We start from the raw sequence: 57,671 nt of genomic DNA on the forward strand, positions 1-57,671 counted from the left end.
CAGTCGGCGAAAGGCATTCTTTCGCGCAGTGGGGTTGGCAGGCGCTAGAGATGAAAACCATAGCGCGACCAGCCTGAGAACGCCACGAGAGCCGACCATGACTGAAGATCGAAAGATGAGGCTTGGCGCCTTTGTCCGAGGGCCTGGCCATCATGTCGCCGCTTGGCGCCATCCCGATGTGCCGGCCAATCCTGGCCTGAGCTTCCAGCACTATGCAGACGCCGCGCGCTCCGCCGAGCGCGGCCTGTTCGACATGGTGTTTCTTGCCGACAGCCTCAGCGCGCGCAATGGCGAGCAGCCGATCGAGACTTTCGAACGCACCGGCCATGTCGTGCATTTCGAGCCGCTGACGCTGTTGTCGGCGCTCTCGACCATCACGCGGAGGATTGGGCTGGTGGCAACCGCCTCGACCACCTATTGGGAGCCGTTCCACCTGGCGCGGCTGTTTGCCTCGATCGACCATCTGAGCGGCGGCAGGACAGGCTGGAACGTCGTCACCTCGGCCGACGCTCCGGCGGCGGCGAATTTCAGCCGCGACCAGCATCCCGTTCATGCCGACCGCTACGACCGCGCCGAGGAGTTCGTCGCCGTGGCGCAGAAGCTGTGGGACAGCTGGGACGACGATGCCTTCGTCGCCGACAAGGTTTCGGGGATCGCCATCGACCGGCATGGCATCCATGCGCCTGACCATGTCGGCCGGCATTTCCGCGTCAAAGGCCCGCTCAACGTCGCCCGCCCGCCGCAGGGCCACCCCGTCATCGTCCAGGCCGGTTCGTCCGATGCTGGCCAGCATTTTGCGGCGCGCACGGCGGAGGTGGTCTTCACCGCTCATCCGACCATCGACTCGGCGCGGGGTTTCTACAGCGAGCTGAAGGGCCGGCTGGGGTCGTTCGGCCGCTCCGCCGACAGCTTGAAGATCATGCCCGGCGTCTTCCCGGTCGTTGCGCCGACGCGCGCGGAAGCCGAAGACAAGTTCGACGCCATCCAACGGCTGGTCGATCCGGTGGTCGGCGTGGCGCTGGTTTCCGGACTGCTCGGTGGCGTCGATCTTTCCGGCCATCCGCTCGACGGGCCGTTGCCGGAACTCGGCAGTTCCGATGCGGTGAAGAGCCGCCTGAAAGTCGTTTCCGAATTGGCCGCGAGCCGGAACCTGACGATCCGGCAATTATATCTCGCCGTTGCCGGCGCGCGCGGCCATTTCCAGATCGTCGGCACGCCAAAAGATGTCGCCGACATGATGGAAGAGTGGTTCACCGGCGGTGCGGCGGACGGCTTCAACGTCATGCCGCCGATCCTGCCAACGGGCCTCACCGATTTCGTCGATCTCGTCATCCCGGAGCTGCAGCGGCGCGGCCTGTTCCGCACCGCTTACGAAGGCAGCACGCTGCGCGAGAATCTCGGCCTTGCGCGTCCGGTCCGTGGCGTTGCCGAACATCAGCAGAGGAAGGCCTCATGAGCGCGAGCACGATCGATTGGAAAATTTTTCGCCAATGGCTGGCCGATGGCGAGGAACTGGCGGTGCTGGATATCCGGGACAGAGCGGCAGTCGGATACGCGTCGCCGCTGTTTGCCACCAATCTGCCGGCGGATCACGTCGAAGCGGAGATCGACCGCTTCATCCCGCGCAAATCGGTGCGCACCGTGCTGGCCGATGACGGCAGCTGCGTTGCCGAGCAACTTGTCGAACGGTTGTCCGGGCATGGTCGCAGCCAGCTTTTCGCACTGGCCGGTGGAATTCCTGAATGGACGAAAGGCGGCGTGGACGGCTTGCCGACCTTCGACACGCCGGGCGTCGATTTTTCGCTGGCGATCCGCGACGAGAAGGGAACGCCGGTCATCACCGTAGACGAACTTGAAGCGCTCAAAGGCCAGGGCGCCGACGTGGTGATCCTCGACAGTCGAACGGTGGCGGAGTTCGACAAGGACCATGTGCCGGGCGCCATCAGCGTGCCGGGCGCCGAACTGGTGCTGCGCTTCGCCGACCTGGTGCCGTCGCCGGAGACGCAGGTGGTCGTCTCCTGCGCCGGCCTGCCGCGCGCCATCATCGGCGCGCAGACGCTGATCGACGCCGGCGTGCCCAACAAGGTCGCCTATCTGCACGACGGCACCAAGGCGTGGCGCGAGGCCGGCCTCGAGCTGGAAACCGGCAGGACCGCTGCCTATGGTCCGGCCAGCGAGGACGCCAAGCGTTTCGCCGGGGAGCACATCGCAAAGCTTGCCGAGGGTGACGGTTTTCCGCGCATCGATGCGGCGACGGCCGCAGCCTGGGCGAGGGACGACAAGCGGACAACCTACCTGCTTGACGTGCGTACGCCGGAAGAGTTCGCCGAAGCGCATATTCCGGGGTCGATCACGTCGGAGGGTGGGCAGTTGCTCGGGGTCGCCTATCGCACCATCGCCGTGCGCGGCGCCCGCATCGTGCTGATCGACGATCTGCTTGGCGTCCGCGCGGCGACGACGGCGCACTGGCTGCAGCGGCGCGGCTTCGAGATCGCCATCCTCTTGCACGACTTCCAGTCGGCGAGCCTGGTGGAAGCGGCGTAAGGTAGGAGCACTGTCAGGCGATTTTTCGGGCTGCTATTCGGCGGCTTCCTGTTGACGGCGGCGGCCTGAGAGCACGTTCTTCTGCATCGCCGTCAGCGAAGAACGCACGGCTTTGGCGCCGTGCTCCAGCAATCTGGCCTCGTAGTGCGACAGTGCCTGGAGAAGCGGCTTGTCGCCGCGTTTGGCGGCCACGAGTTCGGGCACCAGCAAGCCGGCGTCGTAGATCGCGGTGTTGCCGCCGAGCGCGCGGAAATAGGTCATGGCGTGGATGGCGTCGCCAAGCAGCGTGACCCGTTTCGTCGGCCATGGATCGACAGGCTCGGAGCTGTGGACATGCAGCAGCGCCACTGTCGACGGATCGGTGTGGCGGATGAGGTTGAGGATCTCCGGATGCCAGTGGCCGATCTTCGAAACCAGCAGGTCGAGCAGGTCGGCACCGGAGAGCTTTGCCAGCATTTCATCCGTGGCCAGCTCGCCCTTTTCGTATGCGGTGTTCCACCAGACATAGCTGGTGGTGTTGTTGAAATGGAAACCGGCAATGTCCTTGTGGGTGTCGTCGTCCAGCCCGATCAGCCCATATCTACGATAGGCCTCGACATTGACGCGATGGCTGGTGACCATCAGCCCGTGACCTTCCGACGGCCGGATGCCGGCATTGTAGTCGAGCAGCAGCGGCGAGATCTGGTGAAGGGCTGCGGCATGCAGCGTCATCTTGCCGGCCAAGCGCCTGACGCCGGTGTCGAAGCTTCGCGCATGCGGCACCAACTGCTGGCGCACGCGCGAGCGGGCGCCGTCGGCGCCGACCAGCACATCGGCATGGATTGTCGAGCCGTCCTCGAAATGCGCTGTTACCGAACCGTCCGGCTGCTCCTCGTAGCGTGAAAAGACCTTGCCATGGCGCACGACACCGTCGAGGCCGGACAGCAGCACCTGGCGCAGCGTGATGCGGCTCACCGACTTTTCGATATGCGTGTCGTCAACCTCGCCCTGCGCATTGCCGCCACCCCAGGCATCCTCGCCCAAGGTTTCGAAATTCTCGTCGAGCAGGATGTTGCGGTCCGGCGCCTGGCCGAGCGTGGCGACAAAGGCTTCGTAGAGTTCCGGCGGCAGATTGGCGATCAGCGAATCGATGCCGCGCTGGCGGATGCGCAGGCGGAAACCCTGGACATAGTCGGTGCGGGCGCGATCCTTCTCGAAGACGGCGACGCCGATGCCGTTCTTCTTCAGGCCCTGCGCCAGTGTCAGGCCGCCAGGGCCTCCACCGACGATGGCGACTTCGACATGTTCGGATGCCATGACGCCGCTCACCCGACCGCCTTGAGCCTGGGTTTGACAGCAACAGCCGGCGGCTCGGCTACCTGAGGGGCAGCGTGGCGGCTGAGCGCCGCTTTGGCGGCGATCGTGCGGATCATGTGGTTCTGTGGTGCATGCGAGCGCGCGGTCAGCGTATCGCGATGGTGGCGCTCGAGCTGGAAGTCTCTGTTGAGGCCGGGATTGCCGGCAAGCTCCAGCGCCAGCGAGGTGACGGCAACGGCATTGTCGATGACGACATGCCTGACCGTCATGCCGTCGGTGCCGACCGGTCGGCCGGCATCGACATCTTCGGCGAGCGAACGCAGCAGCCGCGTGCTGGGCGCAAGCCGAACCTCGATGTCGCCCAGCCCCGCCTGGATGTGCGGCACCGTCGATAGCGGCGCGCCGAGGCTCGCCGGCGCGTGCGTGGTGACGAAGGAGGCCAGCCGGTCACGGGCCGCGCGGGCCGCACCATGGTAGACAGCGCCGATCAGCGAAAAGAAGAACGCTGTCGGCCCTTCTTCACGCCTCAGCGGTTCAGACGCTGGCTGTGCCTCGGTAATGTCTTCGGCAGGCACCACGACATTGTCGAGGATGACATCGTCGCTGGCGGTGGCCCGCATGCCGGCGGCATTCCATGTCTTTTCGACGCGCAATCCCGGCGCATTGGTCGGCACCAGGAACGAGGCGAGGCGCGGTTGCGGCTCGTCGGTCAGCGCCAGCAAGTTCACCCATTTCAGAATGGGAATGCCGGTGACGTAATTCTTGTGGCCGGATATCCGCCAGACATTGCCGTCGCGCCGGGCAATGGTTTCGGGCGGCTTGCCATGAGCGGGCGAGCCGATCCCCGGCTCGGCCTGCGCGGCGTTGATCAAAGCAGGGCCGAGGCGGCCGGCCTCGACAATCCGCTGCACCAGATGGCGCGGCCATTTGCCGGATTTCCGCAGCGCGTACTGGCTGTTGTAATGCATGGCCAGCACCAGCGCCGTCGACGGCTCGCCACGGCCGATCTCGGCGATCACTGCCTGGGCTTCCACCAGCCCGCCACCGAGGCCCCCATGCTCGCGCGCCGTCACCAGGCCAAGCAGCCCGGCCTGGTGAAGCCGGTCGAAATTGGCGAACGGAAAATCCCCGGTCGCGTCGTGATGCGCGGCGGTCATCGCGAAGTCGTTGGCAAGGCCGGCTGCCGTGTCGAGGAGTTGTGGAAACTCGGGAATGGTCGAGGTCATGAAGCTGGCTTCCTCTCAGGCGGCGGCGCGAATGGTCACCAGATCGAGCGGCCGGCGATCGACCCATTTCTCGACGTCGAAATCGCTGGCGAGAAAACCCCAGTCGCACAGGAAATCCTTGTAGTGGGAAACCGCCGCGATGAGCTCGGGCTGCAGCCCGAGGCCGAGATGTTTGTGGACATCCGGACCGTTGGCCGCCAGCACCTGCTCTTCGGTGGCGCCGGATTCGCGGGCAACGAAGCGCCGCGTCTCGTCGGGATGCGCCTCGGCCCAGGCGCTGGCGCGCAGGATCGTCTCGATCAGCCGAGCGATCAGTTCGGGGCGTTCTTTTGCCAGCAAATCGTCGACGGTCAGCACGCGCGGCGAACCGGAATTGATGCGGATATTGGGCTCCGGGTGGAAGCCGAATTCGGCGACCTGGATGGCGCCGATCAGATTGGCGACATTGATGCCGGCCGTGCCCTTGACATAGATGGCGTCGACGTCGCCACGGATCAGGGCTGCTGCCTCCTCGCCATAGGCCTGCTTGCGCTTGAGGCCGAACAACGATGGCCCTTCCTGGCTGTCGAGCACACTGTCGGTCAGCGCGATGTCGACGATCTCGACGTCGGCATGGCTGAGGCCCTCGAGCGACAGCGCCGATACCAGGCCCTTCAGCGCCGTCGCCCGCATGAAGTCGACGATGCCTTCGGGACGCCGGGCGATGCCGAAGCGGCGGCCTTTTAGGTCTCTGGTCGTTTTGATGCCGGAGCCGGGCAAGGCGATGATGGCCTGGAACTCGTCGGTCCAGGTGATGCCGACGAGACGCGTCTTGCGCCCTTCGGAACGGGCACGGATCGGCGGCACGTTGCCGCCGTGGCGGAATGACCAGTCGAGCGTGTGGTTGAAATGGCTTTGGCGGATATCGCGGTTGGGCGAGTCGATGATCGACTTCAATTCGATCCCTTCCTTGCGGAAGGTTTCGTCGAGAAGCCCGAGTTGTGCCGCAAGTCCGACAGGCGTCGGCACCGGGCAGCGTGTGTACCAGATTTCGGAGATCGCAGTCGTGGTCATGATTGCTCCTCAGACGTTGCGCAGGCCGGCCTGCTTCATCAGCGGCAGGATGTTCTCGCCGAAGAATTCGAGATCCGGCTTGAAGTCGAAGAAGGACAGTTGCAGTCCGTCGATGCCGGCGTCCTTGAGCTTGACGAACTGGTCGACGATCTGCTCGGGCGTGCCGATGAGATAGATGTTGCCGCCGACCTTGGCGTAGGGATCGTCACGGCCTTCTCGACCTTTCCAGGCCTGGGCGTCGCTGTTGAAGGTCTGGAAGCCTTTCGGCGTGCGGCTGTCGGCATGGGCGACGATCTGGTCGGCGACCGCCCAGGCTTCCTTCTCGGTCGGACGGCTGATGACCAGCGGGTTGAGCAGCGTGCGCACGGTGCGGCCGACACCGAGGGCCGCGTCCTTTACCTTCTTGGTATGCGCCGGCAGCGCCTCCAGCGCGCTGGCTATGTCTGAGCCGGCCGGGCTGGTGACGAAGACGATGTCGGAGTAACGGCCGGCAAAGGAAATGCCGGCGTCGGAGCCGGTGGCGTTGACCAGGATCGGCCGGCCGTAATTCGGCTTCGGCGTGACAAAGCCGCCGTTGAGCTTCCAGCTCGATTCTCCGGAGAAGGAGAAATTCTCGTCGTCCTGCCACAGCCGCTGCAGCACTTCGACAAACTCGGCGGCGAGTTCGTAGCGGCGGTCATGCTCGATGCGGTTCCAGCCGAACATCTCGTGTTCGACGGCGCGATGGCCGGTGACCACATTGATGCCCCAGCGGCCGCCGGAGATGTGGTCGAGAGTAGCGCCGAATTTCGCCAGATGCAGCGGATGCCACGGGCCGTAGAGAACATGCATGGTCGAGATCAGCATGATCCTCTTGGTGATCGCGGCCATGGCTGCGATGGACACGAAACTGTCAAGCGCCTGGCCGTTGAAGACACCGCCATAACCACCCTTGGGCAGCCATTGGCTGAGGGCAAAGACAAGGTCGAAGCCAAGCTCTTCCGCCCTGAGCGTCAGGTCGCGATTGTAGTCGAAGCGCCAGTCGGTCGAACGCTCCAGGGTCGAGTTGGTCCAACCACCGGCCTGGATCGGCAGGAACAGCCCGAGCAGCACCGGCTGCTGAAGCGCTTTCGACAGCGGGCTGTCGGGATAATCGGTGGGCGCCCTGAAGAAGGGCGTGCCGACGATGGAACCAGGCTTATGGGCGAGCGTCATGGCGAACTTTCTCGGATGGAGGCAGGGAACCCGTGCGTGAAGACCGCGCACGGGTTTGGCGGATCAGGCGACGATGTGGGCTGTTGCGAGGGAGCCGGCATTGCCCTCGGCGCCTACCGTGTGGTCGGCGATGCGCTTGTTGTAGAGGGTGATTTCCGGCTGGCTGACGATGCCGATGTCGGGCAGGTCCTCGACCAGGATCTGCTGGATCGCGGCCCATTGCTCGAAGCGCTTTTCGTGGTCGACCTCGACAGCGGCCGCTTCAAGAAGTTCATCGACCTTGGGGTTGCTGTATTTCGAGCCATTCGAGAACGGCACGCCCGGCTTGAAATTCTTCGACCAGTAGAGGCGCTGCACGCCGACCGTCGGGTCGAACAGATTGCTCATGCCGTTAAAGGTGAAGTCGAAATCACGGTCGGTGTAGATGCGCTTGGTGTAGGTGGCGAAATCCTGGCTGCGCACGGTGACCGCGATCCCGACCGCGGACAGCGCCTGCTTGATGTATTCAGCGCCACGCTTGTAGGTCTCACCGCTCGGAACATAATCGTGGACAAGCTTGAGCCGGACGCCGTCGGCGTCGCGCGGCAAGCCTGCCTGGTCGAGCAGTTTCTCAGCGGCAGCAATGTCGACCGGATAGGTCTTCAGGTCGGCGACGAACCACTTCTTCAGATTGGGATTGATCGGGCCCGGAATGGTCGCGCCATAGCCGTAGTTGATGGTGTCGCGGATGATGTCGCGGTCGATGACATGGGCGAAGGCGCGGCGGACGCGAACATCCTGGAAATAGGGTTTCTCCAGGTTGAACTCGACCCGGCTGATGCCGTTGGAATACTGGTAACCCTGCTTCTCGAAGCCGATATGCGGCAGCGTTTCGAAGCGCTGCAAATCGCTGTACGGGATCGGCGTTGCCGGCGCCAGGTCGATCTCGCCGGTCTCGAGCGCCAGTGCGCGTCCCGAGGCGTCCGGAATGAAACGCACGATCAGCCGGTCGAGATAGGGGCGCGGTGCATCCCAATAGCCGGGGTTGCGTTCGTAGACGATGTGGCTGCCGCGGACCCATTCCTTGAAGACGAATGGGCCGGTGCCGATCGGAGCCGTGTTGACCGGATTCTCGGCGGCCTTGCTGCCGTCATAAAGATGCTTCGGCACGATCGGCGTTTCGGCCGCGGCCAGCGCCGTGATCAGGTAAGGTGCCGGCTTCGACAGAACCAGCGTCACGGTCAGCGGATCCGGCGTCTGGATATCGACAAGGTTGAGGAAGGTGTTGCGGCCGCGCGGATGAACCTCCTTAATCGTGGCGATCGAATAGGCGACGTCGGCAGCGGTGAATGGCTGGCCGTCATGCCACTTCACGCCTTCCCGCAGCTTGAATGTGTATTGCAGGCCATCGTCGCTGACCGACCACTGCCTGGCCAGCGATGGCCGCGGCGTGAGATCGAAATCATAGGTCAGCAGGCCCTCGGTGGTCTTTGCCGAGACGTAGACCGAATTGAATGCGGTGTGGGCGATCGTCGTCAGCACCGGCGGCTCGGCCGAGAGCAGCAGCGTCGCCGTCCCACCCTGTTTCGGCTCGGCTGCGTAGGCACTGCGCGATGCGGGCAACAGGGTGGCTCCGAGCACTGTCGCCGAAAGGCCGAGGAACCTGCGGCGGTTCGGAGTGAGGAAATGAGACATGGTGCCCTGGTCCTTTTTTGCTGCCGGCATCAATCGGCCGGTCGTCGGCAGCCGGGTGAAAAATCCATCGTTCCAAGAGCCGGCCCGTTTGTGAAAAGATTTGGCCGCCGCGCTCCCGCACTTAAGATTTCATACTTCAAATGGCTTTCTTTGTAGCATGAAATAAAATTCTATTCTGCAGTTTCCCCATTTGCAGAACAAAATTTCTTAGATCAGGTTTGACAATGTCTATAAATCTTGTCAACTAAAAAGCTCGGAACTTCCGGGAAACAGTAAACCCGCATCGTCAGCCACAGCCGGGATAGCGAAAACGATGTCGACCCTGACGCGCATTGGCAGAACGTTTCGACGCACCGCGATCCAGGCGGTGCCGACCGTTCTGGGCATTGTGATCCTGAACTTCTTTCTGCTGCAGCTTGCGCCCGGCGACGCCGCCGACGTCATGGCCGGCGAGGCCGGCTCGGCCACGGTGGAGACCATGGCCGCTCTGCGCCAGCGCTTCGGGCTCGACAATCCGCTGCTCGTCCAGCTGTTCAATTATCTCTACAACCTGGCGCATTTCAGCCTCGGCTTTTCACCGCGCTACGGCATGCCGGTCGCCGACCTGATCGGCCAACGACTGCCGGGAACGCTGTTGCTGATGGCGGTGGCGCTGACCATCGCCATCGCACTTGGTCTCGTCCTCGGATCGTTGATGGCGGTGTTTTCGGGACACCTGCCGGATCGTCTGCTTTCGGTCGTTTCGCTGCTGTTCTATTCGATCCCGGGCTTCTGGATCGGGTTGATGCTGATCGTGCTGTTCTCGGTCAAGCTCGGCTGGCTGCCGAGCGGCGGTTCGGGAACCATAGGCAGCAACCTGACCGGCCTTGCCGGCGTGTGGGACAAGGTGCGCTACATGATCTTGCCGGCGCTGTCGCTGGCGCTGTTCTACGTGGCGATCTATGCGCGGCTGACGCGGGCGGCGATGTTGGAAGTCCAGTCGCAGGACTACGTGCGAACCGCCGCCGCCAAGGGCCTGTCGCCGACCATCATCACCATCCGCCATGTCCTGCGCAACGCGCTGATCCCCATCACCACCATGGCCGGCATGCATGTCGGCGGCATGCTTGGCGGCGCCGTGGTTGTCGAGACCGTCTATTCCTGGCCCGGCCTCGGGCGCCTCGCCTTCGAGGCGGTCATGGGCCGCGATTTCACGGTGCTGCTCGGCATCCTGCTGCTGTCGTCGCTGCTGGTCATCGTCGCCAATGCGACGGTCGATCTGCTGCACGCCTGGCTCGATCCCCGCATCGGAGTGCGCTGAATGGCTTCCACCGATTTCGTCACGGGCGACGCCCGCTCCCGCCGCGCCTATGCCGAGGCTCGCGAGCCTGCGGCACCGGCTGAACCCGAGGCGAAGAGCTGGAGCAATCTTCACGCGCCCGACGCGCGCTCCGCCTCTGCGGCGTCGGTACCGATTGCAGCCGGCGGCCGGGCGCTGAGGATTTTCCTGCGCAATCCCAACGCCATGTTCGGCGTGGTGTTCCTGTCGCTGGTCGTGCTCGCAGCATTGCTGGCGCCCGTCGTTTATCCGGCCGATCCGCTGTCGATGGTGGCGCGGCCCTTCCTTTGGCCGGGGCAGAATCCTGGCTTTCCGCTGGGCACCGATTCCATGGGCCGCGACGTGCTTTCCGGCATTCTGCACGGTGCGCGGATTTCACTGTTCGTCGGCCTGGTGGCGACAGCACTTGGCCTGAGCTTCGGCATCCTTGTCGGCGCCACCGCCGGCTATTTCGGCGGCTGGATCGATGACGTGCTGGTGCGCCTGATCGAGATCTTTCAGACCATACCGAGCTTCGTGCTTCTGGTCGTCATGGTGGCGATCGCGCAACCGACGGCGCTTGTCGTGACGGTGGCGATCGCCGTCATCACCTGGCCGACGGTGGCGCGGCTGACCCGCGCCGAATTCCGCGCCATTCGCGAAAAGGATTTCGTCATGGCCGCGCGCAGCCTCGGCTATGGCCATGCCCGCATCATCTTTCGGGAGATATTGCCAAACGCGCTGCCGCCTTTGATCGTGACCTCGTCGGTGATGGTGGCAACCGCAATCCTGATGGAATCGGCGCTGTCCTTCATGGGCCTCGGCGATCCCAATGTCGTCAGTTGGGGTTCGATGATAGGAGCGGGCAGGGAGTTGATCCGCACCGCCTGGTATCTGACAGCACTGCCGGGGCTTGCGATCGTCTTCACCGTGCTGGCGCTGAACTTGATCGGCGACGGCCTCAACGACGCGCTCAACCCGCGCTTCTCGCAGGAGCGCTAGAGATGGCCGCTGCTTTGCTCAAGGTCGACAATCTGACGGTTCGCTTCCCGAGCACCGAGCCGGTCAGCCGGCTGAGTTTCGAGGTCGGCGAAGGCGAGACGCTGGCGATCGTCGGCGAATCGGGCTCCGGCAAATCGCTGACAGCACTTGCCCTGATGCAGCTTCTGCCGCGCTCGGCGAAGATCCCCAATGGAAGGATCGAGTTCGCCGGCAGGGATCTGCTCGGTCTCGACCAGAAGGCGATGCGGAACCTGCGCGGGCGCGAGATCGCCATGATCTTCCAGGAGCCGATGACGTCGCTCAACCCGGTGCTGACCATCGGCCGGCAGATCACCGAGGTACTGACGCTGCACGAAGGCATACGCGGCAAGGCAGCGCGGAACCGTGCCATCGAGCTTCTCAATCTGGTGCGTATTCCCGATCCGCAGCGGCGCATCGACGACTATCCCCACCAGCTTTCCGGTGGCATGCGCCAGCGAGTCATGATTGCCATTGCCGTTGCCTGCCGTCCGCGCCTGCTGATTGCCGACGAACCTACGACGGCGCTGGATGTGACCATCCAGGCGCAGGTGCTCGACCTGCTCGATACGCTGCGCCGCGAACTGTCGATGGCTGTCGTGCTCATCACCCACGATCTTGGCGTCGTCGCGCAGTGGGCCGACAAGGTCGTCGTCATGTATGCAGGACGCAAGGTTGAACAGGCGCTGCCCGGCGCGCTGTTCAGAACTCCGCTCCATCCCTATACGCGCGGCCTGCTGGCCGCTTCGCCAAGGCTGAAGACCAATCTGCACTACCGCGACGCCAGGCTGACGGAGATACCCGGCAGCATCGTCTCGGCCGCTGGCGAGAAAGGCTGCCCGTTCCGGCCGCGCTGCGCGGTGGCGCGCGATAGCTGCGCCCATTTCGTGCCCGACCTCGTCGAGGTGAGCGAGGATCGCCTCGTCGCCTGCCCCTACAGCTTCATTCCGGAGGTTGCGCATGGCGCTGCTCTCGGTCTTTGACCTCTCCACGCATTTCCATGCTCAGGGTGGTGCGTTGCGCGCCGTCGACGGCGTCTCGCTCGAGGTCGGACCCGGCGAAACGGTTGGCCTCGTCGGCGAAAGCGGCTGCGGAAAATCGACCCTCGGCAAGACGATCATGCGGCTGGTCGATCCGACCAGCGGCAAGATCGAGTTCAACGGCACCGACATCACCGTTCTCGACGCCCGCCGGCTGAAGGCGGCGCGCCGCAACATCCAGATGATTTTCCAGGATCCGTTCGCGTCGCTCAACCCGCGCCACACGATTGGCGACATCCTGACCGCGCCGCTGAAAGTCCATAGCGTCGGCAACAAGGCCGAGCGGCGCAAGATTGTAGAGGATATCATCGAGCGCGTCGGTCTGCCCAAGGATTCGCTTGGCCGCTACCCGCATGAATTTTCCGGTGGTCAGCGCCAGCGCATCGGCATCGCCCGGGCACTGATCCTCAATCCGGAACTGGTCGTCTGCGACGAGCCGGTGTCGGCACTCGACCTTTCGATCCAGGCCCAGATCCTCAACCTGCTGGTCGACATGAAACGGCAGCTCGGCCTGTCCTACCTGTTCATCTCGCATGATCTGTCGGTGGTCCGCTATTTCGCCGACCGGGTGCTGGTCATGTATCTCGGACGCATCGTCGAAAGCGCCGACAATGCGACGCTGTGGACCTCGCCAAAACATCCCTACACGCGCGCCCTGATGGACGCCGTGCCGGACCCGGCGCGCCGGCGCCAGGCAGCGCCGATCCATGGCGATCTGCCGAGCCCGCAGAACATCCCCAGCGGTTGCCGTTTCCACACGCGCTGCCCGCTGGCGACGGATCTCTGCCGTTCGCAAGAGCCTGCATTCCGGGCGATCGCGGCGGGGCATCACGTCGCTTGCCACTACGCCGAACCAACCCTCAACTGAAAGTTCAACGGAGCAAAACAATGTCCGATTACCGCTATCTCGGCCGCAGCGCCCTGAAGGTTTCCCCGCTCAGCCTTGGCACCATGATGTTCGGCGGGCCGACCGAGGAGACGGTCGCGCACCGCATCATCGACAAGGCGCGCGAGCAAGGCGTCAATTTCATTGACACCGCCGACGTCTACCACAATGGCAAGTCCGAGGAAGTTGTTGGCCGCGGCATCAAGGCGACGCGCGATCATTGGGTGGTGGCGACCAAATTCGTCAACTCGCATGACAAGGGTCCCAATCTCGGCGGCCATTCACGCAAATGGGTGATCCAGACCGTCGAGAACAGTCTGCGGCGCCTGGGAACAGACTACATCGACCTGTTCTATTTCCACCGCGCCGTCTTCGATGCGCCGCTGGAGGAGCCGGTGCGGGCCATCGCCGACCTGATCCGCCAGGGCAAGCTGCGCTATTTCGGCGTGTCGAACTTCCGTGGCTGGCGCATCGCCGAAGTCGCGCATCTCGCCGATGAACTCGGCATAGACCGGCCGGTGGCCAGCCAGCCGCTCTACAATATCGTCAATCGCACCGCCGAGGCCGAGCAACTGCCGGCGGCAGCCTATTTTGGTCTTGGTGTCGTCTCCTACAGCCCGCTGGCGCGCGGCGTGCTGACCGGCAAATACGAGCCCAACCAGGCGCCAGCCGCCGACACTAGGGCCGGGCGTGGCGACAAGCGTATCGCCGAGACCGAGTGGCGCCCGGAATCGATCGAGATCGCCAGGCAGATCGCGGCGCACGCAAAGTCGCGCGGTGTCTCGGCCGCCGATTTCGCGCTGGCCTGGGTGCTCAACAACCGGCTGATCACGGCGGCGATCGCCGGTCCGCGCACTGAGGAACAGTGGGACAGCTACGCCAAGGCGCTGGACTTCAGGCTGACCGCCGAGGACGAGGCCTTTGTCGACCGCCTCGTCACCGCCGGCCATGCCTCGACGCATGGGTTCAACGATCCGAGCCATCCGGTCGAAGGCCGTGTGCCGCGTTCCGAGCCGGCCGCACCGATCCCGCTGACGCGGCCTCTGCGCGCCGCCTGACGGTCAGCTGTGGACTGGCGGGGCCGGCGGCCCCGTCAGAGTCTCCAATCATTTCGCACAGATGAGAGAGACCACGAATTTCCATGTCGAACGGCTGCGCCAGAACATCGTCGTGTTGTCAGGCAACACCCATAGGCCGTCGAAATCACGGAGGCTGGCGCATCACCTGGGTGAGGCACTGCGCGAAAAACTGTCGGTCACAGTGAATTTCCTCGATCTCGTCGATGCCGGCCGCGGTCTGGGTGCTGCGTTCACGCGAAAGGAATTGACGCCGGAGGCGCTGGATGTGGTGGCCGCGGTCGAACAAGCCGACGCGCTGATCGTGACGACGCCGGTCTATAATGGTTCCTATGCTGGCCTGTTCGACCTCATCGATCCGCTGGCACTCGTCAATCGCCCAGTCCTGATCGGCGCGACGGGAGGCGGCCAGCGCCACGCGCTGGTGGTCGAACACCAGCTTCGCCCGCCGTTCGGCTTCTATTCGGCGCTGAGGGTGCCGAGCGTCGTCTATGGCAGCGACAGCGATTTTGCCGACGGCAAGCTTTTGGATCCAACGGTCCTGGGCTGGCCGCACAGGCCGTGGACCAGTTCGCGACGTTGCATGAGCGGAACCTAATTTGCAGCCGCAAATTAATGTCCAATGAATGAACTCCCAAACCGGAAAAAACTCGTGCCTGACCCTCAACCTCGGCGGGGCTCCAACAAAGGTGTGTTGCTAGCGGCTGCAGCGCTGCTGTTTGCCTTTCTCGCTCTTATTCTGTTTGGGTTTTTTCAGTAAGTGCGCGCGGCGCCGGCGTCCCAGAGAGGGCAGAGCACCTGCCGACGTGATCTTCGATCCGCTCGCGTCCCAGCGGCGGGCCGATCATACAAGCCGGCTCGGTTCGTCGCTCCTGACGGGTTGATCGGTCCCACAGAGCAGGTTGATCATCGGCAATTTCTTGGCAGCGCCGGTATTCAACTCACGCCCAACGCGATTGAAAACTGAAGCTGGCCGTCCATCGTGACTGACGCAGCACGAGCCGAACAGGCGAGGCAAGCGCAAGCCTTGATGCCCAACCTCGGACAGACGAATCACGCTCGTGCAGTCTGGAGACAGCGCAACGAGTTATTCATTCGGGCGCCTTCGCATCACCAGCGGAACGAAAGAGTTAATTGACGATTTACTAGGGAAGGATTGCAGGACGGAAAACATTGAGGATTGCTGCTATGACAATGTTGTTCGAACCACTCGACTCTGAAGGTTACAAGCGCAGTATGGTCTACCATGCCGCACGCTTGTCCATGCTCCACAACCGAATGCTGAAGCGTTTCGACAAGGTCGATAAAGCGGCTGAAAAGGTTGAAGCCGAGGTGGAGCTGTTTGATGAAGCTGTTCGCACTCTCTACGAATGAGCGGCATGTTGACCGCCGACGTTCCTCCTAGCGCGTATACGGGCGCGGGTTTCACCGTTGCCCACCAGGCGATGTCGCGCCGCGGATTTGGGCTTGATAAGCACGATCTAATGTATACGATTCACCCAGCCGGCCTGGCTCCCCCGCCATCGGGCCGGTCAGGCCCGACGGTTCAACGCACCACCCCAAACGACTGTCGGGCCGCCAGGACGCTCACTGCGCAGCCGGGTTCATGCTTTGCCTTTTTTTCTCGAAAAGCGCGAGCTTGGTCATATAACCAATTCTGATTTTTGCATGGCATTGGGTGCAGTTGAAGTTGGATATCACCTTCAACCACGATCCCTTTTTTATGATGACATGAGAACAGTTTGGACATTCCAGTTCCAGGTACTCGTCCCCCATATCGTTTGAAATCGGCACTACGACACTCCCCAACAGTTGCCCGTGAAACTTGCGCTTCGAGATCGGCCGGCACCTCCGTGCTCAAACCCGAACGTGGGTCCTTGGCAGATGTTCCGCAATCCGACCTCTGGCGACCGGGATCGGACCTAAGTCCAAATCGCCGCCAACAGGCCGAGAAGTGGAACCCCGGCGGATGCTTTTTGAACGCTGAATTTCCGTCCTCGACGGTCGTAGTCCGCCGTCCTCCTGGCCAAAGCTCCAATGTTGCCTTGTGTGAAACTGACCTCGCCCGGCCTATCAGGTCGCCAGGGCGCAACTCCGGTAATAATTCGGTCGGAGCGAATGTCAGCGCGAAGCTGTGCGCAGGGACGCCAACTCGCTGACAGCAGCAAGGATGACAGCATCGGTTGCCGGCTTCGGCAGGAATCTGCAGTCGCGGAAAGCCGCGGGAACGTCGGCGGGGCCAAATCCCGACAAGAAAGCAAAGGGGATGCCTCGCGCCTGCAATATCCTCGCCACGGGCAGACCCGTTTCACCGTTCAGCTGGATGTCTAGCAACGCCACGTCAATCTTGTCCGATTCGATAAGACGCAGAGCGGCGGATACCGACGGCACAGGTCCGACCACCTGATAACCGGCGCGACGCAGCCGCGCGGCAGTGTCCTGCGCGACTAGCCATTGATCCTCAACAATCAGAACACTCACGCTTTCGCTCACGGCCCCTCTCTGCGATTGACCGGAAATGAGATGTCGATCCGAGACCTTCGGACAGTTGTTTCGACATGTCCGCAAACCTATAGGTAACCTCTCCATGCAGCAAGGTGAGGCTGATGCTGGAGCGCAGGCGCTTCCACCGACCACTTGCTGAATTACCGGAGCCGAAGATTAGCGCGTCAATGGAGCTGCGGTCCGCCCCCGCTCCATCGAGAGTTGGATAGGCGCTTACCCCTCTCCACGATCCGCAAAATCTAAAAGCCTCCGTACCACGCCATTGGCTCTTCAAGCATGAGTAGCACCTCTCTCTCTCTCTCTCTCTCTCTCTCTCTCTCCATCTTGGGCGACCTGAGATTGCGGTCGGTCAATGAGCGTCAGAAGTGCGATGCACCGAGTTTGTGCCTGCAGTTTTTCGAAGGAAAGGCTTGAGAATTCATGATTTCGGAGCAGGTTTGGCTGGCGCATGAGCGCCGCAGATCTATACTGGGGAGATCAAGCGATGGGGTCGGCCATGAGCAAAGAGTTCAGTGTAGCGGATGCCTATGGCGCCGGCCGCGCCATGTTCATGGGACTTGAACTGCTGGTTTCGCCCGGTGCGCTCGTCCCCAGACCTGAGACCGAGTTGCTCGGCAAGACCGCGCTTGGTGTGTTGCATCAGATGAACCTGCCGGCTCCGCGCATAGTTGATATGTGCTGCGGCACTGGGAATCTGGCGTGCGCGATCGCCTACCATGTGCCCAGCGCCCTTGTCTGGGCAAGCGATCTCACCGATGAATGCGTCGAAACGGCACGCCGCAACACCTCACATCACGGCATGGCTGAGCGTCTTTCGGTGCTTCAGGGCGACTTGTTCGACTCTCTCATCGGCCTTGGGTTAGACGGAACTATCGACGTAATCGTCTGCAATCCGCCTTACATTTCTGAAAAGCGGCTCGAGGGCGACCGCGCCCATCTGATCGAGCTTGAGCCGCGCGAGGCGTTCGCAGCCGGCCCTTACGGCCTGAGCATTCATATGCGCGTACTGAAAGACGCACCGCGATACCTGCGGCGTGGCGGCATCCTGCTCTTCGAGGTCGGGCTTGGCCAAGACCGACAGGTAGCGGGTCTGCTGGAACGCAGCAAGGCATTCGAGAACATCCGTTCGGTCTCGAACGAAGCGGGCGAGGGCCGGGTGGTTCTGGGGCAAGTCAAGTCGCAGGCATGAATCCTGCGACAGTCAGACCAAATACGGGCTGCTCTGGGCGTAACGCTTACCCATCAGTTCATTTTGCGGATGATGTATTGCTCGATCCCTTGGATGGAATCAAGGTTTTCAGGCAGAAGTTCGCTATCCTCGACGGTAATGCCAAAGGTCTCCTCGATGAACCCGATAATCTCAAGCACACCCGTCGAGTCGACAATGCCTTGATCGAGCAAGGATGCGTCATCCAGCAATGCCTTGACGTCGCTGACGTAGAAATTTGAAACCAAGAAACTACGAATCTGCTCGCTGTAGATTCCGGTGCGTTCCTTGATGGTCAACATGAATTCGTCCTCCGTGGCGTCACCATTAATCAGCGACTTGGTTCTGGCCCCGCATCATGACAGCGCCGTTTTCTTGAGTTTTCCCGTGTCCGTCATCGGCAGGTTCGCCACAACGACGATGGATTTCGGGACCATGAAGTTTTCCAGACGCTTCTGGCACTCCTTCTGCAGTTCCCTTTCGCCAATGGCTCTTCCATGCTCCATCACCACAAAGGCTTTCACCGCTTGCCCGAGGAGCTCGTCCGGAACACCGATGACGGCCGCTTCTCTGACTCCTGGAATGTCCATGAGTACGTTTTCCACTTCCCTTGGCGCCACCTTCTCGCCTCGCGACTTTATGATCTCATCCCCACGGCCAACGAAGTAGAGGTAACCCTCCGTATCCATCCGGCAGTAGTCGCCGGTGTATAGGACTTGCTCGCCTGGCAGCGGGCCGGGTTTGAGTTTCCTGGCCGTTGCCTCGGGCTTGCCCCAATACCCCTTCATCACCGTTGCGCCGCGAATGACGAGTTGGCCGACAACGCCGGGGCCTATCCGCCTGTCATGCTCGTCAACGATCCACATCTCCGTATTCGGGATTGCGATCCCTACGCTCAATGGCTTTCGCTCGAGGTCCTCTGGCGGCAAATAGGTGCAACGTTTGCATTCGGTGAGACCGTACATCGAATAGATGCGTGCACCCGAAAACAGCTCGCGAAGCATGAAAATATGCTTGAGGGGTAGGGCTGCCGCAGTGTTTGTGACGTAGCGGATGCTCGAGAAATCCTGGTCTTTGAGGGACCTGAGTTCGGAGAGCGCGGCAAAGATTGTGGGCACGCCAGGAAAGCCCGTAACCCCCTCCTGTCTGATCAACCCGAGGATCTGTGCCGGGAAAGCGAACGAGCGTTCGAGCACCAGCCGGGCGCCGGTACGAAAAGCCATGATCATCTGGTACAGTCCATAATCGAAGGCGAGGGGTAGGACATTGAGGATCACCTCGTCCTCGGCAATCGCCAGGTAGGAAGCGACAGACGCGCACGCGGCCATCATGTTTCTGTGCGTCAGCATCACGCCCTTGGGTTCGCCCGTCGACCCGGACGTGTAGATGATGGCTGCCAGATCAACATCGATGCACTGCCGTGCCGGCGGCGTATCCGCGCCATTGGCGAGGGCGGCGTCCCAGCGCACGGCAAACGGCAGCTGGGCGAGTTCGACGTCGTCGATCGGTCCCGATACGATCACCCGCAGAAGTGACGGGCAGCCGCGCGCCGGCTCGCGGAAGATCGCGTGCAGATGGCCGTCCGTGATGAGCGCCGTCGGCCGGCAGTCGTTGAGCAGATAATCGAGCTTGTCGCTCTTGGTGAGCGGGTTGACGATGCACACCACCGCATTCGCCTTTAGCACCGCCCAGAAGCTAACCACCGTCTCGACGGTGTTGTCGGCGAAGATCATCACGCGATCACCGCGAACGACTCCGGATGCGGACAGGTCCCAGGCGATCGCGTTGGCTCGCGTTTCGAGTTCGAGGTAGGTGACACGCTGGCTGTTGCACACCAGCGCCACCTTACTTCCGTGTCGGACGGCGGAATGGGCGAGGTAGTCATGCAGCAATGGTACGGCATCATGCAACATACAGGCGCTCTTCCCGATGTTCGCAGTCGACGTCGACGCTGAGCGTGCATTCGAGCGTTGCACTGGGACAACCCGCGACGAACTGCTGATGAAGAAGTTGGGTCGACAACACGCCGACCAGCGCCATGTTGTCGGCATTGGACAGGTCGCCATCGCCAGTTCTGGCCTGGCATTTGGCAAGCAGGTGCGTGACCCCCTTTGGATCGAAGACATTCGCCTCGCGCAGGGCCGTCTGCGAAACGGCCTCGCGAGCGTAATCCGGAGCGTCTGCGCCGACGAAGCAAAGCGCGTTGGGCGCGCGGAAGGGCTGCTTCTTGCGGGCTACGATCTCGGAGGGCAGGATGGGTGCCGCCATGCGCTTCAGCACGTGCTTTTCGTCGAGGCCGCGGAGTTTGAAGGAGGGTGGCAGCGAATTCGCGAGCCTCACAAGTTCATCGTCCAGGAACGGGAAGCGCCCCTCGACGGAGTGAGCCATCAGCATCCTGTCGCCTTGCGAGGAGAGCAGATAGCCCGACATCAGTGTTTGCACCTCGAGATACTGGTCCTGCGCAAGGGGACTCCAACGGGCAAACTGCGCGGGCAGACGGGCGAGCAACTCGGACACGGCGTCGCGGCCCTGCGTTCGAGCCCGCATATCGGCCGTAAACAAGCGCTTGATGGCCCTGGTGGTTCGCCAGCGGGTTTCATGAGCAAAGCCCGGCGCGTCGTAAGCCTGAATATTTCGCCCGAAGAACTGACGCGCCATCGCCTGCTGTTGCACCGGCGAGCGGGTGAGATAGGGGTAAAGGCGTTCCAGGAGCCGAGAGCGTCGTGTCGAAGTCGGGTGGCGCCCCCAGAAGCGGCGGACCTTGCCTTCGCGGAACAGGTCGTAGCCGGCGAACATTTCGTCAGCGCCTTCGCCGGTCAGCACGACCTTGATTCCACGCTCACGCACCAGGCGCGAGAGCAGGAAGAGTGGCGCCGGGGCAGTCCTCAGTATCGGGCGTTCGGTGTGTCGGATTACCTCCGGAAAGATTCCGGCTATATCTCTGCGCGAAACGACCACTTCATGGTGCTCACTGCCGGTCGCCTCGGCAACCATTCGCTGGAAGCGGGTCTCGTCATATTCGGCGTCGGCAAAACGCAAGGAGAAGGTTTGGAAGCGCTCGCCCGCGAAGCGCCTCGCGAGCGCGGCCACAAGCGAACTGTCCAGCCCTCCGGAGAGGTAGCACCCGACAGGCACGTCGGCGCGCACCATTCTGAGCGCCGTCGCGGCCTCAAGAGCGCTAGACACGCGGTCCACCGCGTCGTTGGAGGACCCGGGGAACTCGCCCTGCCGCGATCCGAAATTGTCGGGATAGGAAGGCTGCCAAAAAATCCGCTCACGAACGGTGCCATCCTGATAGATGCGGACACGACCCGGCTCGAGTTCGTTGATTCCGTGGAAAACTCCTTGCGGCGGAACGACCGTCCAGAGCGTGAACGTCTGATCGATGCCGGCTGGATCAAGGGCGCGAGGTATGGTTCGATCGGCCGCGAAAATGGCTTTCACTTCGCTGGCGAAATAAAGCCGGTGCGCATGCTCGCTGAAATACAACGGGCAAATGCCGAAGCGGTCGCGCGACAATACGAGACGATTGGCCACTGAATCCCAGATCGCAATTGCCCATTGGCCGTTCATCCGCTCGAAGGCCGTTTCTCCCCACTCACGATAGGCGTGCAGCGCGACCTCCGTGTCGCTGCGGGTTCGGAAGCGGTGGCCGAGCGCCGTGAGTTTTTCACGCAATTCGACGTAGTTGAATATCTCGCCGTTGAACACGATCCACGTCGTATCGCCTGTATCCGCCATCGGCTGCTGGCCACCGGAAAGATCGACGATGGACAGGCGCACATGCGCCAGCCCCGCGCGTCTGTCCCGGTAGAGACCGCGCCCGTCGGGCCCGCGATGCGCCAGCGCGCCCATCATCTGCATCAGCGCCTGCCGCGAAGGAGAAGCCGCTGTGGCATTCAGCGCCACGATTCCACCGATGCCGCACATGCTCGGTCAATCTCCGCCTTCGGCGGACAGCAAAGGCCGCGCGTGAAGATAGTGGGCCCCCCTTCGTTTCGCTTCGATGTCCTTGAACACTTTCTGAAGCTCGGGCTCGGTGAGGCCAGCAACCGCCGCGAGCTCATTGCTGGCGACCCCGTGGTTCAGGCCGTAGAGGCATAGATCCATCAGGTGATAGGGCAGCGCGAAATAGAATTCTTCCTGGCTTTGGGCCATGGAAAAAGTGTCGGTGGTCGGTGGCCGCCGCCGGATTTCATCATCCACCTCGAGATATTCCGCGAGTTGATAAACCTGGGTTTTGTAAAGGTGAACGATCGGCATCACGTCGGCGGCTCCGTCGCCCTGCTTGACGAAAAAGCCCTGGTCGTACTCGAGGCGATTTGGAGTGCCGACAACCGCGTATTTGAGGCGGTCGGCGTGATAGTATTCCGTCATCTTGCGCAGGCGCTGCTTGTAGTTTGTCGCAGCAACGATCTGCAGATAGGCAGCTGGCGGCAGACGCACGGTATCTACTTTACCCTGCGGATCCTGGACCGTGAGGCGGGTTATATTGAGCCCGCTGCTCTCCAGAACCGACGCGATCACCAGCTTGCATTTCCACCCTTCCCCATAGTCGGGAACGACGGTCTGGATCGCATCGATCTGCCGGCGGTAGGCCCCAATGGCCTCCAGTGCCGGTGCTATGTCCTCAAGGACGCTTTCAATGCCAAGCTGTGCCGCGACGCGGCGGCCAAGTCTCAGGGAGTCGCCGGAAGAATCCCGCTCCGGCATGAACAGTCCCAGGACCTTGTCTTTCCCGAACGCGCGCATGCACAAGGTCGCGACGACGGAGCTGTCGATACCGCCGGAAAGACCGACAACCACGCCGCGACGATGCAGGGTGCCGAGAACCTGAGTGCGCAAGGTGTCAACGATGCGATCGACCTCCGCGCGGGCATCGAGCGTCAGCATGTCCTTGCTGAATTCCGGAATTATGTCGATGACAAGTCCTCCCTTTTGCGAGATTCGGCGGGGGAATAGGTCTGCACGATGGCCGTCTCGATAAGCGGACGGTTGGTGGCAAGGTTTGGTTCGACGACAAGGTCGATGTGGCTGCCCGTGATCGAAATGACGTCCAGGTGTGCCAAGACGCTGTCCCAGCCCAAGGCCCGCGGCATTCCCTCCCTGCGACATCGGAACAAGGTACCGGAGAGGGGCAGAGCCGGTTTCGGTGCCTCAAGCCATTGGAAGAATGACTTCGCCCTTAAAACCTCCTGCAGTTCCAGTTTGGTCCTGAAGATCGTCGGGTTGAACTCTCCATTGGCAAATCTGTCCAGAATCCTGGCCAGACGCGCTTCGCCGCCCACGGCGACGGTGATCTTCGCAAGGGCTCTGCAAGCCATCCGATGCGCGGATATGCGGTTGGTGCGAATACGATAGAACGTACGGGTAAGTGTCTCCCAATGGTTGCTCGGCTCGTCCAGAAGGCTCGTGTCGAGGATGCCCAGGAACCGCACCGTTCGCCCGGCCTTCATGAGCCGTGCGGCAACCTCGAATGCAACCGCGCCACCCAGAGAATGGCCGAGAAGTCGCACGGGGCCCGCAGGTTGGATGCGGCTTATCTGCTCGAGTGCGGCGCCAGCCATGGCGCTGAGGGTGTTGTGTCCGTCCAGTATCGCCGCAAGGCTCGGATATCGGATCGGGTTTACACGGGCGACTTTCCCTATGGCGGCTGCGAACGCAGCCAGGCTCGGACCATAGCCAACGGACCCTGGAAACAGGAAAAGAACCGGGGGGTGGTGCTTCTTTTCGCGCCCTTCGCCCGACCGTGCAGAGACGACCGCCTCAACCATCTCGTCCAAGCTCATGCCGACGGTGAATGCTTCGAGGCCCAGCTCTTGCCCGATGGCGTTTTCGATCGCCATCACGCAGTGCAGCAGCTGCAGCGAATCTCCTCCAGCATCATCCCAGTTTCCCGTGGCAGTGCCTGTGTTGAGAACCTGCGTCCACGCGTGCTGCACTATTTGACGTGTGTCCTTTGCTCCTCCGGCGGGCGGAGCATCGAGAGTGGACGACCGGGCGACTCGCGCCCTCCTTCCGTGCGAACGATCTATCTCGGCCAGTGTTGCCAAATCGACCTTACCTCCCGACAGGCGTGGGATTGCGTCAACGGGGTGCAATCGCAAGGGACGCAATGGTGCCGGCAAGGTCATTCTGAGGAGCTGGCGAAGGTCGTCTGCAAAAGCGCCGCCTGCGAAGCGCTGGGGAACCGCGAAGGCGATGAGTTCCTGCGCGGCCGTTACCATCACCACGGCATCCGCCACCGAAGGCGCGCAACGCAAGACCCGTTCGAGTTCGGCGGGCTCGATGCGTCGACCATTGATCTTGATCTGGCGCCCTTTGCGGCCGACGATCCTCAAGATGCCATCATCGTCGAGCCGAACGAGGTCCCCGGTCGAAAAAAGCCGAGCCTCGGGATCGTCGGGGTCCGGCTGCGCGGGAACGACCACACCGTTCTCCCAATGACCAAGCAGGACATAGCGGCTTTTGATCAGAAGCTCTCCACTTTCGCCTGGCCCTACATTGCGCTCCGCTTCGTCGACGATAGCGAATGTCATACCAGGGAGCAGCCTGCCGACGGGAACCGACGCGTCTTGCTCGGGCCAGTCAGGCGGCAAGAACCATTGCGAACCGATGGTTTCAGTCGATGAGTAGCCGATCTGGATCAGACACTGGTCCGAAACGGCTTTGCGCAGCAAAGCGATGTCCGTCCATGACACTTTCTCCCCACCGATCCGGGCCACTCTGAGCGGCCAGGAAGCGTCGGCGGGCGCCTCAGCCAGGAGGGCTCGAAGCAGTGCCGGCACAAGATAGGCGATCGTCACACCTTCGGACTGCAATCGAGCGCGCGTAGCGCGCAGGCCGACAGCCTCCACCTCGAGAAGATGCAACGTGGCGCCCGTCAGCAGCGCCGCAAAGATCTCCCGGCAACCGGCGATCGTGGCTGGCCCGGTCAGCGGCAGGAAAACGTCATCCGCGCTGATATGGCACGCATCGACATATTGCCGGACCCGCCATAGCAGGCTGCGTTGGCTGTTGACGATTCCCTTGGGGCGCCCGGTGCTGCCCGAAGTGTAAAGCACCAATGCGGGCGCATCGACCGAAACCATAGGGGGCTTATGCTGCTGTTCTGGGTGTTGATCGTTGGACGCCACGGCGGCCGCAATTTCGATCCAGACGATCTCTTGGGCCAATTCGACCGGGCGAACATTTTCGGCGCCTATAATCGCGCCGAGCCCCGCGGCACTGACTATATCGAAAATGCGAGAGGCGGGATCTCTTGTGTTGAGCGGGACCGAAGGCCGTCCCGCCGCCATGGTCGCCAACATCGCCACAGGATACCAAGCGGAGTTTGCTTGCAGGATGCCGATGGCCTGCCCTTCGGGGACGACGGCAGCGATATGAGTTGCCAGCGTCTCGACCGCCCGGAAAAGCTCAGAAAAAGTCAGGCGGTTCGCGCCGTCGCTGATTGCGAGCTTGTCAGGATACCGCCTGGCGACATCTCCAAGGTGGTCGAAGATTGGAGTGTCCGCAAATTTGGCACCCATCTGTCGGTAACGGCGCCAGACTGGCCCCCCTTGGTCAAGATCATATTCGGGAACGACTGACCACTTTCGGGTGGGTCGCAGATCCACCTGTAGGTTTTGATTTGCCACTTCCGAATGCAAACACACTGAGGACATTCAGGGCCCCGCCAAGCTGACGGTCGAACATCGCTCGCCGCGGAGATCTTTTCATCAATCATTCGGATGATGCCTCGATCTTGCCTAGCCAGCGCTTCCCGAGCGTCCTTCAGAAGTTTTGCCATCTGTGTCCAGCACCGGTCGTTTTTCCTTGCAAGCTCCGTCGAGCGCAAGACGGCTTGCCCAGGCAAACGGAGCGATCGGCATCTCCGCTAGAATCCGGGCTCGGTGCCCAGATTCACTGACTGGAACAATCATTCAAATGAACGTTGGTGTGATCGGAAATCCGGCTAAGCTTGATCCGTAGGGGAATGACTGCTCGTTTCGGAGACGCTTGAGCATATGATCATCGAGTTGTTTGGGCCGCCTGGCGCGGGTAAAACCACGCTGCTTCGCGGCCTCTGCCAAGGGCTGGCGAGACACGGCATCAATGTGAAGACAGTAAATGGGTATCGCCTGATTGAACCTGGATCGGCTCAGGATGACGCTCCGGAAATCCGCCATGGCATAGGAAGAATTGGCAAAAAGATTGCCACATCCGGTCCTATCTTGCTGTCGACCTTGCCAAAGGACAGTGTCGCGGCCCGGCTTCTGGCATCGATCCCTCTTCGAAGCCGCGTGTGGTCATGGCGAATGAAGGTCGACATCGCCCAACTGTGCCAGTCCTGGCGCCAAGCGCGGGAGTCGCCCGGTTGCTTCATCTTCGAAGAGGGCATGATTCAGGCTTTGTGTGCGCTGGGTGTGCTGGCTAGAACTCCAAGCCTCGACGCGGTCCGCGAGTGCCTGGCGTTCCTGCCGCGGCCGGATCTCGTTGTGCAACTCGACGCGCCCCAGGAAACGTTACGCCGCCGTCTTGTGGATAGGCATGCGCAGCAACCGCTCCTCGAGGTTATGCTGTTCGAACTTGGCGTGGACAAAGGATTAAGGCAGGCCGAAATCTCAAGAGAGGTCGGCGAGTGCCTGCGCCAGGACCGATGGCCGTTGATACAAGTCAATGGTGCTGAACCTCACGACGTGGACGGGGTCGTCGCGCGCGTTCTGGGAGAGCATGTTGGTCATGCTGCCTAGGCTGGCCCATGACCTATGATCCATGACACATTTATGCATTTGGCGCCAAGCCGGGCAGCATCTGCCGCCAAGCGCGCAATCATGTCGAATCGTGCTGATCGAGCACTTCGAGCATGGTCGTCAACATGCTTCCGACTTCCTCAGAGATTTCCTCGGGGCGGATTCCCGCTCTGATGGCATCCGCCGTTGCTTGGTCCGCAAGTTTCGCCGCAAGAGCCGGATCGGCCTTGGTGTAGAGTGGGATCTTATCCTCTACCCATTTCTGCAGGAATTCGATGCCGCGCGCGCTCATACCAAGTACAAGCTCGGCGGGGCTTCTTGGTTCCGTCAGCCATATTCAAGAACGTCAGACCATCTTGCTCAGGCTGACGTTCCCGCGGTCACGTCACGATGAACGAGGACGCCGTCAGAGCCAAGTGTGGCGATAGAGTGGCAAATTGGATCTGATGTGCGCCGCCCGAGCCGTCGCTGTCAAAGGAAAGCGCGCCGGTCGTGCTGTTATAGACGATGTGATCGCCGCTGTCGTGCGCGGCCCTGCCGGCGTAAAACGCCGAAGGGGGAAGGGCGCCTGTATGCAGGCCGGCAAACACGGTGTGGTCGAGTTGGATCTTGTCGTGGCCCACTTTGAAATCGGTGACCTTGTCGATATTGCCGACCTTGAGAGCCGAATCGAAGACAAAGACGTCGTTGCCGCCATGTCCCGTCAGAACGTCTCTCCCGCCACCGCCGTTGATAGTGTTGCTCCCGGAATTGCCATCAATGGTTTGGGCGAATTCGTTTCCCGTGAGCTTGATGGCGGCAGTTCCCAATTTGCTGGTGGTCGCAAGATGCTCGACCTGCGAGCCGGCCGACAGCGCGTAGCTGACCGATGCCAGCACGCTATCGTTGCCGCTGTGCCGCAGTTCCACCACCTTGTCGCCGGCGTTGTTGACATAGTAGGTGTCGTTGTAGCCGCGGCCCATCATCGTGTCCGCGCCAGCGGTGCCGCGAAGCACATCCGCGCTACCCGTGCCGTAGAAAATGTGATCGCCGGTGCTGGTCGGAGGGACACTTGTGGGCGGAGGCACTGTGCTGGTAGGCGGCGGCGTCGGTTCGCTGGCCGAAGGACCGCTTGCGGTGCTCTGGTTGTGTTGAAGGAACAGAGCCTGCAGCGTCGGCGAGCTCTCAAGCGCCGTGTCGCCCTGTTGAGAACCCCAAGCATAGGCATAGTCGAAGGCCGGCGAAGGCGCTACCTTGGCCCAGTGGTCCAACATGGTCTTTTCCTGAGCAACGCTGGGCAGGACATAGCGACCGCCCGTGTCGGTCGTCCAGTCGCCGCCGCCGAAGGTCTGATACACGGGAACGACCTGACTGAGCGGGATGCCCGAGGCGACGGCCGCCGCCACAGTCCTGTCGATCATGTTGTAATCAATCGTGCTTGTTCCGGTCCGTACCGGGTAGGGATCCAAGCCGTAATAGTCGATATGCGTGTTGGCAGGATTGAATGTGTTTGAAAAGTCGGGGTTAGCGGAAGACCCCATGTTCATCATGGTTATGAAGGTCTTGGCGCCGGGCAGGTGGCTGTGGATCCAGTCTGACTCCGCCTTCAGATCAGCGGCGGTGGCATAAGTTCCCCATTTGCCGGTCGGGTCCGGCTCATCGACTAGGAAGAAGCCAAACACTTTCGGATTGCCGATGAAGGGCGTGACCTTCTGGATAAAGGAGGAGGTTGCACCATCGGCTTCATTGAGCCACACCAGGCCTTTCTGGCCGGCCGGCAAGGCGTTGAGCTGGTCCAAGGAAGATACATCAACAAGATTGAATCCGGCTTTCGCGACCTCGGAGGCCGACCCGCCCGAGGCGTAATGGAGTGTTGTCATTGACATACCCTTCGTCCGATTCGGTAGGCGCCCCACACCTGCCTAGGGAAAGGATCCATTAGCGACAAATCAAATACCGGCGCCCCTTGATAGAATCTTTGATCAGCGTCCGAAAAACACAACAGCCTCGATGCTACGCTTGCCTCAGAGGTATGTAGATGATCCAAGTATGGGGTGCTCAAGCCTGCAACGAAAGCATTGCAGCGACGTCTGCCGGAGCGCCTTGTGCGTTTGCAGTGGCGGTAATCGGCCAATGCGCGCTTCGGTTGAGCCACCGCCCAAATGCGCGCTCCCGCAGGACTTCTTCGAGCTCACCGCAAAGGAATCGCGTCCTGGCGAAGCCTCCCATTGCAGCCGCTCAATGCTCCTCGTGAAAAGCCTCGGCGCCAAAATGAGCAAGGCAGTACTCCACAAGGTCATGCGAGGCGCGCGCCGCTGGCAATTGCGGAGAGGCACTGAACTGGATCCCACCGGGTTCAACGGAAAGGCGGGCGTGCCGGTCCGAATGACGGCGAGCATGGCAACGCGGTCGCCCATCCGCGGGAAGAGGCGGCTGGTGGTCCGACCATATCCAGACACCGGGTGAAAGCCTGTTCCAGACGAAGCGCTCGGGAGAACTGGCGGTGCGAGTCATCACACCATCTGGGCGCGATGTTGATCCGGCGTGAGAAGGCGGGCGGAAGTTGCTTTGAACGCGGCGCGCGGACCTTTCGAACACAGCCCTTTTTTATATCCGGCCCGCCGTGTCGTACGCGAAGGTGCCGTCATTGCACCGTCAGACCGGATGATCCAACGCACTGACCGAGGCGACAGCGATTGTGGCTGCATTGCCGCATCGTTGATCAGCTTGCTTCATGCAAACAGACGAGGACAGCACGAAAGCCTGCTCCTAGCGTGGGACTGGCTGTTGTGTGTTCAGGGGCGATGAAACCGGCCATGGAAACCGCGGATAGGGTCAGCTGTTTAACGAGATTGGGATCGCATCCAGGAGCGACAGGATGAGTCCGCATCTGGTTTGCGTTGGCGGCGAGGATCATAGACTAAGAATCCCGTTTCTTTTGGCGCTTCGCGAAAGGGGTTTTCAAGTCACTGCCGTTTCGAGTGATCTCGGAGCCGCCTTCTCACCCCATGGCATTGCCCATCGCCGATTTGGGTTCGACCGCTTTGGCAGCGGCGGTGCAGAATGGGGTGCTGTCAGCGCGATCCGTGAACTGATGTCCGAACTGCGTCCGGACATCATTCAAAGTTTCGACACCAAGCCCAATATCCTAACTCCACTGGCGGTGCGCGGGCACGTTCCCGTCGTTCGCACCATCAACGGGCTTGGTTGGACATTCTCGTCGCGGGAGCCGCGGGCCCTGGCATTGCGTCCTTTCTTTTGCGGCCTTCAGGGGGTGGCGTCTCGTTGGACAGCCATGACCGTCTTCCAGAATAGTGATGATCAGGCCTTCTTCGAGCGCTACCGGCTGGTGGCTCGCGGCAAAGGGCGACTGATCCGGAGTTCTGGCATCGACCCCGATGCATTCTCGATGGCAAGGTATCGTGGTCCTTCGGCTGCCACGATGCGCGAGGAACTTGGCCTACAATCGGCCCAGGTCATAATATTTGTCGGTCGGCTCACGCGGCAGAAGGGGATTCCAACCCTCATCGAGGCGGTTCCTCGCGTTATCCGCGAGAGGCCCAACGCGCGTTTCGTACTTGTCGGCCCGCAAGACTCCGAAGGTCCGTTTGCCGTCAGCAGAGCCGATATCGAGCGCCATGTTCCCCACGTTGTCGCATTGGGGCCAAGGCGCGACATTCCAGCCCTCCTGGGGATGGCGGATCTGTTTGCGTTTCCGACGCAATATCGCGAGGGAATTCCGCGTGTCCTGCTGGAGGCGGGATTGTCCGGATTACCGATCGTCGCCTCCAACATGCCGGGCTGCAACGATGTGGTTGAGGATGGCTGGAACGGCTATCTCGTGGCGCCGCGCGATGCGGATGGCTTGGCCTCGCGGATAGTCGATATTCTTTCCGACCCCGCCCGTGGCAAGACCATGGGGAGCCGTTCCGTCGGATTCGTGCGGGAGCGGTTCTCGTTGTCGTGGGTCATCGACCAGTATTGCGACCTGTACAAGACAATCCTGGGTGGCAGATATCGCAGCAGGCTTGTTCAAGCTGCGCAGGCGAATCCGAGGGAAGAGGCGGTGCCGAGCCCCCATCGACTGGGCGAGGCGCGGCAATGATGCGTGATGCGCTTCTGGCCTTCGGCGTCGCGATGTCCTACGCGGCGCAACTCAGCATCCCAGGGCTGCCCTTCGGCTACAGCGAACTGTGCCTCACGCTCTGGATAATGCTGTCGATGACGCGAATCCTTGCTGGCGGCCAACTGGAGGTTACGCCGGCACTGGCTAAGCTTGGGCTTTTCTGGCTGATCCTGGCGCTTGCCATGGGCGTGGGTTACATCATCGGTTTTCTGACAACCACGTTGTTCCTGGATCCGTTGTTGCACGACACGCTGGCCTATGTGCTGTTGGCGTGCGTCACCTGTCTGGCCGCTGCGGAGCCCAACGCGTCTTTCCGTTTGCGTCGTATCGCCTGGTGGATGGTTGCTGTCGCGAATGCGGGCTTCATCATTCAGGTAGGGCTTGGTTTCGGCTGGCTCCATCAGGCTGGGGTCGAACCCTGGTACTGGGACCGCTTCTGCGGGTGGTCCGACAATCCGAACCAGCTTGCGCTCTACTGCGCCCTACTCGGTCCACTGGCCTTGCATCTTGCCACAACCACCAGCAATAAATGGGGAAGATGCCTTGCCCTATGCAGCCTCATATTCACCGTTTACGTCGGAAGGCTGACAAAAAGCGATACCTACCTTTATACCACGGTCCTGGCTTGTCTGATCCTTCTCGGGCTGCGGGTCCGGGCCTGGCTGACGAGCGACGGCAATAAGGCGAGCCTTTCAAGGCAGCTTGCCGTCCTGATGGCCGTTGGCTTCCTGCCGCTGGCCCTGTCTATAGCGCCCTATGCCCTCAGCGAGGCCTCCAGCGCCGAAGACTTCGCCAAGAGCCTGACCAAAGACAAGGGCGGGGAAGCGACTGCCCAAACCGCGGCGCTTCGCCTCTACCTCTGGAATGCAGCCTTGGAGAAGGGGGCACGATCGGGATCGCTTGGACTGGGTCCGGGCCCGCACCTAGATAGTCCCCCCGTGGTCAATCAACAGTTTTTGCCGCGGCCCTTCGAGGCGCACAGCACCATCCTGGATCTCTACACTCAGGGCGGCCTGATTTCGGTTCTAGCCCTGATGTGGATCTTCGGCTCGGCTGCGTTGTCCGCCTGGCGGGCGAAGCTGGACGCTCTGGTGGCGCTCGTGGCATCGATCGCCGTTTTCAGTGCTCCGCATTTGGTCATCCGCCATCCGATCGTGTGGTTCTGTCTGACCCTCTGCCTTGCCGCTGGGACGCCGGAAGCGACCCCCGCGATTGTTCGCCAGAGGAGATGCTAGAATGTGTGGGATCGCCGGAATTTTGTTGGCGCCCGATGCAGCCAACGCAAGTGCGCTCAGGGCCATCGGACCGATGGCGACGGCGCTTCGTCATCGCGGACCTGACGGTGAGGCCTTCTGGGTGAGCCGTGAAGGGGGGGTAGCCTTCGGCCACCGGCGACTGGCCATCGTCGACCTGTCCGAAGCGGGTCGCCAGCCAATGCTCTCCGCGAGCGGTCGGTATGTCATCACCTTCAATGGCGAGATATACAATTTTCGCGATCTGCGCCGTGAACTGGAAGGGGCGGGCCATCATTTCCGCGGCGCCAGCGACACGGAGGTCATGCTGTGCGCGATCGAAAGCTGGGGCCTTGATGCAGCCCTCGCGCGCTTCGCTGGCATGTTTGCTTTCGGGCTGTGGGACCTGAAGAACCGAACGCTTCAGCTTGCCCGCGACCGAATGGGCAAGAAGCCACTCTATGTCGCCTTAACACGTGACGCGCTTGTCTTCGCCTCGGAGTTGAAGGCGATCACTTGCTTCCCAGGGTTCACCCCGGAACTCGATGTCGATGCGGCGACGACGATGGTTTCCAACGGCTGGGTGCCGGATGACCGTTGCATTTGGCAGGGCGTGTTCAAGCTGCCGCCTGGTTCAATCCTGTCGGTCACTGCGGCGCAATTCGCCGACGCCCGCGGCACCGGTTCGCTTGAGCATCGCATTCACCCTTGGTGGTCGCTGGCCGATGTCGCCAGCAAGGGACAGCGCGATCCGATAGCCGCCAGCGACGAGGACCTCGCGACCGAGCTCGACAGCCTGCTCCGCCTGGCCGTCAAGCAACGAATGATTGCAGATGTGCCGCTGGGCGCCTTTCTGTCGGGCGGGATCGACAGCTCGACTGTCGTCGCCCTGATGCAGGCACAGTCCCGAAACCCCGTTCGGACGTTCACCATAGCGTTCGGGGAAGGTGGGTTTGATGAAGCTCCCCATGCGGCCGCGGTTGCTCGGCATCTGGGCACCGATCATACGGAACTTCATCTCTCGCCGGCTGCCGCGCTTGAGGTCATTCCGGAGCTGCCCCGGATTTGGGACGAGCCGTTTGCCGATGAATCGCAGATACCGACGCTGCTGGTGTCGCGCCTCGCGCGGCAACACGTAACCGTGGCGCTTTCAGGCGATGGCGGCGACGAGTGCTTCGCAGGCTATTCTCGACACTTCCTGGCAACCCGCCTCACAAAGCAGCATGAGCTGCCATTGTCATTTCGCCGGCTGTTGGCATCGGGGGCTGGGTTGCTGGCCCAAGCCTCTCAGAAAGATATCTTCGGCAATCTGCCGCTTTCGGCGAATATGCGGCATGGCTTGCGCGGTGACCGCCTGGCTCGCCTTGCCCGCCTGCTCGCGGCGCGAGATGAGGACGAACTCTTTCTGCAACTGACAAAATCTTCAGCCAACGACCTTGTTCATCGCAAGCCGTCGACAGCACCTACCGACACCACAAAGCTCGACGGCCTGCTCTCGCGTCTCCTATTCGCCGACATGACAGGCTATCTACCGGGCGACATTTTGGTGAAGCTCGATCGAGCCACCATGGCCAACAGCCTCGAGGGGCGATGCCCGATCCTGGACCATCGCGTCGTTGAATTCGCCTGGCGCTTGCCAGCCCGTGCCAAAGTCCGAAACGGGAAGGGCAAATGGTTGCTTCGCCGACTGCTTGATCGTTATGTACCACGCCGACTGGTCGACCGGCCCAAGCAAGGTTTCGACGTTCCGGTCGGGACTTGGTTGAAACGGCCCTTGCGCGGCTGGGCAACCGATATCATTGCCACGATCGGCCGCTCCGGGGACGGGGTCATCGACCGTGAGAAGGTCGACGCATGCTGGCGCAATCATCTGCATGGAAGCCAAGATAATTTCCGCGACCTGTGGCCGGTGCTCATGTTTCAGGCGTGGCGCAACGAAGCCATGCGGCCATCGACGGTCGCCACGCACCCTTCTTACCATATCGAACTGACAGGGGATTGAGATGGAAGGTTCCATAGCCAACCGCGCCCGGCGTCCGCGCGCCAAGCAGATGGAAGTTGGGACACTTGAAACCAATCTGCGCTTGATGCGGCCGCCACGCGAGCCAACGCAATCGTCACCCTTCCACCAGCTCGTCATCATCCTGACGACGCGAAAATGGTTCTTGCTTGCCATGGCCCTTCTGGGCGGCATCCTGGCCGGACTGGCAGGCTTCACCCGCCCGGTGCTGTTCGAGGCAACGACCCAGGTCATTATCGATGCCCCGAGCAGCAGTGCTTCGGGCGGCGTGGCATCCGCCCAGGACTCGCTGGAATCGAACATCGATGATCATCTGACGATGCTCTCCTCGCAAGGCCACCTGCGTCGGGTCCTGGCAGCACTCCGCAAAGCCCAACCAGTCGACGGTAACGGAAAGACCGTCGTCAATGCCGTCCCGCCCGCGGCTGGCTCGTTCCTCATCGATCTCCTGAGCAGGGCCTGGAGACAGGATAACAAGGTGGCGGAAAATCCGGACGCAGCGGACGCGCCCGAACTGAAGGCGCTACGCAAGGGAATGAGGGTCGGACAAGAGCTGCGATCGCGCGTCATCACCATCGGGTTCACCGATCCAAGTCCGGCGCGTGCGGCACTTGTCGCGAACACGTTCGCCCAAGTCTACATTCAAGATCTGGTACAAAAAAGCCGAGCATCGGATCAGGTTCATCTGGATTCGATAGTCGCCAGCCTTCCGCAAGTACAAAGGGATCTTGTCGAAGCGACAGATCGGCTGGAGACATACCGGCTCACGCATGGCGCCGTCGATCAGACTGCGGCCAACAACGCAGCCAGTGAGACAGCGGAACTCGGCCGGCAGATATTCCTATCGAAAGCCAGTCTTTCCGCGTCGGAAGCGCGCCTTCGCCGTATTGAGGACCTGCGCAAGGCGGGCGCCCCGGTCACGGCCATCGCTGAAGAAATCGGGTCGCCCGTGTTGACGGACCTGGTGACACGCCAGTCGGGTGCCGCCGCCGACGGCGATCTGCGCAACGCGATCGCCCGCGAAATGGAGCAAAGCGTTGCCCGAATCGCTGCCGAGGCAAATGTCTACCGGTCCCAGGCTACGGCTCTTGAAAGTCGCAAAGCGATGCTCGACGCGGCCGTGGCCGACACGGCGAGCCAACTTTCGGGGCTGCGTTCCCTTGAGCCTCGGGTAGCCATCGTGACGCAGCATTACAACGAACTCCTGAGCCGGCAGCAGGACTTGACACGTCGCATCGCCGCTCCTTCCCCAGGCGTAGCGGTCCTTTCGACCGCCTGGCCGCCGTCGACCCCCATGACATTGTCGCCAATTTTCCTGATTCCCCCCGGCATGGTCGTCTTTGGTCTCATGGGGGCGGTCATTGTCCTAGTCCGCAACGGTTTCAACCAAACCTTGCGCAGTGAAGCCGAAGCCGAGGCCGAGCTTGGGGTCCCGTGCGTAGGACTGCTTCCCAGGGTTGCGGGACTTAATGCCAGAAAGCTGCGGCATCTGGTTCTGAGCCAGCAGAACTTGCCGTTCAGCCGCGCCGTGACTTCGCTGCTCGTCACTGCGGCGCCAACTCAGGGGAAGGGGCAGCCGCCGCATATCATTCTCGTGACGTCCAGCATCCAGGACGATGCCAAGACCGAGTTGGCATGGAGCCTGGCGCTGGCGGCAACGCGGCTGGGAGGAAGAGTGCTTTTCCTCGATCTCGATCGCAAGGATGTACGGCTCACGAACGGGTTTCGTGGTGAATTCAGCACCGACAAGGCCCGGAACTCCTTCGGCGACTATGTGAATGAACGTTGCGTGCTGAAGGATGCAATTACGAGGATGCCGGAAATCGGTATCGACCTCATGGCCGCTCCAGCACCTTCCGATGATCTCCTGACGCTTCTGTCCACCGTCGACAAATGCCAGTTCACCGAGGAGCTGCGTTCGGCCTACGACGTGGTCATCATGAACGGTCCCCTGGGCCTCGGGGGGCCTGAAACCAGGCTGCTTAAGCGCTGGGCCGATTCGGTGCTTTTTGCCGTTCGCTGGGCAAGGACGAGGCGCAGCATTGCCCGTGGTGCTCTGGATGCAATAGGGGCCGGCGGATCCGCCACCGTTCCAGTAGGGAGTGTGCTCACCCGGGTGAACCTGAAGAGGCTAGCCGGCTCCAGGCTCGGAGACAACGCCGATCTTCTGTTGGAGAGGGTTTGAAGATGCGTGTGCGATCTTCAACAGAAGCTCCAGGGAGCGATCGCGCCCCTAAATCGAGCCAGCTACACGATGATCATTGAATTTTTCGGACCTCCAGGATCCGGCAAAACAACCTTCGCACATGCGCTTGCGCAGCAGCTGCGCGGGAAAGGCTATCACGCCAAGGTCGCTCTCAGCTACAAGCCAAGCACCAGGGCCGCCAAATATGACCTCGGAATCTTGCTATTCATATCACGGATCGTATCGGCGATATTTTCAACCTCCAGAATACTGCTTTTTTCGGCAGGGCGAGCCGATGATATTTCCAATTCCTTTGCAATGGTGAGGATGATACCGCCAAGAAACCGAATTTGGCGCGCGCGAATCTGGCGATACATCCTGCACCTTTCGCGTTGCTGGAAGTCTGCTGAGCAATCGCCCGAAATTATAATTTTCGATCAAGGATATGTTCAAGCGATTGGTTCGCTTGCGATGTTTAATGGGAGCACCAACCCCAGAGCGCTGGAAAAGGCGCTCAGCCTCGCACCGGCGGCCGATCTCACCGTCAGGCTCTTGGTGCCAGCTGCGGTCGTGGAAAGTCGCCTTCGTCGGCGGATGGAGCTTGAGCCGCCGGCGGAACGGATTTTCGAGGCCGACTTGAACGTGAACATGCGCTCGTTCGCCGTTTTTGAAGCGATGCATGACCTCCTGACAACATCTGGCCGGGAAATCATCTCCGTCGAAAACACCGATGGTCCATCGACCTTTAAAAGTATTTGTCGGATTGAGAGACAAATACTTTCTGCATTGTCGCGCTTCGATAGGGCGGTCAGCGAAAAGCAAATTGAGTTGCCGGCTCATCGCGCAGATGTAACTGGTTCAGCAACCGCACCGCCGCGCAACAAGGACATGGGCTCGCGGCTCGCTTGGGCAAGCATATTCGCCCTGCTGATCTATATTGGTGGCGCTGGTTTGACCAGTCTTGCCCAGTTGGCAATTGCACGCCTTATTGGACCTCACAACTACGGCATCTATTCCTACGTTCAGGCTTGGACGTCAGTGCTCGCCTATCTGGCAACGCTTGGTTTTAATGTATCATTGTTGCGTTTCCTCCCGGCCTATAGGGCCAGTGGCAGGCTTGATCTGGCCCGCGGCGTGATAAGATTTGCGCTGCAGAGATCGCTGATAGCGGCAACCTTGTTCGGGATGATCGGCGCTGCGTCCGTCCTGTTCCTTTCAGATCCAACGGAAAGAGGGCTTGAGACAAGCATCGTGCTCGGCATGATGGCTGTGCCCTTGGTTACGGCCTATGCTCTCGGAGCCACGCTTGTGCGTGCTTTCGGCGGCGTTGTCTCGGCGTTGTTGCCGGAGCGCATCATGCGAGACGGGCTCCTGCTCGTGTTGGTAGCGCTCCTGGCATTGTCGGGATTTCGAACAGTGGATGCGCCCTCGGTGACGCTGGCGGTGCTTGTGAGTTCCGCTTTCACAGCGGCGCTGGTGTTCATCATCGCTAGGAGGTTTGAACCACCCGGCCTGGGACACGCCAAGCCAAGTTATGCCTCGAGGGAATGGTGGCTTGCCGTCCCCCCGCTCATGCTCATCACTGGGCTCGATGTTTTCGTCAGTCGGGCAGGAGTCCTGGTTTTGGGCTGGACAAGCCATATTGCTGAAGCGGGTATTTTCGCGCTGGCCTTGAATGTCGCGATGCTCGTGGGCCTGTCCCGTATCGCCGTGGCAACCATGTTTTCGCCAACAGCAGCCGATCTCTACGTCAGAGGCGATCGCAGAGGCCTACAACAGCTGTTCGCGCGCGCAACCCTGCTTTCTGCTGGCGGTGCCATCCTGGTGGCCGTCCCAATGATGGTGATAGTCGAGCCGTTCTTGAGCTATTTCGGTGAGGGTTATAGCGCGGGAGCGCCGATCGCACGGGTTCTGATTTTGGGATATGTCTTTGTCGCGCTGTGCGGGCCCCAACAGAATCTCCTGACCATGACTGGAAATGAATGGGCTGCGGCAACGACGATGGTAGCGGGTGCAGTGGCCAATATAATTGCCTGTGCAGCCGGAGTTGCGGTGTACGGCCTGCTTGGCGCTGCGGTGGGTGTGGCACTTGCACTGAGCATCTGGAGCATTGCCATGGCCGTTTATATCCGCAAGCGACTGAAAATCATGCCAGGCTTGGTTTTTGCCTTGCTGTCGATGAGGCCGAGCGCGGTCGATGCCCGTCAATGGCATTGGTTCTTGAGGGCGAGCAAATGAGACCACTGTTTTCGCTACGGTGATCGCCGTCGTTCGGGCAGGAAGTCACGAAGCCCGGATCGCACAAAGGCCATAGGGCTGCGCAGACGCTTCGGCGTATACCTGTTCCGGACACCCGCGTCCCCGCGGGCAGCCGATACTTTGCGGGCGGTGTCCGTCATTTGAAGGATGCATCAGTTTCGGAGGTGCACCACGGTGTGCTCACAATCTGCGGAGCATCCATGGAACAAGCCCGAATGGCGAGCGCCTCGGCGCCTGCAGTGCGCCGTCGCTCGGAGAGATCGACGCCTGTCGAGCGCAGCCAACGCGAAACCCTCACCCAGGTCCAGGTCCTGCGCGCCCTCGCGGCTAGTTCGGTCGCGCTGCGACACGCCCAGCATGATGCGGCCACCCTGGAATTACAGGCCGGCCGCACCTTTCAGAGCTGGAATCCGATACCATGGAGCGCTGGAGTCGATATTTTCTTCGTGATTTCCGGGCTTATCATGGTGCATACGTCGCGACAGCTGTTCGCAAAGCCCGGGGGCGCGCGTCTCTTCATTTCCCGCCGGATCGCGCGAATTGTCCCGCTATATTGGGCGCTCACCTCGCTCTACATTGCGGTAGCGGTGGCCGCCCCAAATCTTCTCAACCAGAGCTACGTCGATTTCAGGTTTGTAGTCGAATCCTACTTATTCGTTCCGGCCAGTCGCCCTGACGGCGTCGTTCAGCCGGTCTACGAGTTGGGTTGGACGCTCAATTATGAGATGCTGTTTTACGTGCTGTTCACGGCGACGATCGTGCTGCCCATGCGGTGGGCAGTTACGGTCCTGCTCGCGATCCTGGTTGGGATGGTGCTCTCGGGCGCTCTTGGGGCTCCTTTGCCTGAGCCCTGGGGTTTCTGGACCAATCCGATCATCCTCGAATTCGCTTTCGGCGCGATGATCGGGGTCATGTGCGCCTCAGGCCTGCGGCCTTCCGGCCCAATCAGGGCCTGTATGGCCGCAACGGGACTGGGTGCCCTGATGCTTGCGGCGGCGTTTCCCGATATCTCGGCCGGCTTTGGTCGCTCTGTCGTGTATGGCATTCCGGCGTCTCTAATTGTTTGGAGTGCTGCCTTGGCACCGCCGGGTAAACTGAGGCATGACAGCGTGGCGGCGAGGTGGGCCGCTGGCGTTGGCGATGCGTCATACGCTCTTTACCTCATGCATCCATTCGTGATCCGCGCCATGCGCATATTGTTCTGGCGTACAGGGTTGATCTTTGTGCTCGGTCCGTGGGCCTTCATCGGTTCGGCCTTGGCGATAACCCTCGGCGTGGCATTTATCACCCATCGTCTGTTCGAGAAGCCGCTCACCCGCTATGCGCGGCGCCTTTTGGGGGTCGGGCACAGTACAGGACGGCAGCTTGGGCCCCTTCCAGTGCCGGCGTATCCCAAGACAGATTGAAGGCGAGCCGCCACCCTGTCACACCAAGGAAATGGCGGCGTTGTGCTCACTATGCCGTTGCCGGAAGGCCAGCTGGTCGCACCTGCCCCACAGGGCGTGCATGGAATTCCCGATACCATTCCACGAAACGTTGCACGCCGTCCTCCAGTGTTGTCGCCGGTGCGAAGCCAACGGCGCGGCGGAGGTCCCTGACATCGGCGCGGGTTTCCAGGACGTCACCTGGCGGTAAAGGTACGTTGACGCGAACGGCGCGGCGACCAAGGGCCGTCTCGATGAGCGCGATCAGATGGTTGATTTCTTCCGGCCGATCATTGCCGATATTGTAGAGCCTATATGGCGCCGAACTGGTGGCAGGATCGGCAGCGCGACCGTCCCAACCGGGATCCTGACACGGTGGTTTGGCGAGCACGCGAACAACCCCCTCTACGATGTCGTCGATATAGGTGAAATCCCGCCATACGCGCCCGGCATTGGCGATTTCGATCGTTCGGCCCTCGGCGATGGCATGGGTGAAAGTATAGACTGCCATGTCGGGCCTGCCCCAGGGGCCATAGACGGTGAAGAAGCGCAGTCCGGTTACGGGGAAGCCGAACAGATGGCTGTAGGAATGCGCCATGCATTCGTTGGCGGCCTTGGTGGCGGCGTAGAAGCTCACCGGATGATTGGCACCATGATGCTCGGAAAAGGGTATGCGTCGATTGGCGCCATATACGGAGCTCGACGAGGCATAAACGAGATGGCTGACGCCCGCGTGTCGGCAGCCCTCCAGAACGTTGAGAAATGCGACTATGTTTGACTCCACATAGGCATGCGGGTCGACGAGCGAATGACGCACCCCGGCCTGGGCGGCCAGATGCACGAAGTGCGATGGCTGGAATTCGCAGAACAGCGCTTTCACCAGCGACCGGTCCGCCAGGTCGAAGCGCTTCGGCGTGAACCTCGGCTCGGCGCAGAGCCGTGTAAATCGCGCCTCCTTCAGCTTCAGGTCGTAGTAAGGCGTGAAGTTGTCGACGCCGATGACCTCGGCGCCGAGCCGCAAAAGGCGTGACGCAACATGAAATCCGATGAACCCAGCGGCGCCCGTGACGATGATCGGCCCCGTGTGCGTAAGGGTCGACGCAGCACCATCCTGCAGCCCGTGAACGATATCCGCCAGCTTGTTGACCTTCGAATCTGCTTCGGCCATGGCAAGTCACTCCCGTTTCCAGGTTCCGCGTTCCGCGCCATCTCGGCAGCGCTTGAACGATCGGAAATGGCGCCGCCGGCCTTGTGATCTACGCGACAGCGCGCTCAATGCGGGCCGCCGCTGTCTGAATCAAAGCGGATGCAGACAGCAGTCGATTTCTCATGGCAAAACCGAAATGCGCCCCAAAAGAGCCACTAGTTCCGCCTGACGCCTCGTGTCGGTCTTGGCGAACAGCGAGGCGAGCTGAGAGCGAATAGTCGTGCGACTGAGATGCCAGCTACGGGCGATCTCCAAGGGCGCGTCGCCATGGGCGAGGCGTAGCGCCAACTGCGTTTCCGCGCTGGTCAAACCGAACATCCTTTGCAACGTGCGAGGGTTGGCCGCCGATTTGTTATCCCGGTCCAGCAATGCGACGACGGTTGTCCCGTCCGGTGTAACGACGCCCGTCTCGTTCATGGTCACCGGCCTGTCGCCTCTGCTGTGGATCACTACCCATGAGAGTGAGCCCGGCTGGAGGTGGACCGGAACATTCGCGACCAGCCGCCTCAACCCGGCAGCAAGCTCGACGGCTGTATCAGTTGCTTCGCCCTGGCGTGCGAGGGTGTCCCGAGCGGCAGCGTTCCATTCTATTACTTTCTTGTCTCGGTCCAGGACGAGATAGCCGCAACCCATACGATCAAGCATGCCGGTGATGGATTCCAGGCTGCGTCGTCGAGATCCGCCGACCCTTGCGTCCGGCCGGTCCACAAGGCTTATCGGCCTTTCGTGGCGGGTATCGTTCAATACAATGTATTGCCTGCCTGCAAGCGCATCGTTTCGCGTTTCAATCAGTGTCATCGCTTCCACCCAACCCATTGCTACTGACGCAAATCAAATCTGATGAAGTTGCTGCTTCAACTTGAATTTCCACATACTGCGAGAAATCTGCGAATGGTTTTTCCGCAGCGTCTCTTGGATATATCTTTCTGAAGAGCGCTCCTGACACCATGATTTTATTCGCCGGCAAAGTCATGGCAATCGGGCATTGGGATTAGGTGCCACCCCTTCGGCCTAGTCTCGACGGACTAGACCGAAAGTTGTAGTCTTTGCGCATGGGTTCGGACCTGCGCTGGCTCAAATCGAATGTGTCGAGCACTACGTGGGCTCATCTAGCTTCGCTTTTGGTGTTTGCAGCATCGATAGCATTCGAGGCGATAAGTACGGTATATGGCGGCCAGCCGTTGCCGCTTGTTGCGTTTATCCCCATAACCGTTGTCATCGTGTATCTTGAGGGCCGTTTTGTTGCCATCGCAGCAACGCTTCTGATGGCGGTCGCCGGCTTGTGGATGCGATACCTGTTGGACGGTCACCTCACTGGTGGAGACTGGACCGGGGCCGTCTTCCTTCTGGGTTCGGGTAGCCTGATCGCAGCTGTGTTCCACCGCCTGCGACAAGATCTGCATGGTGCGCTCAGGGTGGCAGAAGCGAGGCTCGGTGCCATCGACGCTGCCGCCTTGGGCTTTGCTAATACCAATCGCCATGGCGAACTGCTGCAGTCGAATAGACGGCTTTTGGAGATGACCGGCTACGCGCACAAGGAACTTGCCCAACTCAAGCTGGAGGAACTCATTGTCCCCGACGATCGAGGTACTGTGCGGAAACTTTTGGAAGATTTGGGCAATGGGACCGCGTCTGCTACGGATATCCGCGTTTTGCGCAAGGATGGCACGGCATTCTGGGCTCACCTGGCCCTGTCTTCGTCGCGGCCGGAAGAGGCGCCAAATGAGAGCGTATTCGCGGTGATTGACGATATTTCCGAGCGACAAGCGGCACGCGAGGCCCTTCGGGCTCAGAAGGAATGGCTCGATCTCGCCGTATCTGCCGGGCGCCTGGGCACATGGCAAATAGACATTGAGGATGGGACAGTCGCCGGCTCCGGCAAGTTCTGGGACATCCTTGGTCTGCCTCCGGCCCCAGTCCGCCGCTTGGAAGAACTCTCGGCCGTAATCCATCCCGTCGACTGGCCGAAGTTGTCCGCCTCGGCAAAGCCTTCATCGGCATTGAACTTTGACGTCGAGATTCGCGTCCGGCAAGTGGATGGTCACACACGCTGGATTGCATTGCGTGGACGGCAGGAAGAGCACGGCGACCGCAAAATGCGCATCGGGGTGGCGGCGGATCTGACCGAACGTCGACAAACAACTTTGCTTCGCGCCGCCGTAAAGAGACGCGAGCGCATAATGCGCGAAGAGCGCCATCGGTTCAGCAATGTGTTTCCAGTGATTAGAGCTCTGGTCAACATGATCGATATTCCCGACAATGATGTTGCCAAATACAAGGAGATGTTGATCGATTGGATTCGAACACTGGAGGCGACCCATCGCATCCTTTCTCGTCATGCCAACCTGTCAGGGATGCTCCATGAACTCGTGGACCGGGAATTGCAGCCCTTCAAGGAGACACGCGACATTACGATCAGTGGACCTTCCCTCACTGTGCCAAGCGGCGCCGCCGAGGGCTTGGCGATGATCCTTCACGAGTTGACGACAAACTCGGTGAAACATGGTGCGCTGGGTGACCCGAATGGCAAGGTCGAAGTTAAGTGGCGATTTGCATCCGAGGACGAAGGTGACGACCTCGTGTTCGATTGGGTGGAATCGGGCCGACGGAAGAGTTCAAAAGTCGTACGCCGCGGGTTCGGGTCACTGATAATCGGTGTGGACAGCACGCCGCTTGTCGGTCATTCCCCGAATATGGAAATAACCGAAGATGGCCTTCGATATTCGCTGCGTGTATCGCGCAAAGAAATTGAGGAATTTGGATTGCAATAGAGCCCCTCCAAGTCGAAGCCGAATTGGCCAATTAACCGATGGTGTGGGCCCTTTGCTGCGATTTCCTGCAAGCAAACTCGGGCCGGTTCGAGGGGCATACGTCAACTCGCCTGTCTCGTCAGCCAGCTTTGGAGCAACACAGCTGCTTCGGTACGGTTTCTAACCCCAAGCTCACGCAGCACGGCTGCGGCATGGATTTTCGTTGTCGCCTCGGCAATGTCCAGATTGCGGGCAATCTCCTTATTCGAGTACCCCTCTGCCATCAGCTTGAGGACGTCCTTCTGTCTAGACGTCAGCCTAGCGACGTCGCCCGAGCCCTCGTGCCGGCGGCTGGCATTTTGAACCGGAGGTGGGGGGGCATGCGATCTCTGGTCGGCAGACGTTCGAGATAGGAGAGATGGCACATAGATCCGGCCAGCGAGGATTTCGTTTACAGCCAGCACGACTTCTTCGTCGCTCTGCGATTTGACGATATACCCGTGAAGTCCGATCGAAAGCGCGGTCAGTATCTCCGAGCGGGAATCATCCCCGGAAACGATCGCAAAGCGAGTGTCAGGATAGGCAGCCATAAAGTCGCTGAGCACTTCCTGATGGAACAGCCCAGGCATGTTCAGATCGAGGATTGCAAGATCGATGGACGCCTGCTCCTCTAAAAGATTGACCGCGGCATCGAAACACGAAGCTTCGAATATTTCGGCGCTTGGAATTCCAGCCATGAGTGCCAGCCGGAGACCACGCCGATATAAGCCGTGATCGTCGGCAATGACGATCCGAGCCATGCAACTACCCCAACGCGTTACTCGGTTCCCGACGAGAAAACCCGCTGGAACCTCCCATTCGCCTATGATCGACAATCCGTGGTGGTCCTAAAATGGCGGCCATCCACTGGTCAACGCATCACAGTGATGTCCGCAGCGTCCCATCCACGCACATCCAGAACGTCTAATATAATACTAAATTGCGAAGCTCATCCATAGATTTTTAACCCTGGCGTGCGGTGCCTGTCGGCAAAACGATGCCGGTTTCCCATCTCTGGGCCCAAAGCCAGCTGTTCAGGACCATCGTAATCATGTGGCATCTGTTATGTCGCCACCCGCTGTCGCCGGACCTGTAGGCCGGTCCGGCCCTGGCGGATCGCAGCTTTCTTGAAAGCAACTGCTTTCGTTTTATCGGCGTCATGATCAGTGCCCAATCGCGCTTCTGTAGGCTGTTGATCTCGTGGCCATCTAATACCTTGAACGTTTTGAATCCCTGCCATTCGAATGCACGACGACAGCCGCCCCGGCTGTCACATACCTTTTCGCATATGATGTTCGGATTGCCGCCGAGGTTTGGCCGGATTTGAGGGTGTGCCCTGGCCGGACAATGGAACACCGATCCCGAACAAAGCCAACTGCAGATCAGGAGGATCGAATGAAAGCGGTGATTCAATGTGGTGGGATGGGTACGCGCCTTCGACCGTTTACATCGGTCCTGCCGAAACCATTAATGCCGATAGGGGCCAGGCCTGTTCTTGAGTTGCTTTTGAAGTGGCTGCGGCGCAACGGCATTGAAGAGGTATATATTACGACAGGGTATCTAGGACATTTGATCCGGAGCGTCTGCGGCGACGGATCGCAATGGAACTTGAAGATCAAATATACCCAGGAAATGGAGCCGCTCGGCACCGTCGGACCTCTCTCTCTGATTAGGGATGAACTGAACGAAACATTTGTCGTTCTGAACGGCGATGTCCTCACAGATCTAAGCCTGAGCCGGTTTGTAGCCGCGCACCGCTTGCATAGGGATCCCGTTACGATCGCCACGGCGTGCCGTCATATCAAGATGGACTTCGGGGTCATCGACGAGATCGACAATACCGTCCAGCTCTTCCGGGAAAAGCCGACGCTTTCCCATCTCGTCAGCATGGGGATTTACTGCATGAACCCAGATGTCCTGCGGTTCATTCCGTCCGGGATCCCATTTGGGTTCGATGACCTGATGCTGCAGATGATGCAGGGCGGCACGACCGTGCATGTTTACAAGCATGACGGTCTTTGGCTCGACATCGGTCGTGTCGATGACTTCCAGAATGCACAGGCAATTGCCTGGGAAGATCAGTCGTCCTCAATCGAGGTCGCGGCTGCCGCTGCAGCCGCATGAAAGTCTGATGCAGAGGTCTAGCCACTAACAAGGCTTTCAGGAGGTCAAGATGCTCTTGGTGAGCGCCCCGATCCTAGGCGTGCCAGAGAAGGCAGCCCTGTCGCAGGTGATTGATAGCGGCTGGCTTACGATGGGGGACAGGGTACGAGAGTTCGAACAGGCCTTTGCCAGCATGCATGGCGCGCGAGATTGCGTCGCGGTTGGTTCCTGCACCGCAGCGCTCCATCTTCTCCTCCATGCTTTGGGCATCGGCCCTGGCGACGAAGTACTGGTTCCTTCGCTGACGTTCGTGGCGACGGCGAATGCGGTGCTGTATGTAGGGGCGACGCCGGTCTTCGTCGATATCGAGTCCGTCGACGTGCCGTTGATCTCGGTTGCGGAAGCCGAAGCGCGGTGCACGACGCGCACGAAAGCGGTCATTCTCGTTCACTTCGCCGGGTATCTACCCGATCGGGAACAATGGCAGCGGTTCGCCCGGCTTCGCGGGCTGCATATCATCGAGGACGCTGCGCACGCGCCCGGGCTTAGGGAAGTCGGGACCTTCGGCGCCGCGGCCGCGTTCAGCTTCTATGGCAACAAGAACATGACAACGGCCGAAGGGGGCGCCGTGATTGCACGTGACCCCGATCTGCTCGACAGGGTTCGCCTGGCCCGCGGGCACGGAATGACCACGGGGACGCATCAGCGGCTGAACAGTCGTACGCCGCAATATGATGTCACGATGCTCGGGTTCAACTACCGAATGGACGAGATGCGAGCGGCAATAGGGCTGGTTCAGTTGCAGAACCTGCAAGAGTGGAACGAAATCAGGCGTATCATAGCTGTCTTGTACCGACGCCTGATCGCGGACCGTTGCCCAGCTATTGTCATTCCATTTAGCGAACCCCGGACGTCGGCTTACCACATCATGCCGATCGTCCTGCCGCGCTACGTGAGCCGGCAGGATGTCATCGACGAGTTGCGGACACAGGGCATACAAACCACCATCCACTACCCGCCGGTGCACCAAATGACGTTCTACCGCGAGCGCCTTCCCGGCGTGAGTTTGCCCCACACAGAGGATTTCGCTCAGCGAGAGCTCACAATTCCGCTGCACCCCCAGGTCACTTCCGCCGCCGCCGAATCAGTCGTGGCTGCCCTGGCAGCCGCGCTCAAAACAGGCGCGCTCAAAGCAGGCGCCCAAAGAGGAACTGCTGCATGAATGCGTTAGACCCTGCCTTTCACCGGATGTTCGTTCCAAATCCTGATCACGGCTTTGCGAGACGCGCAATCGATCTTGCGGTGGCGGGCATCGCTACCGTCGCATTGGCGCCATTGATGCTGCTGATCGCCGGAGCGCTTCTGCTCGAGGGCGGTGGCTCGATCTTGTTCGCTCAGACCCGCATCGGGGCCGGCGGCCGAACCTTCCGCATGTACAAATTTCGCAAATTCGGTGTGAACTGCGGCTCTCAAGGCCTTGCGCTGACGGTCGTGGGCGATACACGCATGACCACCGTTGGCCGCTTTCTCGCAGCGACGAAGCTGGACGAACTACCGCAGCTGTGGAATGTCCTCAAAGGCGAAATGGCGATCGTCGGTCCACGACCCGAGAGCCTGGCTTTCGCCGATTGTTTCCGGGGCGAGCTTAGGGCCGTGCTGCAATACAAGCCAGGCCTGCTGGGTCCAGCCCAGGTCGTTTTTCGGCACGAAGCACATTACTTCCCCCAATCCGTGGATCCGATCGTGTTCTACCGGGAGGTCATGTTCCCCGCCAAGGCAACACTGGACCTCTCGTATTATCCGCGACGCACCATCGTCTCCGACCTCGCGTGGATGGTGCGGGGAGTGCTGGCAGTGGTCGGTTGGGTTCCGGTACCGCCGATCGACGTTTGAATATCCAAGGGAAGCGTTCCAAACAGCCAAGGGAATGCGCAGTGATGAGCTACAATGGAAAGAAAGTCCTGGTGACCGGCGCGGACGGATTCATCGGTTCGCATGTCACGGAGGCGCTTGTTCGCAACGGGGCAGATGTCACAGCCCTTGCCCTTTACAATTCCTTTGACAGCCATGGATGGCTAGACGATCTGCCGGACACCATCCGCAGCCAGTTGAGGCTCGTCCGTGGTGACGTCCGCGACAGTGCGTTCCTTAACCGGATCATGCGCGGCCAAGCCGCGGTTTTTCATCTGGCGGCGCTTATTGCGATTCCATACTCCTACGCCGCCGCCCAGTCCTATGTGGAAACCAACATCTTAGGCACGGTGAATGTCCTCGAAGCGGCGCGCCTATGGGAGACGGAGCGGGTGATCCATACCTCGACGAGCGAGGTCTATGGAACTGCCCAAACCATGCCGATCGGCGAAACACACCCCCTGCAGGGACAGTCACCATATTCGGCATCCAAAATCGGCGCCGACATGATGGCGGAGTCCTACGCCAGGTCGTTCGATGTCCCTGTGGTCATCATGCGACCCTTCAACACGTATGGCCCGCGCCAGAGTGAGCGCGCCATCGTGCCGACCATTATCCGGCAAGTCCTCGACCCGAAATGTCCTGCGATCATGGTCGGGGATACCAGCCCGATCCGCGACCTGACCTATGTCGAAGACACCGCGACAGCGTTCCTGACCGCAGGTCTCGCCCAGCTCGAGTTCGGCCACGCCTACAACGCTGGCAGCCAACGCGCTGCGACCGTCTCGGACGTATTGGCCATTGTTCTTGAGTTGACCGATTGCAAAAAGCCGGTCCGTCGTGATGAAAGCCGCCTGAGGCCGCAAAATTCCGAAGTTCGCGCCTTGCTCGCCGATTCCTCGCGCTTTGAACGTGAGACTGGATGGCGGACACAGACCAGCCTGCGCGATGGGCTGGAGCGAACAATCACGTGGTGGCGCGAGCGCCTTAGTGAAGGCCGGGTACGGCGCGAAGTGGGTTACATGACATGACCCTGGGCGGCCGTCATGCGTTGGCGCTGTTGCTGGCTGCCGGTGCCATATCTCCCAACATCTACGTTGCCGGCGGCCGTCAAAGCAAGGCAGCGGAGGCGGCGGCCACAGCGGTTGTGGACAACCTGCCGGGCTATGTGCACGAAACAAGGGATCCTTGGTCTGGCATGGTTTTCGCACGGATCACCAGACCGGGCGTTCTCGGCCGGGCAGGTGTATGCGGGAAGAAGTACTGCACCCACCGTTACTCAAGCGCACAGGCTTGGAATGCCGACCAGAGCCTGCTCCTGATCGCCAATGGTTGCGGTGGCCTGTGCTTTCTCGACGGACAAACCTACTTGCCTTTGTTCCACCGCAACCGCGCTACCGAATGCGAATGGCATCCCACTGATCCCGAGTTGATGATCTGCGTCGGGGGCCGGCAGATTGCGACATGGGCGCCACGTACCGATCATGAGGACGTCGTGTTTGCCTCCGCAGCGTACTCCAACCTCAAATTTGGACCCAACAAAGGCAATCCGAGCCGCGACGGCAGCCGGATTGCGGTGCGTGCAACGAACAATGACGGCAGAGCGGTGGTCTTTGGCTACGATCTAAAGCTACGGCAGAAATTCCCCGATATCGATCTTGCCGAATTCCCGGGAACAACCGGCTCCTGCTCAATCTCACCACTCGGAATCAACATATTGTGTTCCCAGCAATTACCGGACGGAATCGAAGCGAGTTTCGTCTTCTCCATAGACGGCATATTGCGCCAGAAGTGGATGGAGCACCATCGACCAGGCCATGGCGACATGACGGTCGATTCCGACGGAAGCGAAATCTATGTCGGGATCAGCAAATCGGATCCTGACAAATATCAGGTGATCAAGCGCCGCTTGGCTGATGGCAAGGCTACCTCGCTGATGAAATATGGCGAGGCCATGCATGCGTCACTCAGGTCGCTCGGCAGGCCCGGCTGGGTGTTTCTGAGTTATGGCGGCACGCCAGCCGAACTATCGCAGCACCCGGATTGGGCGCCTTACGCTCAGCAAGTCATTGCGCTGCGTCTAGACGGCAGTGGAGAGGTCCGCCGTGTCGCAGACACGCACAACGCGCCCTTCGACTACTGGAGCGAGACGCATGCCTCTCCGTCTCCAGACGGCACCCAGGTGGTCTGGTCCAGCAACTGGGGCGTGCCCGGTGGCCCGGTATACGATTTCGTTACTCGTGTTGAATGGCCTTTGAAGCCGGTGTTCGACCGGAAGGAGATTGTCGCAAATGACCTTCAGTAGACGATACGTTCTTGGCGCAGTCGTGATGATGTCGCTAACCTCGATGGCTTGCGCAGGCGAGGTCGAGCCCTATCAACTGTCACCTGGCGATACGGTCGAGATAGGAATAGCGCCGATCCCTGATCGGACGCAGCGCGCCGTAGTCCAGATGGATGGCAATATCGCCCTTCCGGAGGCGGGGATGATCATGGTCGCAGGCCTGACGGCGTCTCAATTGCAAAGGCGAATGCAAGAGCTCTTGCCAAGCAAGATTTTTCACGTGCGTCTGACTGATGGGCGGGAGCAGACAGTTACTGTCGAGCCCGACGATGTCACAGCAATCATAGCGGACTATCGCCCGATCTATGTAACGGGCGATGTGCTCACCCCAGGACAACAGGCCTACCGTCCGCTCATGACTGTACGGCAGGCGCTGGCCGTTTCCGGCGGCTTCAGTTTTTTGCGATCACGGGCGGGCCAGGCCGGGCCTGATCCGGTCGATCTCAAGCGCGATTACGAAATGCTCTGGGGAGATTACACGAAAGAATACCTTCACGCTGCCCGCATTCGCGCCGAGCTTCAGGGCCAGGCGGATTTCGACAAGAAGACACCACAGGGATCACCTCTTTCGCCGAGCGTTGTAGCCGCGATGGCTCAGGCTGAAGCAGAGGCGCTAAAGGTTGCGCTGAGTGATTTCCGGCAAGAGCAGGATTTTCTGGAGAAGGGCCGGACGGACGCTGCCGAGCAAATTGGCGTTTTGCAGAAACGCGAACGAGTCGAGGGCGAGAGCGTGAAGGCGGATGAGCAAGATTTGGCGCGAGTGACGAAGGCATTCGATGCAGGCAATCTGACCAACACCCGGCTCGCGGATGTCAGGCGCGCGTTGCTTTTATCTTCAAGCGGCGCGCTTCAAACCTCGGTCGAACTGATGAGGGCGCGGCGCCAGCAGGAGGACTTTGTCAGACAGCACGAACGCAACGACAATCAAAGGAGGATTGGCCTGCTGACGGATCTGAAGGACACCAACGCCCGGCTGGCGGATGTCACCGCCAGGCTCCATGCCGCCAGCGAGAAGCTGCAGCCGACCGGAGCATCCACACAGCCATTGCCGATTGCCGGCGAAACGGTACGGGCCCAGGTGACCATCGTGCGCAAGATCGGCAATGAATGGCGCAAGCTGTTGGTTGACGAAGATGCGATTGTGCTGCCGGGGGATACTCTCGAAGCCAGATTCAGCAGTGAACTGCAAAGTGTGGCAGTCCAATAGGGCGTCAGCGCAGTCCGTGCGGAGCTTACTGTTCTATCGGGGGGGCAACCCAATTGAACGGAGATCCAAGGTGAGGCGCATTTTCAACCAGGGAGCGACCCTGACACCCTCAACGAACGCGGATCAGATGACGCAGTCTGCAAGTTATGCTTCCCATATGCCGTCAGCGCGAATTGTGCGGTCCAGGTCGCGCGCCGGTGAGTCCGGAAATTGGCAGGAATTTACGTCCAGCAAGGAGAGCAATGCGCAGGGCGGCTGGGTGTCGGACGGCTATAGGACCAGCCATTGCGCGCCCGGCTACGGCCTACATTACAACAAAACGCACAGTTCCGGCTATTATGGCGCGCTTTGGGAGAACATCGAAAAGCCCCTGATCCTCAACGTTCTTCGCCCCTTGAGCGGAGCGAGCCGAAACTGCCTCGATTTCGCATGCGGAACAGGTCGCATCGCCGAGGTAGCCGCCGGCCTCTTCAGCGAGGTGGTTGGCGCCGACGTTTCCAGAACTATGCTCGACAGCGCTCAAGTACCGCCCAATGTGAGTTTGCGTCACGTCGACGTGACAAGGGAGAAGTTGGGTATGACGTTCGATGTGGTAACCGCATTTCGTTTTTTCCTGAACGCAGAGGATGAACTGAAATGGCATGCACTGAAAGCGATCAATGAGCACCTGAAAGATGGCGGGCGGCTTGTGTGCAACGTTCACATGAATGCGACGTCGCCCGTCGGCCTGGCGTGCCGGCTGCTCAATCGAGTGTCTGGACGCACAATTCGCAACACGCTGAGCGCGGCGAGGTTCAAGGCCCTCCTGACTGCCTCGGGATTCACCGTCGAGCAGACGATACCGTACGGTTACCTGCCTCGGCCGGGAAACCTGTTGCCAGGGTTCTGTGAAATGATGATGCAGCCTGTCGAGAAGGCCTGCAGAAGGCTTTGCGTTCCTGGCCAGCTGGCGCAACACTTCCTGGTTGTTGCGAGGAAGCGCTAAAGCGCGAAAATGCCCCGAAAAAGGGCAGGGGGTGGTTTTCTTGGGCCGCTCCGCCCGGCATGAAGCCCCGCCCAAATACCATGGAACGGCAGTTTTCCCCCGATTTGACATGTGGGTTCCGGGTTTCTGAGGGCAGCGCCACGATTTTGCTACATTTTGACTAAAGTCCAAGCATGTTAGTGGGGCGTAATATTAGAAGGCTAAGGGGATACGCTCCTGAACAGCAAGAGATTGTCGGTGCCCAGTGGGGCCAGTGAGCTTGCGCAACGATCTCTCACGGGAGGTCGAAGCCTATGAACCCTGGTGGAAGGAGTTCGTCGGATTTGCGAGGCGCAATGCTTGGGACCGTGCCTGGCCTGGTAGGCGTCGCCGTCTTCTCGGCAGTCATAAACCTTCTCGCCCTGACCGGCTCGGTCTATATGCTGCAAATTTACGATCGCGTTTTACCTTCGCAGAGCGTTCCGACGCTTGTCGGGTTCACGATCGGAATGCTGGGTCTTTACGCTGTCTACGGGCTGCTGGATTTCGTGCGGCTGCGCCTGCTGGTTCGAGTGGGCAATCGTGTCCATAGGAATTTGAAGCAGAGGGTGTTCGGCCTCTCGCTGTCCTTGCCGCTCATTGGCGGGCAGGATGCGAACCGGATACAGCCCCTCCGTGATCTCGATCAGTTACGCGGCTTCCTTTCCGGAATGGGGCCGACTGTTATATTCGACGCTCCGTGGATTCCATTTTACCTGCTGATCATCTATTTCCTGCATCCTGCGCTCGGTCTGTTGTCCACAAGCGGTGCGATCATTGTCGTGCTGCTCACGGTCATGGCGGAAGTTCTTGGCCGCACATCGGTGACACGCGCGTCCGAGACGCTGGTGTCGCAGCGCAATCTCGCCGAATCCGGACGCCGCAACGCGGAGGTCGTACGCGCGATGGGCCTTTCCGCACGGCTTGCCCACCGCTGGGGCGAGATCAATAACGCATATCTGAGGCACCAAGAGAAGCTTTCCGACGTCGTCGGCGCCACCGGGGCACTCTCTAGGGCACTGCGTTTGGCCTTGCAGTCCTGCGTTCTTGGACTGGGTGCCTACCTGGTGATAGGAGGCGAAGCCTCGCCAGGCGTGATCATCGCATCCTCCATCTTGCTGGGCCGCTCATTGGCTCCTGTTGACGCCGCTATCGCGAACTGGCGAGGCTTCGCCGCGTTCCGGCAAAGCTATTCGCAACTGGCAACGGCCCTGGCCGCTTTTCCTGACCGGGACGAACATATGGAACTTCCGCGCCCCCAAGCGGAGCTTGCGGTCGAGGACCTGACTATAGCGCCACCGGGCCAGCAAAAACCGACGGTAGCCAATGTCAGCTTCCGCCTGGCTGCAGGGACGGGAATGGCCGTTGTCGGCCCGAGCGGTTCTGGCAAAAGCACGCTTGTGCGCGCGCTGGTGGGCGTCTGGCAGCCACTTCGCGGCACGGTGAGGCTGGACGACGCCTCGCTTGACCAATGGGACCAAGAACACCTTGGCGCACATATTGGCTACCTGCCCCAGGACGTCGAACTGTTTGATGGAACGGTTGCCGACAACATTTCGCGATTTGGCGGGAAGGGCGACGCCAAGGGCGTGCTTGCAGCTGCCAAGGCAGCGGGCGTCGACAAAATGATCCTGCGATTGCCGAACGGTTTTCAAACACGCATGGGCGAGGGAGGAACAGCCTTGTCGGCTGGACAGCGGCAACTCGTAGGGCTTGCAAGGGCACTTTACGGCGATCCGTTTCTTGTCGTTCTGGACGAGCCGAATTCAAATCTGGACGTCGATGGCGATACCGCCTTGGCCGGTGCGATCCTGGCAGTGCGCAGACGTGGAGGCATCGTCATCGTAGTTGCGCACCGTCCTTCTGCCCTTACCAATATCGACAGGGTACTCGTAATGTCCAATGGGATGCTTCACGCCTTCGGCTCACGCGAGGAGGTCCTGGCCAACGTCATCCGCCCCTTTGCTGCGCCTGTTGAACGCCCGGCAGCGGCCGTCGCGATGCACAAAGGGGTGAGCGGTCATGCATGAGGGATATTTTTTTGTCTGAGGCGACGATGGCTCCATCGGCCCCGATCGGCAATGGGAGCCGGCGCAACGCGATGATTTCGGGCACGCGCGATGGAATCAGGGCCAACCTGATCCTGGGGGCGGCGGTCACGGTTACGTTGCTTGCCGGCGGCGGGCTCTGGCTCGGTCTGACCAAGATTGCTGGCGCGGTAATTGCGCCTGCGACCGTGGTGGTCGAGAGCAACATAAAGAAGGTGCAGCATCTGACGGGCGGCACGATAGGTGGCATCTTCGCGCAAGACGGGGATCATGTACGGGCCGGCGATGTGATGGCACGGTTGGACGACACACTGACACGGGCCAATCTGCAGATAATTAGCAAGGATCTTGATCGGGCAACGGTTCGGCTTGTGCGGCTGGAGGCAGAGCGGCAAGGCCTGTCGGAGATGCAGCTTCCGTTCAGCCTTCAAGCGCGAATGGGCGAGCCGGAACTGGCTGCCCTGGTGAACGGTGAGCGCACGCTGTTCGAAAGCCGCGCTACGGCCCTCAACGGGCAGAAGGCACAATTGCAAAGCCGCTCAAAGCAACTCGAACGCCAAGTTGAGGGCCTCAAGGCGCAACAGACCGCGGAAGAACAATCCGTGGTCCTGCTGGATGGCGATCTTGTCGATGTACAGGCGCTTTTTACAAAGAAACTGGTGTCCAAAGAGCGACTTAGCAACATCAGGCTGGATGCCACCCGGGCGCACGGAGAATCGGGGCGCCTCGCGGCGGCAGTTGCCGAGGCGCAGGCCCGGATCAGCGAGACCGAATTGCAGATTCTTCAGCTCGATGAACAAAGGCGTAGTGACGTGACGAGCGAACTTCGTGAAACGGAAGCCAAGCAAACCGAACTCAGCGAGCGCAAGGTTGTGGCACAGGACGAACTGGCCAAAACCACCATCCGCGCTCCGCAATCGGGAACGGTACAGGAATCTTCCATTCACACGATCGGCGGCGTGATTGCCGCGGGCGAGGTTCTCATGATGATCGTCCCTGACACCGGCAACCTTGTGGTCGACGCGCTGATTGCGCCGTCGCGCATAGATGACGTTCGTCCAGGTCAGCGGGTCTCGATCCGGTTTCCGGCTTTCGACGCCGGCACCACGCCTGCCTGCCAAGGGTCTGTCAAGCGCATCTCGGCGGACCTGATAAAAGATCAACAGCGCCAGCTTTCTTATTTCTCGGCGCGCATCAATGTCGAAGACAAGTCCACCTGTCTGACCGATGCCAAAGTGCTCAAACCCGGTATGCCAGCGGAGGTTCACATAAGTACGGACGAACACAGCGTCTGGTCTTATCTGCTGAAGCCGCTTACCGACCAGATGTCGAGGGCTTTCCGGCAATGACATGGCGGCTGTGAGCGGTCGACCGCGGGAACACGGCAGGCGTGCTTGCTGACATATTAGGGTAGGCGACGTGATGCCGACAGGGGTGACGCCTGCGGCCGACGCGCGAGGCTCGTCTGGGACATTGTCCCGGCTACAAGGATACCCCAACAGGATTTTCCTGGCCGCCTCACCAAGTCCTGCCCCGACAACAGCGTTAGTGTCCTGTCATCTTTTGCGCAACAAACAGCGCATACCGTTCCACGATCATCAACATGGGCAATTGCCTCACGAGGAGAGGTTCTTTGCTTCCTACGACGCGGCGAGGGCCCTGCGGCGGACACGGCGTGCGGCATGCACCGTTCGGTCTGCAGTCACCGCTACATTTGCCACGTCAGACGTATGCGGCAAGGCGTTCGCGCTTCCATGCGACCTCTTGTAGGGCAGCAATTCCCTGACCCGAGCATTGACCGAGGCAATTTCGACCCGCAAGTCCTCGCATTCCTGCCGTCTCACATCGAGTTCAATCTGATCGGACGCCTGCTGCATGGACAGCTGTGCAAAATCTGCGGCGATCTTGGAAAGGTTCACCTTGTTGGTTTCGGCCTCCTCGGTGAGTGCGGCCAACCTTTCGTCGGTCACCTGTTTTTCCGCCAGGGCGTCGCTCCATTGTAGCTGGAGCCTGGCGATCTCGGCCGCGGCCTCGTTGTTTGCGATTGAGGCGAGTTCGAAGCGCGATTGGAGACTTTGAATTTCTGAGCGCAATCCTCGGTTCTCAGCCTGGCAGCGTTTAAGCTCGCCATCCATGTCCGCCTGCATAATCTTGGCTGCTTCGGTCACCTCCCATAGCTTCGCCTGCGCAACCTCGAGTGAGGTGTGCAACTTGATTGCCTCTTTTTCGCTCTTGCCGAGCGCACTCAGCATTTCGGAATTTCGCGCAGCTTCGTTGGCATGGATCGTGGAGAAGGCATCCAGCCTATGCCGTGCCTCTTCCTCCCGCTTCATGGCCTTTTCCAGGTCAATAGACAGGCTCACATTCTTTTCACGCAGCTGTTTGTTCTCTCGGGAGCGCCTGTCGGCCTCGGCATTTGCGGCGGCAAGCATGTTCGTGAGGTCGCCAAATTCCGCTTCGTTCTTTGTGGTGGTGTTCGCCGCTTCGACCAGCTCCAGCCTTGCCGCGGCCAATGCGCCACGGAGCACTTTGCACTCCTGAACAAGGCTTGCCTGGCGCTGCTGCAATGTCTCGACCGTGCCCTGACGCTCACAGTACCGTCTGTTCAGGTCATTGAGTGTTTCCGACAAGCTCCTTTGATCTGCGATCAGATTTTGATTCGCCAACTCCAGTTCGTTGGCACGGAGAATGTCCGCGTGAAGGATGTGAAAAAACTCGAACGTCAGTTGACATGTGCTTGTAATTTCGGAGATTTTTGCGTTGATCTCCTCGAAATGGAGCTTGGCATCGTGGAACAAGCCGTTAAACGAGCTCACGGCAGCAATTCGGCTCTGCGTGTGTGAGGTCAGCCGATGTGCTGGTATCGGCGAGCTATCATCGTCGTCGCCGGCACCGCCCTCACTCCATACGCTGTCATCCTGTTCGTTGTTGTCGCCTGCCATGTTTGGCACGTCGGCGACATCCTCCAAATCGAGGCACTGGTCGACAGCGTTAGCCAAGTCAGCTTCGAGATCGTCGAACGACCTCTCCACATTGTCCTCGGCGCGTCTGATCAAATCCCTGAACTTCATGACTTCATCCCCT

The 57,671-nt window shown here is 60.6% G+C and carries 45 protein-coding genes; 27 read left to right on the plus strand and 18 right to left on the minus strand.

The annotated features are described in order from the left end of the window. Positions 1–97: 97 nt before the first annotated feature. A complete protein-coding gene (locus NKI37_RS25570; RefSeq protein WP_023727402.1) occupies positions 98–1,456 on the plus strand; it encodes an LLM class flavin-dependent oxidoreductase in 1,359 nt (452 codons plus the stop codon). Continuing rightward, complete coding sequence (locus tag NKI37_RS25575; protein ID WP_023727401.1) at positions 1,453–2,544, plus strand: rhodanese-like domain-containing protein; 1,092 nt, start codon at positions 1,453–1,455, stop codon at positions 2,542–2,544. Before NKI37_RS25570 ends, NKI37_RS25575 begins: the two co-directional genes overlap by 4 nt. Before the next feature lie 33 nt (positions 2,545–2,577). On the opposite strand, the gene NKI37_RS25580 is transcribed toward NKI37_RS25575, so the two are convergent. The 5 genes from NKI37_RS25580 to NKI37_RS25600 all read right to left on the minus strand — a co-directional run bounded on the left by NKI37_RS25580 (position 2,578) and on the right by NKI37_RS25600 (position 8,987). After that, on the minus strand, positions 2,578–3,840 hold the full coding sequence (locus NKI37_RS25580; protein ID WP_023727400.1) for an FAD-dependent oxidoreductase: 1,263 nt from the start codon (positions 3,838–3,840) through the stop codon (positions 2,578–2,580). A gap of 8 nt (positions 3,841–3,848) precedes the next feature. Beyond that, positions 3,849–5,066: an acyl-CoA dehydrogenase family protein gene (locus tag NKI37_RS25585; RefSeq protein WP_352790200.1), complete on the minus strand. Its 1,218-nt coding sequence runs from the start codon at positions 5,064–5,066 to the stop codon at positions 3,849–3,851. Between the two features lie 15 nt (positions 5,067–5,081). Beyond that, entirely contained in the window at positions 5,082–6,119 is a 1,038-nt protein-coding gene (locus tag NKI37_RS25590) for an ABC transporter substrate-binding protein (RefSeq protein WP_023701127.1), read from the minus strand. A 9-nt stretch (positions 6,120–6,128) separates the two neighbouring features. Then, positions 6,129–7,313 carry an LLM class flavin-dependent oxidoreductase gene (locus NKI37_RS25595; RefSeq protein WP_023670870.1) on the minus strand — a complete coding sequence of 395 codons (1,185 nt, stop codon included), beginning with the start codon at positions 7,311–7,313 and terminating at the stop codon, positions 6,129–6,131. A 63-nt stretch (positions 7,314–7,376) separates the two neighbouring features. Beyond that, positions 7,377–8,987 carry an ABC transporter substrate-binding protein gene (locus NKI37_RS25600; RefSeq protein WP_352790197.1) on the minus strand — a complete coding sequence of 537 codons (1,611 nt, stop codon included), beginning with the start codon at positions 8,985–8,987 and terminating at the stop codon, positions 7,377–7,379. A gap of 313 nt (positions 8,988–9,300) precedes the next feature. On the opposite strand from NKI37_RS25600, the gene NKI37_RS25605 reads away from it, so the two are divergent. The 7 genes from NKI37_RS25605 (at position 9,301) to NKI37_RS25635 (ending at position 15,680) form a co-directional block, all read left to right on the plus strand. Further along, a complete protein-coding gene (locus NKI37_RS25605) occupies positions 9,301–10,287 on the plus strand; it encodes an ABC transporter permease (protein ID WP_352667321.1) in 987 nt (328 codons plus the stop codon). Continuing rightward, a complete protein-coding gene (locus NKI37_RS25610) occupies positions 10,288–11,286 on the plus strand; it encodes an ABC transporter permease (protein WP_023701123.1) in 999 nt (332 codons plus the stop codon). Positions 11,287–11,288: 2 nt separating this feature from the next. Then, on the plus strand, positions 11,289–12,287 hold the full coding sequence (locus NKI37_RS25615) for an ABC transporter ATP-binding protein (protein ID WP_023670874.1): 999 nt from the start codon (positions 11,289–11,291) through the stop codon (positions 12,285–12,287). After that, entirely contained in the window at positions 12,265–13,212 is a 948-nt protein-coding gene (locus tag NKI37_RS25620; RefSeq protein WP_352790193.1) for an ABC transporter ATP-binding protein, read from the plus strand. The genes NKI37_RS25615 and NKI37_RS25620 overlap by 23 nt, the downstream gene beginning before the upstream one ends. A 20-nt stretch (positions 13,213–13,232) precedes the next feature. Beyond that, positions 13,233–14,288, plus strand: coding sequence for an aldo/keto reductase (locus NKI37_RS25625; RefSeq protein WP_023670876.1), 1,056 nt, complete (start codon positions 13,233–13,235; stop codon positions 14,286–14,288). A gap of 61 nt (positions 14,289–14,349) precedes the next feature. Then, positions 14,350–14,904, plus strand: a complete 555-nt coding sequence (locus tag NKI37_RS25630; protein WP_352790190.1) for an NAD(P)H-dependent oxidoreductase — start codon at positions 14,350–14,352, stop codon at positions 14,902–14,904. Between the two features lie 590 nt (positions 14,905–15,494). Then, a complete protein-coding gene (locus NKI37_RS25635) occupies positions 15,495–15,680 on the plus strand; it encodes a hypothetical protein (RefSeq protein ID WP_352790187.1) in 186 nt (61 codons plus the stop codon). 172 nt (positions 15,681–15,852) lie between these two features. Here NKI37_RS25635 and NKI37_RS25640 read toward each other — a convergent pair whose 3' ends face one another. Both NKI37_RS25640 and NKI37_RS25645 read right to left on the minus strand, forming a co-directional pair. Next, positions 15,853–16,056, minus strand: a complete 204-nt coding sequence (locus tag NKI37_RS25640) for a hypothetical protein (protein ID WP_155921622.1) — start codon at positions 16,054–16,056, stop codon at positions 15,853–15,855. 371 nt (positions 16,057–16,427) lie between these two features. Continuing rightward, a complete protein-coding gene (locus NKI37_RS25645) occupies positions 16,428–16,799 on the minus strand; it encodes a response regulator (protein WP_023817741.1) in 372 nt (123 codons plus the stop codon). A 508-nt stretch (positions 16,800–17,307) separates the two neighbouring features. On the opposite strand from NKI37_RS25645, the gene NKI37_RS25650 reads away from it, so the two are divergent. Continuing rightward, positions 17,308–18,000: a N5-glutamine methyltransferase family protein gene (locus NKI37_RS25650; RefSeq protein ID WP_023697126.1), complete on the plus strand. Its 693-nt coding sequence runs from the start codon at positions 17,308–17,310 to the stop codon at positions 17,998–18,000. 53 nt (positions 18,001–18,053) lie between these two features. On the opposite strand, the gene NKI37_RS25655 is transcribed toward NKI37_RS25650, so the two are convergent. From NKI37_RS25655 to NKI37_RS25675, 5 genes are read right to left on the minus strand one after another with little or no spacing between them, the layout of a single operon-like run. Continuing rightward, positions 18,054–18,320 (minus strand): acyl carrier protein, encoded by a 267-nt coding sequence (locus NKI37_RS25655; RefSeq protein WP_023670883.1) that lies wholly within the window; start codon positions 18,318–18,320, stop codon positions 18,054–18,056. 54 nt (positions 18,321–18,374) lie between these two features. Beyond that, positions 18,375–19,931: a class I adenylate-forming enzyme family protein gene (locus tag NKI37_RS25660; protein WP_352790184.1), complete on the minus strand. Its 1,557-nt coding sequence runs from the start codon at positions 19,929–19,931 to the stop codon at positions 18,375–18,377. Then, on the minus strand, positions 19,921–21,948 hold the full coding sequence (asnB, locus tag NKI37_RS25665) for an asparagine synthase (glutamine-hydrolyzing) (RefSeq protein WP_352790181.1): 2,028 nt from the start codon (positions 21,946–21,948) through the stop codon (positions 19,921–19,923). The genes NKI37_RS25660 and asnB (NKI37_RS25665) overlap by 11 nt, the downstream gene beginning before the upstream one ends. 6 nt (positions 21,949–21,954) lie before the next feature. Beyond that, positions 21,955–22,935 carry an NAD(+) synthase gene (gene nadE / locus NKI37_RS25670; protein ID WP_352790203.1) on the minus strand — a complete coding sequence of 327 codons (981 nt, stop codon included), beginning with the start codon at positions 22,933–22,935 and terminating at the stop codon, positions 21,955–21,957. Next, positions 22,932–25,682 (minus strand): AMP-binding protein, encoded by a 2,751-nt coding sequence (locus NKI37_RS25675; protein WP_502896382.1) that lies wholly within the window; start codon positions 25,680–25,682, stop codon positions 22,932–22,934. The genes nadE and NKI37_RS25675 overlap by 4 nt, the downstream gene beginning before the upstream one ends. 342 nt (positions 25,683–26,024) lie before the next feature. Here NKI37_RS25675 and NKI37_RS25680 point away from each other — a divergent pair, with 342 nt between their 5' ends. Then, positions 26,025–26,750: an AAA family ATPase gene (locus NKI37_RS25680; protein WP_023670888.1), complete on the plus strand. Its 726-nt coding sequence runs from the start codon at positions 26,025–26,027 to the stop codon at positions 26,748–26,750. Positions 26,751–26,829: 79 nt separating this feature from the next. Here the strand turns inward: NKI37_RS25680 and NKI37_RS25685 are convergent, their stop codons facing one another. Continuing rightward, entirely contained in the window at positions 26,830–27,042 is a 213-nt protein-coding gene (locus NKI37_RS25685) for a DUF768 domain-containing protein (RefSeq protein WP_023670889.1), read from the minus strand. An 88-nt stretch (positions 27,043–27,130) separates the two neighbouring features. Beyond that, complete coding sequence (locus tag NKI37_RS25690; RefSeq protein ID WP_023670890.1) at positions 27,131–28,609, minus strand: M10 family metallopeptidase C-terminal domain-containing protein; 1,479 nt, start codon at positions 28,607–28,609, stop codon at positions 27,131–27,133. Positions 28,610–29,607: 998 nt separating this feature from the next. On the opposite strand from NKI37_RS25690, the gene NKI37_RS25695 reads away from it, so the two are divergent. The 6 genes from NKI37_RS25695 (at position 29,608) to NKI37_RS25720 (ending at position 39,957) form a co-directional block, all read left to right on the plus strand. Then, positions 29,608–30,834: a glycosyltransferase family 4 protein gene (locus NKI37_RS25695; protein WP_023670892.1), complete on the plus strand. Its 1,227-nt coding sequence runs from the start codon at positions 29,608–29,610 to the stop codon at positions 30,832–30,834. Then, on the plus strand, positions 30,831–32,090 hold the full coding sequence (locus NKI37_RS25700; RefSeq protein WP_352794588.1) for an O-antigen ligase family protein: 1,260 nt from the start codon (positions 30,831–30,833) through the stop codon (positions 32,088–32,090). The genes NKI37_RS25695 and NKI37_RS25700 overlap by 4 nt, the downstream gene beginning before the upstream one ends. A 1-nt stretch (position 32,091) precedes the next feature. Continuing rightward, the gene (gene asnB / locus NKI37_RS25705; protein ID WP_352790172.1) at positions 32,092–34,089 is read left to right on the plus strand and encodes an asparagine synthase (glutamine-hydrolyzing); all 1,998 of its coding nucleotides are present in this window, start codon (positions 32,092–32,094) and stop codon (positions 34,087–34,089) included. A 1-nt stretch (position 34,090) separates the two neighbouring features. Beyond that, a complete protein-coding gene (locus tag NKI37_RS25710) occupies positions 34,091–36,292 on the plus strand; it encodes a GumC family protein (protein ID WP_352790169.1) in 2,202 nt (733 codons plus the stop codon). Between the two features lie 69 nt (positions 36,293–36,361). Continuing rightward, on the plus strand, positions 36,362–38,530 hold the full coding sequence (locus NKI37_RS25715) for a polysaccharide biosynthesis C-terminal domain-containing protein (RefSeq protein ID WP_031200192.1): 2,169 nt from the start codon (positions 36,362–36,364) through the stop codon (positions 38,528–38,530). A gap of 221 nt (positions 38,531–38,751) precedes the next feature. Next, positions 38,752–39,957, plus strand: coding sequence for an acyltransferase family protein (locus NKI37_RS25720; RefSeq protein WP_081731308.1), 1,206 nt, complete (start codon positions 38,752–38,754; stop codon positions 39,955–39,957). A gap of 49 nt (positions 39,958–40,006) precedes the next feature. Here NKI37_RS25720 and NKI37_RS25725 read toward each other — a convergent pair whose 3' ends face one another. Continuing rightward, positions 40,007–41,143 carry an NAD-dependent epimerase/dehydratase family protein gene (locus NKI37_RS25725; RefSeq protein WP_352790166.1) on the minus strand — a complete coding sequence of 379 codons (1,137 nt, stop codon included), beginning with the start codon at positions 41,141–41,143 and terminating at the stop codon, positions 40,007–40,009. A 159-nt stretch (positions 41,144–41,302) separates the two neighbouring features. After that, the gene (locus tag NKI37_RS25730; RefSeq protein ID WP_023689781.1) at positions 41,303–41,980 is read right to left on the minus strand and encodes a helix-turn-helix transcriptional regulator; all 678 of its coding nucleotides are present in this window, start codon (positions 41,978–41,980) and stop codon (positions 41,303–41,305) included. A gap of 254 nt (positions 41,981–42,234) precedes the next feature. On the opposite strand from NKI37_RS25730, the gene NKI37_RS25735 reads away from it, so the two are divergent. Continuing rightward, on the plus strand, positions 42,235–43,953 hold the full coding sequence (locus NKI37_RS25735) for a PAS domain S-box protein (protein WP_352790164.1): 1,719 nt from the start codon (positions 42,235–42,237) through the stop codon (positions 43,951–43,953). A 101-nt stretch (positions 43,954–44,054) separates the two neighbouring features. Here the strand turns inward: NKI37_RS25735 and NKI37_RS25740 are convergent, their stop codons facing one another. Then, positions 44,055–44,732, minus strand: a complete 678-nt coding sequence (locus tag NKI37_RS25740) for a LuxR C-terminal-related transcriptional regulator (RefSeq protein WP_023681040.1) — start codon at positions 44,730–44,732, stop codon at positions 44,055–44,057. Between the two features lie 634 nt (positions 44,733–45,366). Here NKI37_RS25740 and NKI37_RS25745 point away from each other — a divergent pair. The 9 genes from NKI37_RS25745 (at position 45,367) to NKI37_RS25785 (ending at position 55,936) form a co-directional block, all read left to right on the plus strand. Further along, positions 45,367–46,095, plus strand: coding sequence for a nucleotidyltransferase family protein (locus tag NKI37_RS25745; protein WP_023681041.1), 729 nt, complete (start codon positions 45,367–45,369; stop codon positions 46,093–46,095). A gap of 49 nt (positions 46,096–46,144) precedes the next feature. Next, positions 46,145–47,296, plus strand: a complete 1,152-nt coding sequence (locus NKI37_RS25750) for a DegT/DnrJ/EryC1/StrS family aminotransferase (RefSeq protein ID WP_023711225.1) — start codon at positions 46,145–46,147, stop codon at positions 47,294–47,296. After that, positions 47,293–47,967 (plus strand): sugar transferase, encoded by a 675-nt coding sequence (locus tag NKI37_RS25755; protein WP_023681043.1) that lies wholly within the window; start codon positions 47,293–47,295, stop codon positions 47,965–47,967. Before NKI37_RS25750 ends, NKI37_RS25755 begins: the two co-directional genes overlap by 4 nt. 44 nt (positions 47,968–48,011) lie before the next feature. After that, the gene (locus NKI37_RS25760) at positions 48,012–49,016 is read left to right on the plus strand and encodes an SDR family NAD(P)-dependent oxidoreductase (protein WP_023681044.1); all 1,005 of its coding nucleotides are present in this window, start codon (positions 48,012–48,014) and stop codon (positions 49,014–49,016) included. After that, positions 49,013–50,290 carry a hypothetical protein gene (locus tag NKI37_RS25765; RefSeq protein ID WP_023753035.1) on the plus strand — a complete coding sequence of 426 codons (1,278 nt, stop codon included), beginning with the start codon at positions 49,013–49,015 and terminating at the stop codon, positions 50,288–50,290. The genes NKI37_RS25760 and NKI37_RS25765 overlap by 4 nt, the downstream gene beginning before the upstream one ends. Next, the gene (locus tag NKI37_RS25770; protein ID WP_023701104.1) at positions 50,277–51,536 is read left to right on the plus strand and encodes a polysaccharide biosynthesis/export family protein; all 1,260 of its coding nucleotides are present in this window, start codon (positions 50,277–50,279) and stop codon (positions 51,534–51,536) included. Before NKI37_RS25765 ends, NKI37_RS25770 begins: the two co-directional genes overlap by 14 nt. Positions 51,537–51,606: 70 nt before the next feature. Beyond that, positions 51,607–52,521: a class I SAM-dependent methyltransferase gene (locus NKI37_RS25775; RefSeq protein WP_352790161.1), complete on the plus strand. Its 915-nt coding sequence runs from the start codon at positions 51,607–51,609 to the stop codon at positions 52,519–52,521. A gap of 335 nt (positions 52,522–52,856) precedes the next feature. Continuing rightward, the gene (locus NKI37_RS25780) at positions 52,857–54,569 is read left to right on the plus strand and encodes a type I secretion system permease/ATPase (RefSeq protein WP_023834083.1); all 1,713 of its coding nucleotides are present in this window, start codon (positions 52,857–52,859) and stop codon (positions 54,567–54,569) included. 71 nt (positions 54,570–54,640) lie between these two features. Beyond that, positions 54,641–55,936 carry an HlyD family type I secretion periplasmic adaptor subunit gene (locus tag NKI37_RS25785; RefSeq protein ID WP_352712175.1) on the plus strand — a complete coding sequence of 432 codons (1,296 nt, stop codon included), beginning with the start codon at positions 54,641–54,643 and terminating at the stop codon, positions 55,934–55,936. 291 nt (positions 55,937–56,227) lie between these two features. Here NKI37_RS25785 and NKI37_RS25790 read toward each other — a convergent pair whose 3' ends face one another. Further along, the gene (locus NKI37_RS25790) at positions 56,228–57,658 is read right to left on the minus strand and encodes a coiled-coil domain-containing protein (protein ID WP_352790158.1); all 1,431 of its coding nucleotides are present in this window, start codon (positions 57,656–57,658) and stop codon (positions 56,228–56,230) included. Between the last annotated feature and the right edge of the window lie 13 nt (positions 57,659–57,671).

It is taken from the genome of Mesorhizobium sp. M0626 (genome assembly GCF_040320665.1).
In the GTDB taxonomy this organism is placed as follows: Bacteria; Pseudomonadota; Alphaproteobacteria; order Rhizobiales; family Rhizobiaceae; genus Mesorhizobium.

What these genes read in the sequence shown, in the direction of transcription:
- NKI37_RS25600 (WP_352790197.1), bottom strand. Translation starts at nt 8,987, where the DNA reads ATGTCTCATTTCCTCACTCCGAACCGCCGCAGGTTCCTCGGCCTTTCG.
- NKI37_RS25615 (WP_023670874.1), top strand. Translation starts at nt 11,289, where the DNA reads ATGGCCGCTGCTTTGCTCAAGGTCGACAATCTGACGGTTCGCTTCCCG.
- NKI37_RS25750 (WP_023711225.1), top strand. Translation starts at nt 46,145, where the DNA reads ATGCTCTTGGTGAGCGCCCCGATCCTAGGCGTGCCAGAGAAGGCAGCC.
- NKI37_RS25635 (WP_352790187.1), top strand. Translation starts at nt 15,495, where the DNA reads ATGACAATGTTGTTCGAACCACTCGACTCTGAAGGTTACAAGCGCAGT.
- NKI37_RS25680 (WP_023670888.1), top strand. Translation starts at nt 26,025, where the DNA reads ATGATCATCGAGTTGTTTGGGCCGCCTGGCGCGGGTAAAACCACGCTG.
- NKI37_RS25655 (WP_023670883.1), bottom strand. Translation starts at nt 18,320, where the DNA reads ATGTTGACCATCAAGGAACGCACCGGAATCTACAGCGAGCAGATTCGT.
- NKI37_RS25730 (WP_023689781.1), bottom strand. Translation starts at nt 41,980, where the DNA reads ATGACACTGATTGAAACGCGAAACGATGCGCTTGCAGGCAGGCAATAC.
- NKI37_RS25675 (WP_502896382.1), bottom strand. Translation starts at nt 25,682, where the DNA reads ATGTCCTCAGTGTGTTTGCATTCGGAAGTGGCAAATCAAAACCTACAG.
- NKI37_RS25580 (WP_023727400.1), bottom strand. Translation starts at nt 3,840, where the DNA reads ATGGCATCCGAACATGTCGAAGTCGCCATCGTCGGTGGAGGCCCTGGC.
- NKI37_RS25700 (WP_352794588.1), top strand. Translation starts at nt 30,831, where the DNA reads ATGATGCGTGATGCGCTTCTGGCCTTCGGCGTCGCGATGTCCTACGCG.
- NKI37_RS25745 (WP_023681041.1), top strand. Translation starts at nt 45,367, where the DNA reads ATGAAAGCGGTGATTCAATGTGGTGGGATGGGTACGCGCCTTCGACCG.
- NKI37_RS25710 (WP_352790169.1), top strand. Translation starts at nt 34,091, where the DNA reads ATGGAAGGTTCCATAGCCAACCGCGCCCGGCGTCCGCGCGCCAAGCAG.
- NKI37_RS25605 (WP_352667321.1), top strand. Translation starts at nt 9,301, where the DNA reads ATGTCGACCCTGACGCGCATTGGCAGAACGTTTCGACGCACCGCGATC.
- NKI37_RS25685 (WP_023670889.1), bottom strand. Translation starts at nt 27,042, where the DNA reads ATGAGCGCGCGCGGCATCGAATTCCTGCAGAAATGGGTAGAGGATAAG.
- NKI37_RS25625 (WP_023670876.1), top strand. Translation starts at nt 13,233, where the DNA reads ATGTCCGATTACCGCTATCTCGGCCGCAGCGCCCTGAAGGTTTCCCCG.
- NKI37_RS25595 (WP_023670870.1), bottom strand. Translation starts at nt 7,313, where the DNA reads ATGACGCTCGCCCATAAGCCTGGTTCCATCGTCGGCACGCCCTTCTTC.
- NKI37_RS25610 (WP_023701123.1), top strand. Translation starts at nt 10,288, where the DNA reads ATGGCTTCCACCGATTTCGTCACGGGCGACGCCCGCTCCCGCCGCGCC.
- NKI37_RS25735 (WP_352790164.1), top strand. Translation starts at nt 42,235, where the DNA reads ATGGGTTCGGACCTGCGCTGGCTCAAATCGAATGTGTCGAGCACTACG.
- NKI37_RS25780 (WP_023834083.1), top strand. Translation starts at nt 52,857, where the DNA reads ATGCTTGGGACCGTGCCTGGCCTGGTAGGCGTCGCCGTCTTCTCGGCA.
- NKI37_RS25585 (WP_352790200.1), bottom strand. Translation starts at nt 5,066, where the DNA reads ATGACCTCGACCATTCCCGAGTTTCCACAACTCCTCGACACGGCAGCC.
- NKI37_RS25690 (WP_023670890.1), bottom strand. Translation starts at nt 28,609, where the DNA reads ATGACAACACTCCATTACGCCTCGGGCGGGTCGGCCTCCGAGGTCGCG.
- NKI37_RS25590 (WP_023701127.1), bottom strand. Translation starts at nt 6,119, where the DNA reads ATGACCACGACTGCGATCTCCGAAATCTGGTACACACGCTGCCCGGTG.
- NKI37_RS25755 (WP_023681043.1), top strand. Translation starts at nt 47,293, where the DNA reads ATGAATGCGTTAGACCCTGCCTTTCACCGGATGTTCGTTCCAAATCCT.
- NKI37_RS25660 (WP_352790184.1), bottom strand. Translation starts at nt 19,931, where the DNA reads ATGTTGCATGATGCCGTACCATTGCTGCATGACTACCTCGCCCATTCC.
- NKI37_RS25765 (WP_023753035.1), top strand. Translation starts at nt 49,013, where the DNA reads ATGACCCTGGGCGGCCGTCATGCGTTGGCGCTGTTGCTGGCTGCCGGT.
- NKI37_RS25640 (WP_155921622.1), bottom strand. Translation starts at nt 16,056, where the DNA reads ATGTCCAAACTGTTCTCATGTCATCATAAAAAAGGGATCGTGGTTGAA.
- NKI37_RS25570 (WP_023727402.1), top strand. Translation starts at nt 98, where the DNA reads ATGACTGAAGATCGAAAGATGAGGCTTGGCGCCTTTGTCCGAGGGCCT.
- NKI37_RS25650 (WP_023697126.1), top strand. Translation starts at nt 17,308, where the DNA reads ATGAGCAAAGAGTTCAGTGTAGCGGATGCCTATGGCGCCGGCCGCGCC.
- NKI37_RS25715 (WP_031200192.1), top strand. Translation starts at nt 36,362, where the DNA reads ATGATCATTGAATTTTTCGGACCTCCAGGATCCGGCAAAACAACCTTC.
- NKI37_RS25695 (WP_023670892.1), top strand. Translation starts at nt 29,608, where the DNA reads ATGAGTCCGCATCTGGTTTGCGTTGGCGGCGAGGATCATAGACTAAGA.
- NKI37_RS25620 (WP_352790193.1), top strand. Translation starts at nt 12,265, where the DNA reads ATGGCGCTGCTCTCGGTCTTTGACCTCTCCACGCATTTCCATGCTCAG.
- NKI37_RS25630 (WP_352790190.1), top strand. Translation starts at nt 14,350, where the DNA reads ATGAGAGAGACCACGAATTTCCATGTCGAACGGCTGCGCCAGAACATC.
- NKI37_RS25725 (WP_352790166.1), bottom strand. Translation starts at nt 41,143, where the DNA reads ATGGCCGAAGCAGATTCGAAGGTCAACAAGCTGGCGGATATCGTTCAC.
- NKI37_RS25575 (WP_023727401.1), top strand. Translation starts at nt 1,453, where the DNA reads ATGAGCGCGAGCACGATCGATTGGAAAATTTTTCGCCAATGGCTGGCC.
- NKI37_RS25785 (WP_352712175.1), top strand. Translation starts at nt 54,641, where the DNA reads ATGATTTCGGGCACGCGCGATGGAATCAGGGCCAACCTGATCCTGGGG.
- NKI37_RS25790 (WP_352790158.1), bottom strand. Translation starts at nt 57,658, where the DNA reads ATGAAGTTCAGGGATTTGATCAGACGCGCCGAGGACAATGTGGAGAGG.
- NKI37_RS25720 (WP_081731308.1), top strand. Translation starts at nt 38,752, where the DNA reads ATGGAACAAGCCCGAATGGCGAGCGCCTCGGCGCCTGCAGTGCGCCGT.
- NKI37_RS25770 (WP_023701104.1), top strand. Translation starts at nt 50,277, where the DNA reads ATGACCTTCAGTAGACGATACGTTCTTGGCGCAGTCGTGATGATGTCG.
- asnB (WP_352790172.1), top strand. Translation starts at nt 32,092, where the DNA reads ATGTGTGGGATCGCCGGAATTTTGTTGGCGCCCGATGCAGCCAACGCA.
- NKI37_RS25760 (WP_023681044.1), top strand. Translation starts at nt 48,012, where the DNA reads ATGAGCTACAATGGAAAGAAAGTCCTGGTGACCGGCGCGGACGGATTC.
- NKI37_RS25740 (WP_023681040.1), bottom strand. Translation starts at nt 44,732, where the DNA reads ATGGCTCGGATCGTCATTGCCGACGATCACGGCTTATATCGGCGTGGT.
- asnB (WP_352790181.1), bottom strand. Translation starts at nt 21,948, where the DNA reads ATGTGCGGCATCGGTGGAATCGTGGCGCTGAATGCCACAGCGGCTTCT.